The organism is Rubripirellula amarantea (assembly GCF_007859865.1).
Taxonomy (GTDB): Bacteria; Planctomycetota; Planctomycetia; order Pirellulales; family Pirellulaceae; genus Rubripirellula; species Rubripirellula amarantea.
Genome location: NZ_SJPI01000002.1, coordinates 288,358 through 346,028, shown reverse-complemented (window position 1 = coordinate 346,028; position 57,671 = coordinate 288,358). Strand labels below are relative to the sequence as shown.

45 protein-coding genes (2 of these 45 only partly in view) are annotated in these 57,671 nt (G+C 55.0%); 26 read left to right on the top strand and 19 right to left on the bottom strand.

Translation table 11 applies throughout. The features are described from left to right. Positions 1–479, bottom strand: the 5' portion of a protein-coding gene (locus Pla22_RS14790) for an ROK family protein (RefSeq protein WP_146515616.1). The gene continues 583 nt to the left of window position 1, outside the view; the window shows 479 of its 1,062 coding nt (coding positions 1–479); it begins with the start codon at positions 477–479; its stop codon lies beyond the left edge, outside the window. Between the two features lie 124 nt (positions 480–603). Here Pla22_RS14790 and Pla22_RS14785 point away from each other — a divergent pair, with 124 nt between their 5' ends. Both Pla22_RS14785 and eboE read left to right on the top strand, forming a co-directional pair. Beyond that, entirely contained in the window at positions 604–1,308 is a 705-nt protein-coding gene (locus Pla22_RS14785) for a GNAT family N-acetyltransferase (RefSeq protein WP_146515615.1), read from the top strand. 26 nt (positions 1,309–1,334) lie between these two features. Beyond that, entirely contained in the window at positions 1,335–2,528 is a 1,194-nt protein-coding gene (gene eboE / locus Pla22_RS14780) for a metabolite traffic protein EboE (protein ID WP_146515614.1), read from the top strand. Between the two features lie 115 nt (positions 2,529–2,643). On the opposite strand, the gene Pla22_RS14775 is transcribed toward eboE, so the two are convergent. Further along, complete coding sequence (locus Pla22_RS14775; protein ID WP_146515613.1) at positions 2,644–3,498, bottom strand: formyltransferase family protein; 855 nt, start codon at positions 3,496–3,498, stop codon at positions 2,644–2,646. A gap of 143 nt (positions 3,499–3,641) precedes the next feature. On the opposite strand from Pla22_RS14775, the gene Pla22_RS14770 reads away from it, so the two are divergent. Beyond that, positions 3,642–4,106, top strand: a complete 465-nt coding sequence (locus Pla22_RS14770) for a YkgJ family cysteine cluster protein (RefSeq protein ID WP_146515612.1) — start codon at positions 3,642–3,644, stop codon at positions 4,104–4,106. Between the two features lie 59 nt (positions 4,107–4,165). Then, a complete protein-coding gene (gene hisS, locus Pla22_RS14765) occupies positions 4,166–5,488 on the top strand; it encodes a histidine--tRNA ligase (protein WP_146515611.1) in 1,323 nt (440 codons plus the stop codon). Positions 5,489–5,519: 31 nt separating this feature from the next. Here the strand turns inward: hisS and Pla22_RS14760 are convergent, their stop codons facing one another. Further along, positions 5,520–6,218, bottom strand: coding sequence for a hypothetical protein (locus Pla22_RS14760; RefSeq protein ID WP_146515610.1), 699 nt, complete (start codon positions 6,216–6,218; stop codon positions 5,520–5,522). 397 nt (positions 6,219–6,615) lie between these two features. Here Pla22_RS14760 and Pla22_RS14755 point away from each other — a divergent pair, with 397 nt between their 5' ends. The 3 genes from Pla22_RS14755 (at position 6,616) to Pla22_RS14745 (ending at position 9,772) form a co-directional block, all read left to right on the top strand. Next, positions 6,616–7,488, top strand: a complete 873-nt coding sequence (locus Pla22_RS14755) for a DUF1571 domain-containing protein (protein ID WP_146515609.1) — start codon at positions 6,616–6,618, stop codon at positions 7,486–7,488. Positions 7,489–8,000: 512 nt separating this feature from the next. Continuing rightward, positions 8,001–8,228: a carbon storage regulator CsrA gene (gene csrA / locus Pla22_RS14750; RefSeq protein WP_146515608.1), complete on the top strand. Its 228-nt coding sequence runs from the start codon at positions 8,001–8,003 to the stop codon at positions 8,226–8,228. A 263-nt stretch (positions 8,229–8,491) separates the two neighbouring features. Beyond that, a complete protein-coding gene (locus Pla22_RS14745; RefSeq protein ID WP_146515607.1) occupies positions 8,492–9,772 on the top strand; it encodes a Gfo/Idh/MocA family protein in 1,281 nt (426 codons plus the stop codon). A gap of 67 nt (positions 9,773–9,839) precedes the next feature. Here Pla22_RS14745 and Pla22_RS14740 read toward each other — a convergent pair whose 3' ends face one another. Beyond that, positions 9,840–11,180: a hypothetical protein gene (locus Pla22_RS14740; RefSeq protein ID WP_165440684.1), complete on the bottom strand. Its 1,341-nt coding sequence runs from the start codon at positions 11,178–11,180 to the stop codon at positions 9,840–9,842. A 107-nt stretch (positions 11,181–11,287) separates the two neighbouring features. On the opposite strand from Pla22_RS14740, the gene Pla22_RS14735 reads away from it, so the two are divergent. Both Pla22_RS14735 and Pla22_RS14730 read left to right on the top strand, forming a co-directional pair. Further along, complete coding sequence (locus tag Pla22_RS14735; protein WP_146515605.1) at positions 11,288–11,524, top strand: hypothetical protein; 237 nt, start codon at positions 11,288–11,290, stop codon at positions 11,522–11,524. Further along, positions 11,514–12,896, top strand: a complete 1,383-nt coding sequence (locus tag Pla22_RS14730; RefSeq protein ID WP_146515604.1) for a tRNA modification GTPase — start codon at positions 11,514–11,516, stop codon at positions 12,894–12,896. Before Pla22_RS14735 ends, Pla22_RS14730 begins: the two co-directional genes overlap by 11 nt. Before the next feature lie 17 nt (positions 12,897–12,913). On the opposite strand, the gene Pla22_RS14725 is transcribed toward Pla22_RS14730, so the two are convergent. The 3 genes from Pla22_RS14725 to Pla22_RS14715 form a co-directional block, all read right to left on the bottom strand. Further along, entirely contained in the window at positions 12,914–14,179 is a 1,266-nt protein-coding gene (locus Pla22_RS14725; RefSeq protein WP_146515603.1) for a hypothetical protein, read from the bottom strand. Between the two features lie 83 nt (positions 14,180–14,262). Further along, a complete protein-coding gene (locus Pla22_RS14720) occupies positions 14,263–15,324 on the bottom strand; it encodes a DUF4261 domain-containing protein (protein WP_146515602.1) in 1,062 nt (353 codons plus the stop codon). Between the two features lie 160 nt (positions 15,325–15,484). After that, positions 15,485–16,906 carry an acyltransferase family protein gene (locus Pla22_RS14715; protein WP_146515601.1) on the bottom strand — a complete coding sequence of 474 codons (1,422 nt, stop codon included), beginning with the start codon at positions 16,904–16,906 and terminating at the stop codon, positions 15,485–15,487. Between the two features lie 278 nt (positions 16,907–17,184). On the opposite strand from Pla22_RS14715, the gene Pla22_RS14710 reads away from it, so the two are divergent. After that, complete coding sequence (locus Pla22_RS14710) at positions 17,185–18,897, top strand: hypothetical protein (RefSeq protein WP_146515600.1); 1,713 nt, start codon at positions 17,185–17,187, stop codon at positions 18,895–18,897. A 157-nt stretch (positions 18,898–19,054) separates the two neighbouring features. Continuing rightward, a complete protein-coding gene (locus Pla22_RS14705; protein ID WP_165440683.1) occupies positions 19,055–21,913 on the top strand; it encodes a PQQ-dependent sugar dehydrogenase in 2,859 nt (952 codons plus the stop codon). On the opposite strand, the gene Pla22_RS25260 is transcribed toward Pla22_RS14705, so the two are convergent. Further along, the gene (locus tag Pla22_RS25260) at positions 21,908–22,081 is read right to left on the bottom strand and encodes a hypothetical protein (RefSeq protein ID WP_165440682.1); all 174 of its coding nucleotides are present in this window, start codon (positions 22,079–22,081) and stop codon (positions 21,908–21,910) included. The genes Pla22_RS14705 and Pla22_RS25260 overlap by 6 nt on opposite strands. Before the next feature lie 74 nt (positions 22,082–22,155). Between Pla22_RS25260 and Pla22_RS25535 the strand changes: the two genes are divergently transcribed. Both Pla22_RS25535 and Pla22_RS14695 read left to right on the top strand, forming a co-directional pair. Next, complete coding sequence (locus Pla22_RS25535) at positions 22,156–22,575, top strand: hypothetical protein (RefSeq protein ID WP_207310389.1); 420 nt, start codon at positions 22,156–22,158, stop codon at positions 22,573–22,575. Positions 22,576–22,623: 48 nt separating this feature from the next. Then, positions 22,624–23,550: a DUF1559 family PulG-like putative transporter gene (locus tag Pla22_RS14695; protein ID WP_165440681.1), complete on the top strand. Its 927-nt coding sequence runs from the start codon at positions 22,624–22,626 to the stop codon at positions 23,548–23,550. A 235-nt stretch (positions 23,551–23,785) separates the two neighbouring features. Here the strand turns inward: Pla22_RS14695 and Pla22_RS14690 are convergent, their stop codons facing one another. The 3 genes from Pla22_RS14690 to Pla22_RS14680 form a co-directional block, all read right to left on the bottom strand. Continuing rightward, the gene (locus Pla22_RS14690; RefSeq protein ID WP_146515597.1) at positions 23,786–25,282 is read right to left on the bottom strand and encodes a sulfatase family protein; all 1,497 of its coding nucleotides are present in this window, start codon (positions 25,280–25,282) and stop codon (positions 23,786–23,788) included. 221 nt (positions 25,283–25,503) lie between these two features. After that, the gene (locus tag Pla22_RS14685; RefSeq protein WP_146515596.1) at positions 25,504–26,613 is read right to left on the bottom strand and encodes a DUF1570 domain-containing protein; all 1,110 of its coding nucleotides are present in this window, start codon (positions 26,611–26,613) and stop codon (positions 25,504–25,506) included. 153 nt (positions 26,614–26,766) lie between these two features. Continuing rightward, a complete protein-coding gene (locus tag Pla22_RS14680; protein ID WP_146515595.1) occupies positions 26,767–28,395 on the bottom strand; it encodes an ABC transporter permease family protein in 1,629 nt (542 codons plus the stop codon). A gap of 143 nt (positions 28,396–28,538) precedes the next feature. On the opposite strand from Pla22_RS14680, the gene Pla22_RS14675 reads away from it, so the two are divergent. From Pla22_RS14675 to Pla22_RS14655, 5 genes are all read left to right on the top strand, one after another. Continuing rightward, positions 28,539–30,299, top strand: coding sequence for an ABC1 kinase family protein (locus Pla22_RS14675; RefSeq protein WP_146515594.1), 1,761 nt, complete (start codon positions 28,539–28,541; stop codon positions 30,297–30,299). A 307-nt stretch (positions 30,300–30,606) separates the two neighbouring features. Beyond that, positions 30,607–31,362 carry an LON peptidase substrate-binding domain-containing protein gene (locus Pla22_RS14670; RefSeq protein WP_146515593.1) on the top strand — a complete coding sequence of 252 codons (756 nt, stop codon included), beginning with the start codon at positions 30,607–30,609 and terminating at the stop codon, positions 31,360–31,362. Positions 31,363–31,500: 138 nt separating this feature from the next. After that, the gene (locus tag Pla22_RS14665) at positions 31,501–34,569 is read left to right on the top strand and encodes a PSD1 and planctomycete cytochrome C domain-containing protein (RefSeq protein ID WP_146515592.1); all 3,069 of its coding nucleotides are present in this window, start codon (positions 31,501–31,503) and stop codon (positions 34,567–34,569) included. Between the two features lie 14 nt (positions 34,570–34,583). Continuing rightward, complete coding sequence (locus Pla22_RS14660) at positions 34,584–36,005, top strand: DUF1501 domain-containing protein (protein WP_146515591.1); 1,422 nt, start codon at positions 34,584–34,586, stop codon at positions 36,003–36,005. Between the two features lie 211 nt (positions 36,006–36,216). Then, positions 36,217–37,491: a 6-phosphofructokinase gene (locus Pla22_RS14655; RefSeq protein ID WP_146515590.1), complete on the top strand. Its 1,275-nt coding sequence runs from the start codon at positions 36,217–36,219 to the stop codon at positions 37,489–37,491. Between the two features lie 88 nt (positions 37,492–37,579). On the opposite strand, the gene Pla22_RS14650 is transcribed toward Pla22_RS14655, so the two are convergent. The 4 genes from Pla22_RS14650 to Pla22_RS14635 form a co-directional block, all read right to left on the bottom strand. Continuing rightward, the gene (locus Pla22_RS14650; protein ID WP_242632074.1) at positions 37,580–37,864 is read right to left on the bottom strand and encodes an acylphosphatase; all 285 of its coding nucleotides are present in this window, start codon (positions 37,862–37,864) and stop codon (positions 37,580–37,582) included. A gap of 7 nt (positions 37,865–37,871) precedes the next feature. Next, a complete protein-coding gene (locus tag Pla22_RS14645) occupies positions 37,872–39,635 on the bottom strand; it encodes a SpoIIE family protein phosphatase (protein WP_146515589.1) in 1,764 nt (587 codons plus the stop codon). Positions 39,636–39,771: 136 nt separating this feature from the next. Beyond that, positions 39,772–40,416: a hypothetical protein gene (locus tag Pla22_RS14640; protein ID WP_146516532.1), complete on the bottom strand. Its 645-nt coding sequence runs from the start codon at positions 40,414–40,416 to the stop codon at positions 39,772–39,774. An 81-nt stretch (positions 40,417–40,497) separates the two neighbouring features. Further along, positions 40,498–41,667, bottom strand: coding sequence for a peptidylprolyl isomerase (locus Pla22_RS14635; RefSeq protein ID WP_242632073.1), 1,170 nt, complete (start codon positions 41,665–41,667; stop codon positions 40,498–40,500). 319 nt (positions 41,668–41,986) lie between these two features. Here Pla22_RS14635 and Pla22_RS14630 point away from each other — a divergent pair, with 319 nt between their 5' ends. Continuing rightward, complete coding sequence (locus tag Pla22_RS14630; protein ID WP_146515588.1) at positions 41,987–43,135, top strand: hypothetical protein; 1,149 nt, start codon at positions 41,987–41,989, stop codon at positions 43,133–43,135. Positions 43,136–43,147: 12 nt separating this feature from the next. Then, positions 43,148–44,032, top strand: coding sequence for a hypothetical protein (locus tag Pla22_RS14625; RefSeq protein WP_242632072.1), 885 nt, complete (start codon positions 43,148–43,150; stop codon positions 44,030–44,032). Positions 44,033–44,100: 68 nt separating this feature from the next. Here Pla22_RS14625 and Pla22_RS14620 read toward each other — a convergent pair whose 3' ends face one another. Next, complete coding sequence (locus Pla22_RS14620) at positions 44,101–44,565, bottom strand: DUF1569 domain-containing protein (protein WP_146515587.1); 465 nt, start codon at positions 44,563–44,565, stop codon at positions 44,101–44,103. 337 nt (positions 44,566–44,902) lie between these two features. Here Pla22_RS14620 and miaB point away from each other — a divergent pair, with 337 nt between their 5' ends. The 3 genes from miaB (at position 44,903) to Pla22_RS14605 (ending at position 49,038) form a co-directional block, all read left to right on the top strand. After that, positions 44,903–46,321 (top strand): tRNA (N6-isopentenyl adenosine(37)-C2)-methylthiotransferase MiaB, encoded by a 1,419-nt coding sequence (miaB, locus tag Pla22_RS14615; RefSeq protein ID WP_146515586.1) that lies wholly within the window; start codon positions 44,903–44,905, stop codon positions 46,319–46,321. A gap of 219 nt (positions 46,322–46,540) precedes the next feature. After that, a complete protein-coding gene (locus tag Pla22_RS14610) occupies positions 46,541–47,737 on the top strand; it encodes a M16 family metallopeptidase (protein ID WP_146515585.1) in 1,197 nt (398 codons plus the stop codon). Positions 47,738–47,790: 53 nt separating this feature from the next. After that, entirely contained in the window at positions 47,791–49,038 is a 1,248-nt protein-coding gene (locus tag Pla22_RS14605; RefSeq protein WP_146515584.1) for a M16 family metallopeptidase, read from the top strand. A gap of 53 nt (positions 49,039–49,091) precedes the next feature. Here Pla22_RS14605 and Pla22_RS14600 read toward each other — a convergent pair whose 3' ends face one another. Beyond that, complete coding sequence (locus Pla22_RS14600) at positions 49,092–49,448, bottom strand: hypothetical protein (RefSeq protein WP_207310388.1); 357 nt, start codon at positions 49,446–49,448, stop codon at positions 49,092–49,094. A 132-nt stretch (positions 49,449–49,580) separates the two neighbouring features. Beyond that, positions 49,581–51,260: a flagellar basal body P-ring protein FlgI gene (locus Pla22_RS14595; protein ID WP_242632071.1), complete on the bottom strand. Its 1,680-nt coding sequence runs from the start codon at positions 51,258–51,260 to the stop codon at positions 49,581–49,583. Between the two features lie 434 nt (positions 51,261–51,694). Here Pla22_RS14595 and cysC point away from each other — a divergent pair, with 434 nt between their 5' ends. The 3 genes from cysC (at position 51,695) to Pla22_RS14580 (ending at position 55,710) form a co-directional block, all read left to right on the top strand. Then, complete coding sequence (gene cysC, locus Pla22_RS14590; protein WP_146515583.1) at positions 51,695–52,348, top strand: adenylyl-sulfate kinase; 654 nt, start codon at positions 51,695–51,697, stop codon at positions 52,346–52,348. 423 nt (positions 52,349–52,771) lie between these two features. Further along, positions 52,772–53,041, top strand: coding sequence for a 30S ribosomal protein S15 (gene rpsO, locus Pla22_RS14585; RefSeq protein ID WP_146515582.1), 270 nt, complete (start codon positions 52,772–52,774; stop codon positions 53,039–53,041). 362 nt (positions 53,042–53,403) lie between these two features. Then, positions 53,404–55,710: a polyribonucleotide nucleotidyltransferase gene (locus Pla22_RS14580; protein ID WP_146515581.1), complete on the top strand. Its 2,307-nt coding sequence runs from the start codon at positions 53,404–53,406 to the stop codon at positions 55,708–55,710. 641 nt (positions 55,711–56,351) lie between these two features. Here the strand turns inward: Pla22_RS14580 and dnaE are convergent. Continuing rightward, positions 56,352–57,671, bottom strand: partial view of a DNA polymerase III subunit alpha gene (dnaE, locus tag Pla22_RS14575; RefSeq protein ID WP_146515580.1) — the final stretch only. 2,265 nt of this gene lie beyond the right edge of the window; only the last 1,320 of its 3,585 coding nucleotides appear in the window; its start codon lies beyond the right edge, outside the window; it ends in the stop codon at positions 56,352–56,354.

Below are 57,671 nucleotides of genomic sequence, written 5' to 3'. Positions count from 1 at the left end.
ACAAAGAACAACGAATCAATCTCGGATCCGCCTTGGTTGGGCTTGGGAATCGGTGGCAGTTGATCCCAGTGAATCCGTTCCGTCCGGATGCAATACTCGCCGACCGCCGCGGCTTGACCATCGCCGATGTAGGCTACCTCGACCGCCTTCAACGATTTCGTTACGGCCGCTTGCAGCATCTTTCGGATCGGGCAGCGGTTCCACTTCGAAGGATCAAGGTTGGGAGTTTGCATTAACACTCCGTCCAACGTCGCAGGCCCCGGAGTAGCCAAGCACACGGCGTGCAATTCGTCGACCGACCGACCGGCCGCCGCCAATTCGATGGCGATTTGTTGAACGATGTCCGCAACGGTGGCTTCAGGTCCAACCAAGGACCGCGTCGGAAACTGGCTCGATATTCGGATAACGTTTCGCGCCTCATCACCGATCGCAATGGTGCTAGTGGTTCCTCCGACATCGACTCCAACGTAAATAGACAACTCTGACCCGTCCTTTCCGTTCCCGTGACACTCTGATTGCGATCCCGTTATAGTGTCGTTTATGAACGCCGGTTGCAATTAGGTATGGCGGTATTAGGGCAAGCTGATCAAAGGAATCTTGAGCATGTTGGGACGCATCCAAGCCCGCGGCTGGTGGTATTCCATAGGAATCGTGGTCAATCGCATCGTGCCCGCGAAGCTTTTCAGGATGCGGATATTCCGTGTTTTTGAGTTTCGGTGTCCCGGCGAGGCCAGCGCAGCCGCATTGAACAGCCCATCGAGCGACCATCAAGAATCGATCACATTCCGATGGTGTGTCGACGAATCAGAGAAAGCCGAAGCTGCTCGGCTAACGCATTACCAACCCGATGACACCGCTTCGGAACACCGCGCGTGCCTAGCTTACGACGGCGAGACTGCGATCGGTGGCGTCTGGATCGCGAGCGGATCGTTTGACGAGTCAGAACTTGGGGTCAGGATTCACTTGAATGACGATCAGGTTTGGTTGTTCGCTGCCTTCATTGCCAAGTCACATCGACGGCGAGGCATCTACCGACGGTTGTTGGAGTATGTGTTGACGACTCACTCTCGGGATGATCTTGGACTGCGACCGATGGTGCTTGCCTCGATCAACCCCACCAACAAAGCCTCCATTGCGGCTCACCAAGTTTATTTTGCCAGCGAAGTTGGCACTGCTTGGACCGTTCGAGTTCTTTCATGGACGTGGTGCCGAGCAAACGGTAGGCTGCACGTCGACCAAACCGTTGGTAATTCAGCTAGATCTCCCCTCACCATGACGATTGCGACCGCAGAACGCGTTCCCATCTGATGCGAAACTTATAGGCTCTCTCATTCATGTCGTCTCCCAAGGATTGGATCATCGGTTACTGCACGAACGTGCATGCTGGCACCGATCTCGCCACCATCAAGTCAAACCTGTCGACGTACGCATCGGGCGCTCGAGCGGCCTCGCACCTGGACGAACTAAGTGTCGGACTTTGGTTACCTTCCACCGCGGCAACATCGCTGGTCAACGACCCGCACCCGTTTCGTGAGTATCTAGAAAGCCTGAAGCTTCGTCCTTATACGATCAATGGTTTTCCCTACGACAACTTTCACCAGCCCGTCGTAAAGCAATCCGTTTACGTTCCCGGTTGGTGGCAACAAGAACGACTCGACTATACCAAGCAACTCGCTCGAATCTTGTCAGCGCTGCTACCCGATGACGACAAGGTCGGAACGATTAGCACGCTACCTATTGGTTGGCCCGATCGGTCGCTGACGGCCGAAGAAAAAGCAGACCGTATCGGGCAATCCGGCGAACAACTGCGACAATTGGCCGGCTTCTTGGCCAAGTTGCACCACGACACCGGACGCAAGATCATCGTCGCGATTGAACCCGAACCAGGCTGCATCTTGCAGACGACGGACGATGTGATCGACTTCTTCGCCAAAGAACTGCCCGAGGAAATTCAGCGCAAGTACATCATGGTCTGCCATGACATTTGCCATTCGGCAGTCATGATGGAAAACCAAGCCGAGGTACTTAATCGCCTGACTCAAGCCAAGATCGGAATCGGCAAGGTTCAAGTAAGCAGTGCGATTGTGGGGGATTGGTCATCGATGTCCAATCACCGAAGACGCGAGGCGATCGAACAGCTAAGCCATTTTGCCGAGGACCGGTACCTGCATCAAACCGGACGACGATTGGCGGACAATTCGTTTGCGTTGGCCGAGGACTTGCCCGAATTGCTGTCTCGAATTGCTTCGGATGGTGATCCCGTTTGGGGCGACGAACGATGGATCGTCCATTTCCACGTTCCTATTTTCCTGGAACGCTTCGAACACCTGACGACTAGCCACGCGGACATCACGCAGTGCTTAAAGGCGCTGGCGGATCCGAAATCGACGATTGATTTCACCGGTCACCTAGAAATCGAAACGTACGCCTGGAATGTGATGCCGGCGGCCATGAAGAAACAAAGTCTCGCTGACGATATCGCCAGCGAAGTCAAATGGCTCAAGCGAGCCGTTATCGACGCAATGTAAGTTCCACCTTGCGAGATTGAACGACCCGTGATCAGCGCTGAGCGAACATCGCGAGACGAAAACTGATTCACAAATAGCGATTGACGAACAGCATTTGGTCATCTGCGTTAGGTGATCAGCGTCGTGCAACCACACGATGAAAGTGCAAATAGACTTCACGGTTGACGACGCGGCGAACGCCTTCCACCAAGCACTTGGGTTCGTTTTCAGTTTCGCCTTGCGCGATCACTTCGTCGATCGGTGTGCCAGGGGAAACGGCAAAGGTGCGTTGGTTGATCGTTTGATTGCCGGCATCAAGCTCGGGAATGATGAAGTGACACGTTGCACCGAACGTCAACATCCGCGCGTTGTAAGCATCGTGATAGGGCCGAAAACCCGGGAACCCGGGCAGCAAGCCGTGGTGCAAATTAATGATCCGGCCGCCGGCAAACTGCCAACACGTCGACGCCGGTAGAACTCGCATGTACCGAGCCAAGATCACGTAGTCGACATCGAATTCGTCGAGCGCCGCGACCATCGCCGCGTCATCGGCCACTCCGTTGGCATCACCAATCAATCGATACGGCACGTCAAACTCGTCAGCCAGCTTGGACAATTTCTTGCGATTGGAAATGATCACTGCGGCTTCGGCCGGAATCGAACGATCGACCACACCTTCCAGAACGGCACGAGGCGTGTGTTCGATATAGGTGCAACAAATCGCCAACCGCGGATTTTTCGGACGACGTTCGCTGCTCCAAACCCGGATGGCCAATTTGGTGTGTTCGCCGATCTGACGCATCGCATCTTGCAGCGGGTCAAACTCGGCGGCATCGATGTCGATCCGGCAAATCATGGCGAACAAATGCTCTTCATCATGGTCATACATCTGGATCTCGGCGATTCGCGCGCCTCGGCCGGTGACGTGGTGAATGATGGGATCAGCCAGCCCGACGTTGTCAGGGCCTAGAGCGGTAATAACAACTTCCACAGGATTTCAAACTCAGATTGGGGGATCACGCACGAATCAAGCAAGTCGCAGGTCGTATTGTTCCCGCTGGGGGCATTTTTGCCGACCCCAAGCTCTGCTAGTTTCTCAGGTTCCACGACACGCACATTTGACGCAGGAATTCCATGTCCGCACTCGCTCCACCGACCCGACGCCGCCGCAGTGACTTTCCCGAGTCCGAGAATCTTTGCGAACACTGCACCGCGAAGTGCTGTCACTACTTTGCCCTGGCGATCGAGACTCCTGCGAATCGTCGCGACTTCGACTTCATGCGATGGTACCTGTTGCACGACCGAGCGTCGATTTTCACTGATGACGAAACCTGGTACTTGCTGGTTCACACGACCTGCAAGCACTTGCAAGATGACTACCGATGTGGAATCTACGAGACGCGTCCGCAGATCTGCCGAGACTACACGACCGTGGAGTGCGAGTTCGAAGACGATTGGTGCTACGAGAAGTACTTCGAAACGCCGGAACAGATCGACGAGTACGCCGACGCCTTGTTCGTACCTCAGTTCCCGGAACCCGGCCGCGGATCGTCTCATGCTCTGCGAAGCCGCAAGCCATCGAGCCTACCCTTGGCTTGACGCTGCTAACTCGATCACGCCTCGCCCCTTTATTTCCCACACCACTTTTCCAACGTCCTATGATTCAACCACGCACGCTTAAAGGCTTTCGCGACTACCTACCAGACGTGATGATGCCGCGTGAGCAGATGATGCAAACGGCACGTGAGGTCTTTCGATCGTTTGGCTTTGCCCCCATCGACACGCCCGTGCTCGAACACCTGGAAATTTTGACGGGCAAAGGAAGTGACGAAACGGATCGCCAGATCTACCGGTTCCAAGACAACGGCAAACGTGATGTAGGAATGCGGTTTGACCTGACCGTGCCCCTGGCTCGTTTCGCCGCCCAGCACATCGGTACCCTCGGCACTCCCTTTAAGCGGTATCACATTGCACCGGTATGGAGAGGCGAAAATACGCAAGCGGGCCGCTATCGTGAATTCGTTCAATGCGATTTCGACACCATCGGGACTGAATCCGAACTTGCCGACATCGAAGCCGTCGCGGTCATCAATCAGCTTTTAGCTGCGCTGGGTTTTGACGCTTTCACAATCAGCTTAAACAACCGGGTAATTCTAACGGGACTGCTAGCGGGACTCGGTCTTGCCGATCGAACCGTTCCGGTGCTCCGAAGTCTCGACAAGCTCGCCAAGATCGGCCGCGAAAAAACGCAGGCCGAAATGGTGTCGGCTGCCGAGATTAGCGACGAACAAGCTGCTGCTGTTTTGCGTCTCGCCGACTGCACCGGAACACCGGAAGAGATCTTCGCCATGTTGCCGGACGTCACGGCCGGAAATGAGCAGGCCGCGCAGGGTATCGCTAGGTTAAAGAGTATCTACGAAGGCGCAGTGGCCGCTGGAGTTCCCACACGACGCCTGAAGATCGATGTGTCGATCGCACGGGGACTCGATTACTACACGGGCGTGATCTTCGAAACCACGCTCGATGACTTGGTCGAAATTGGCAGCGTGTGCAGCGGTGGTCGGTATGACAACTTGGCTGGCCTTTACACCAAACAACACCTGCCAGGGATCGGTGCATCGCTGGGACTCGATCGTTTGGTCGCAGCAATGGAAACCTTAAACTTGCTACCCAAAGCTTCCACGCCTGCCCCCGTGATGATCGCCTACTTTGACGAATCGCACCGCGACGACTATCTGAAATTGGCCACCAACTTGCGGTCGGCGGGTATAGGCACCGAGATTTATCCAGAACCAAAGAAACTGGGGCCACAACTGAAGTACGCCGATCAGAAAGGCTTTACTTACGCGATCATCGCGGGTGACAACGAGTGGCAAGCCAACAAGGTTCAAGTGAAGGCGCTCGCCGCCAAAGAGTCTTCCGATATCGAATACACTCACGATGCACCCGAGGCACTGACGAAGTTCTTAGCCGCAGATTGAGCGACGCGACCAGCAACCAGAAGCCTCGTTGCTATCGATAGCGAAATTCAGTTGTTCGGTCGCGGTATCCGTAGTTCTTGCTCCAGTGACGCGTTCCGCTGCCACCGAAGTAGCCGTAGGAGTACGGTTGCTTCCAGGTGCCGGTCTGCTTCGCATTGGGAATCGTCGCAGGCCTATTTTGCACCGGACCACCGATCCATTTCTTAGGATTGAATTTGGTGTGTTCACCATGCAGCGGCGGTGGTGGCAAATGCTCTTGGTCCGAATCGCTCAGGTGATGCCGTAGTCCTAGACCAGCGTGTTGTTCGCCTTGCGAACTTCCTTGATGGCTACTCAAATTGCGGTTTGGTGCTCGGATCACGCGATGACTTGGGACGGGATTGACGTATCCCATACTCGAACCACCATGCGTGAATTGGTTGAACGACGCCGCTTGTTCATCACCGGCAGACGTTCGCAGTGATGGATCACCGAGGTTGCCGCTGGCTTCTAGTCGCGATGTGCCGAAGTCTGATGCGTCTTGATTGGCACCATCGATAGCCACAGAATCGTTCGATGGTTGTTCGTAGTTGGCAACTCTCACCGGAGCGTCCCAGCGTACTTCTTGCGATGCCGCTCGCTTAGCTTTCGCTTCGGGTGTCGAGACACTACGGCGATAGGGCGACCAATCATCGCTTGAGTCCGAACCAATGCTTTGCGCCCGCACCGACGTCGCAGACAAAGCGGTCACCAGAATGAGCCATAGCGTTAAACGCGATCGTGAAACTAACGAGTACATAACGACCGAGGGTCAGCGGAATGAGGTTTTGACGTCTGGGCAAACCAGGAAGAGTTTGCCGATTATGAGGATCGTCCAACGAGATGCTCGAAAATGAGCAAAAGCATGAAAAAACTGCCCTGGTTTAAGACCGTGCATTCTCGGTAGAGTCACCTTGAGTCGCAATTTCGAGCAGACGACTCGTTCGGATCAGTACGTTTGGCACGGCTAGGCAAGCAGGGCTCTTAACGGAGACTGACTTGACCAACGCCTAGCATCTCCGACGATAAAGGGGATGTCGCCCGAACATTCACTGGTCACTGATCAAATGACTGGTCACTCAAGAACACAAAGCAAGGATGCTTTTCTGATGAACATCAACCGCCGCCGATTCGCACTCATTGCGGGATCGCTATTCACGGCCGCTCCGTCGTACGCTGAAGACGCGGGGCTTTCCGAACCCGTTCACCGCGTTGCCAACGCCGCAAGCTTGGAAGCAACGCCCGCTTACGAACATCCGCTCGACCGCGCCCTAGAAATGGCTCGCACCGGGTTGCTAAGTTGTCAACAAAATGTCGACGACTACACCGCGATGCTGGTCAAGCGAGAACGCATCAACGGTGAACTGGGCGAACATGAGTTCATGAACGTCAAAGTCCGTAACCGCAAAGTTCGCAACGGACAAATCGTCCAACCTCTAAGCGTTTACATCAGCTTCCTGAAGCCTTCGTCGGTGAAGGGTCGCGAAGTGATCTATGTGGAAGGCAAGAACAACGGCAACCTGATCGCGCACGAAGGCGGATTCAAAGGCAAGTTCCTGCCAACCGTCACGATTCCCCCAACGGGAATGTTGGCGATGCGTGGCCAACGTTATCCCATGACCGAGATTGGCGTTGAAAATCTTATCGAAAAGCTCATCGAACGAGGCCAGAACGCTCGACGACAACCCGACGTGCAATGCGAGTTTCGCAAGAACGCTCGAGTGAAAGATCGAACTTGCACCGTGTTGCAGGTAACCAGCCCCACCAAAGTGGAAGGCCTGGACTTTCACCAAGCTCAAGTCTTTATCGACGACGCGAACAACCTGCCGATCCGTTACATCGCCTATGACTGGCCGTCGCGTCCGGGTGCACCGTTGGAAGTGATCGAGGAATACAACTACCTCGACCTCAAGACCAACGTTGGATTAACGGACAAGGACTTCGATCCGTACAACGCTGACTACGCTTTCCATTCGAAGTAGCTTACGCGATTCGAAGTAGAACATTCAAAGCCCGGTGAGACCACTCACCGGGCTTTTTTCGTGGACCGAGTTCGCTGCCCCAGTTCCCGTGCGCTGCCGTCACGCACGCCGCGACACGCACGCCGCGACACGCACGCGGCGACACACACGCGGCGACACGCTGATCCATGAGTGCGCGCACACGAGGGCATGGCCTAGCTTGAAAACGCGATTGCCGCAGCATGGCAACATCATGCGACTTGATAAGCCGCGAAATGAAAATGAGCCAACTCGAAATGGCAACGCGGCGCATACCGAACAATCTAATCTGTGCGGCCATGTGCGGCATCCCGCACGATCGGTATGGGCGGACTTCTATGCTTGCATGTCAATAAGCTGGCGGGTGCGGTCGATCAAACCCTTTGTCGCCGCATCGCTTTCATGAGGAAAGCGAACGGTGGTCAATGTTTCGGGGCCAACGAAAGCCCGCGAGTTATCCATCCGCCTCTCAATCAGATCATCCCGAGGACACCATGCTGGTCCTTTCCCGCCACCGAGACGAAAGTATCATGATTGGGGACGATGTCGTGGTGACAATCGTCGATATCCGAGGCGACAAAGTTCGCCTTGGTATTGAAGCTCCCCAGTCGATCCCTGTACACCGCCAAGAGGTCTACGACGCTATCCAGCGCGAAAACCGAAGAGCTGCCCAAACCGGCAGTGGCGCGACCAAGGACATCGAACCGCCGAAGAAGAACTAGGTTCGATCTGTTTGCCGGTCACCAATCGGAGGGCTAATCCATTAGCCCTCCTTTTTTTATGCGCCGATGTAAACGTGTCGCGATTCGAGCGATGGTGTTTGCATGCGAAGGACAAACATCGAACAGGAACAGGAACAGGAACAGGAACAGGGAACGCAATTCGACGTCGGTGCCCACCCCACGTCGGTCTCTGCGGCGTGATATATTCTGAGCAGCTTGACTTGGATTCTTGAAGTCAACGTCCCGCCATCTCGGAGAAGATCATGCCTGACTGCACCCCCTTCCTGCCTTCGCGCCGCGACGTCCTGGCCGCTGCTGCTCTCGCTGCTTTGCCAATGCGAAGTGCGTTCGCTTCGCCCAACGACAAGATTAACTTGGGCGTGATTGGCTTCGGCCCCCGTTGCGAGTACGACCTGACGTCGATGTTGAAGTCAGACCAGATTCGCTGTGTTGCCATGTCAGAAGTGCAAAAGTACCGAGGCGAAAAAGGCAAGAAACTTGTTGATGATGCCTACGGCAACCAAGATTGCCAGATCCACCGCGATTTTCGCGAGCTGCTAGATCGCAAGGATATTGATGCCGTGTTGATCGCCACCGGAGACCGTTGGCACTCGGCCGCTTCGATCTTGGCTGCCGAAGCCGGCAAGGATGTGTACAGCGAAAAGCCTTGCGGCATCACGGTCGAAGCATGCCAGCGTCTGGCCGACACCATGGACCGAACCGGACGCGTTTTTCAAGCGGGAACCCAGCGACGCAGCGTGCCCAATTTCGAGCAAGCCGTGAACCTTGCTCGGTCAGGAGCGTTGGGCAAAATCCACACTCTCCACGCTTCGGTCTATGTACCCGTGATGGACAATGCGTGGCTGCCCGCACAAAAAACTCCGGACAAGGAAACGTGCGATTGGAACATGTGGCTCGGTCCCGCAGCCTGGCGACCGTTCAACCAAAGCTATGTCGACGGTCGATGGCGAGGAATTTGGGACTTTGATTCCGGGGCACGTCTTCTCGATTGGGGTGCTCACACTATTGACCTGTGCCAATGGGCCAACGACGCCGATGACACCATGCCCATTCGATACGAACCTCAAGAAGACAAGATCGTTTGCACGTACGAAAACGGTGTGAAGTTGATTGTCGACTTCTTGAAGGAACCCTTTGGTGATCGTTCACCTCACTACATCACACGGCTGGGCACTTGTCCGGTGCGTTTCGTGGGTGATAAAGGCTCCGTGGAAACAGGCGACAGTGGCGAGATTGTCGTCACACCGGATTCACTGCAAAGCAAGCTGCCCGAAGGTAGCAAGCGAGTTCGCGGTTTAGACGTCTCGATCCATGCTGAAAATTTCTTCGACTGCATCCGATCGCGGAAACCTACCAACGCAAATCAAACGGTGATGCGTCGGTCGCACATCGCATCCCACGCCGCAGCCATTTCGTGGATCGTGGGCCGGACATTGACGTTAGACCCCAAGACGGAAACCTTCGTCAACGATCCGGAAGCCAATCTGTTGTGTTCGCGTCCCGAACGAGATTGGGTGGTCTAAGGAATAACGCCTGACCCATAAACGCCTGCGGTGAAAAGCGTCGCAGGACGAAATCCGTTTACTGTTCTCATTTCGATTGTTGAAGCGTGATCTCCCGTGCTCGCGTTTGCATTTCCGGATCACGCACATACCGGCGGATCACCGCTTCAACATCGTCGCTGATCGAACTGAGGCAGCTAGCGAGCGCCTGCATGGCGACTTGGTGATCAAATCGAATCGCATCGACTAGGTGGGCGCAAATGACTGGCTGCAGGACCACGCATTGCGTTCCACCTCGCCGAACCCAATCGGCGACCGGCAATTGATCAAACGATTCTCGCTGCAACAACCAATCGGCCGAGTCCAGGAATGAACCGTGCGGCAACCCCAGAGCGGTCGCGGATTCGATCGCCGCCAAGACCGTTTGCGGACTGCGTGACTTGCTTAGTCGCATCAAAGCCGATTCAATCGCCGGCGACATTGACTCGGGATTCGCGAACGCAAACGCGGTGATCGCAGACGTTTGCACAGCCTGGTCGGTGGATTTTGTGGCAGCGATGGTCGAATCCAAAACGGCACTCGAAAGATAAGTATCCGCCACCGCCGCTCGTTGACTGACCGTGCGCAGCGCTGCGACTGCCCAATCGGGATCCTCACCCGCAATCCAATTCGCCAATACGGACTCCTCGCGGGTTTCACTGGGCACTCGCGACGCATCCAGTAGTCGTTCGCCGCCTTTGGACTGTAGATCTCGAAAATATCGGAGCGACCGCTTGGCTGTCGCTCGAGCATCCAGACGCAGGCTCGTCATCCAGGCTGGCTTATCGTCCCCGCAAAGTGTTGCAACACACGCCATTGCGAATCCAACTTCCATGGCGTTGTAGTGCCCTAACCGTGACAACGACCAACCCGACCATCCGCCGGTGGACCACTGATCGTCGTACAAAGCCGCGTCAGCAACCAAGACGCCCAACCCCATGATGACAGGAAGCAACATCGTTGTCCGCGGGTCCGTATCCAAGTCTCGATCACCGCGTTTGGTCCAGACGTGAAACGCCAACGCATTGGCAATGGTGGTCACTAATCGCAGATCGTCGTCGGCAACTAGCGAGTTGACCTGAACTTCCGCGGCTGAATCATCGCGGCTTGGCTGATACGCAAAGGCTTCGGTGAGCTGATCGTCATTGACGATTGCTAGCGTCACAGAATGAGGTTCTATTGCCATCCGGCGACACAGCGTTTCATGAACGAATCGCACGCGTTCTTCGCTGTCAAAATCGTCACTTACGGTATTGGCCTTGGCAGGTTCGGCATCGATAAACTCGCTCAGTGAGCTGACCGCTGATTGAGCACAAACGAACTCGCGACCGAAAACGCTGACGGTTCGTCGCACAAGCAACTCGATATCGACGCGTTGGTTCGTTGACAAAGGCGGTCGTGAAGAGAAGAGCCCAAACATGCACGAGAGTGTAATAGTCCCCCGCCCAATCTGCGAGCGGATCAAAGTGACCCTGCGGATGTTGGGTCCCGACTCGCTTGGCTTTGGCTGCTGGCTTTGCCACACGTGCTGGTCAAGAAGCGGTGAACCGGAGTGCGCTGGACGATGATCTGCTGGACGTGAGCGTGCTGAACCGGAGCCTGCTGGACGTGAGCGTGCTGGACGTGAGCGTGCTGAACGTGAGCCTGCTGAACCATGATCTGCTGAGCTCGAGTACGCTAGACCATGGTGCGAGATCGGTAACTTTCGATACACTCTTAGGCTATGCGTTTTGATGAAACTATCGTTGCGATTGCCTCGCCCACTTCGCCCGCCCCCCGAGGCGTCGTTCGACTGTCGGGCTCTGATGCCATGGACGTCCTCGAAACCTTGGGCGTGCCAGCTTGCCAGACCAAAGCTCCGCGACGACTGCGATGCTGCCTTAATCTCAGCGAGCCGATAGGCAGCATCGACGTGGATATACTTCGCTGGCCAACCTCACGAAGCTACACCGGTCAACCCTCGGCGGAAATCCATACGTTTGGTTCACTGCCGATCTTGTCCGGAATCGTCGATTCAGCCATCAAGGCCGGTGCACGTGCCGCTCGACCGGGCGAGTTCACGATGCGAGCTTTCTTAGCGGGACAACTAGACCTCACCCAAGCCGAGGCCGTGCTTGGGGTGATCGAAGCCGAACAACCGGGTTCGCTCGATCATGCGCTGCGGCAGCTTTCGGGCAATCTTTCACAACCGCTAGGGCAACTTCGCAGCGAACTGCTGAACTTGCTTGCGGATGTCGAAGCCGGCCTGGACTTTGTCGACGAAGACATTGAGTTCGTCAGCGACAAAACACTGTTGGCACGGTTGACCGACATCGCGGCAATCGTTGCGGAAACGATCGAGCAAATTCGATCGCGGGGCGGAACCTCATCCGCCACGACGATCGCTTTGTGCGGTGACCCCAACGCTGGAAAGAGTCGACTGCTGAATGTTTTAGCTGGACAAGAGATTGCGATCGTTGCTGACTTAGCCGGCACGACGCGCGACTTCGTTTCAGCTAATGCTCACATCGGCCTTCACGCGGTGATGCTGCAGGACACCGCCGGTTTGGAGAAACCGCGAGTCGAAACTCCGAGCGATGGACTAAACCATGAGATTTCAGATTTGGCTCAACAGCAAACCGCTCGCGTGATCCGCGAAGCTGGGTTTCGATTGTGGTGCGTTGACGGCAGCCGCGATGACTTCGATACCGCAGCCGACCAAGTGCGTGAACTAGCGAGCTCAAGTGCAAAACCCGGCGTGATCGATTTATTCCTCGCCACCAAAGGCGACCTTGTCGACAAGGATCGTGAAGGTTGGATCCTCTGCAGTTCCGCCACGGGCAAGGGAATCGAGAACCTGAAGGATCAAATATCAAACGCGATTGCCGCTCGCGACGCAGAACAATCTGGTTCGATCATCGGTACCGCCGCTCGGTGCAGCGAAACACTGCTTCGAGCCAAAGAAGCGATCAACGACGCGATCACGCAAGTGCGACAACAATCGGGACACGAATTCGTTTCGTCTGATTTGCGTCTGGCGGCACAGTGCATCGGCGAAGTGACGGGCGAGGTTTACAACGAAGACATTCTCGACCGAGTGTTCAGCCGATTCTGCATCGGAAAGTAGTCAAGGCGAAAACCCACCTAAGCGAACTCGACCCCGCGAGCCTGCTCGACGATCTCAGTTGCCTGGTCGTGACCGAGGCCCAGTTGCTCAAGCAGCGCGATCAACGTTTCGCGACTGTAGCGACGACTGAAACGTAACTGCATCACATTGCCATCCTCTCCCGTCAATTCAATTGAATTCATCACCCATCCTTCTTTGACAACCGGCAATGGATCCGAGGGAACGCAGTGTTGCTTCGATGGCATCCACCAATTCGCTTCGCAAAACACCAGTTGGTCATCCGAGCGACTTAGCTTTAAACGACTCTTGGCATGAAAGGGCCCGAAGTCGCCCTGCGGGAACACAATCAATTCCGGCTTGCGTGGCTTTCCAAATCCGGTCCACAACTTTGCCAGAACGGGATCCAAAATCATCGTTCGATAGAATCGCACCCGTCGACTGATCCAACGCAGCATCAGTGCGGCTACAAGAAGCACGACAAGATTAATACCGGTGGCGATCGTGGGGCTTAGTGCGTAGACGGCCATTAACGCCGCGCACAACGACTTGTTGCACACTTCAAAAACAGCATCCAAGAAGGGCACCGGCGTCAACCAGACTAGAAACTCAAAGAAGAACTTGACGCTATTGATGACCAAGATGTTGATCACCATGGCAATCGAAAGCAACGTATCTAGGGTGAAGCTGACCACACCGAAATGCATCACCTTCACCGACATAACCGCCACTGCTTCCTCGCCGATGCCTGGATTGTCCATCGACATGACGAGTTTGATTACCAGTAAGATTACGATCACAGCGTACGTTTCTAAACGATCAACCGCTTGGGCAAACGGCTTACTGACCTTGGTTAACCGCGGCAGGCTTGTCAAAAGCGTCAGCCCCAGAAACACGAAGAACAACCATTCATTCTTAAGTGGACCCGACGTTCCCAAGATGGCATTGTCAGTCATCCAGGTAGGTCCCCAGAGTGCCAGTCCGGACAAGCATGTCACACCGAAGAACGGCGAAAGAGCGACGGGAGCGAGCGGGCCCAGCCAATCGACGATCCCCGAACTGGTCGCCCAACCGCTAGCCGCAGCTATGTCTTCGGCATCAATGGGCCCTTCTAGATTCCGCTCGAGCGATTCGGCGCTGAATGTTTTTTCGCTGACTGGTTCTTCACTAATTGGTTTTTCGCTGGCCGTTTCGACCGCATTGTCCTGAGCCGTCAGAACCGCCGATTGAAAGACGGGAGGCGATATCAGCGTGATGAAAATCAAAAGCGGAAGAACCGGTTTCATGTTGGCTCGCCCTTGGGTGCTGGGTGCTGGGTGCTGGCTCTTTCGTAAGGTCGGCCATCATTGCCGCTTAACCCGCTGATCATTCAGAACTCAAGTTCCTCATCAAGTTCATCGTCATCGTCGTTGTCATCGAAGCTAAGGAGATCATCTTCGTCGTCGTCGTCATCATCTTCGTCATCAAAGTCAATCGACTCACCACGCTCGAGCAACTCGGGCGGCGGCGTTTGCCCGTCCTGAGGAACCCAGCGAATGGTTTCTCGCGGTGGATCCGACAACGCATCGTAACATTCCATCGCTAGCCATGTGACATCGCCGGGCCCGTCGGCCGTATCACCATCTTCGACTTCGTCTTCATTGGACAACATGTACAGCGAAGCACTGCGAAGGAAGCTCTCGACGTCACTAGGTTCAAACGAATCCGCAAAGTAGATCGCTTCCAAGTCAGGCAAGTCGAATTGCCCGTTGCCCACGGTGTCCATTAGCGACCAATCATCTTCGGCGCGAAACAAACGCACGTTGGTCCACATGTCCAAAGGCGGCAATTCGTTGTTCCAAGCGTAATTGAGCCCGCGACGCAGTCCGTCACTATCCCGCAACACTTCGCCACCGGGATTGAAATAACAAATGGCTTCGTCAGCTTCTAGGATCGCCGTGACAGCGCGGGTCGCGAATTCAAGCTCTTCGACGGGATCGTAATCGTCGGGCACCAACGGTAAATCTTCGTCGTCATCATCGGGACCCTCGGCACCGAGCACGTAGCTGATCAAGATTCGCACGTGCGATGTGTGTTCTTGAAAACGCTCGCCGCCGTCTTCCCAGCCCCAAGATTGTTCGCCGGATCGCTTCAAGCAACCCGGATAGGCCAGCGGACCATACTGTCCCAGCGACCAAGCGACAAACCGCTCGGGTGATTCGTCGGGGTCGCCCATGTCGTCAGGCCAGACCGCATTGGACGGCGTGATCAACAGATGCCCGCCGACTTCAGGCCGAAACGAATAGACGAGCGTTTGCGGCGAATCGAGATCTTCGAGTGAATCGTGAGTGCCCAGGAACTCGAAGCTACTGAGCAACTCTTGAAGACGCTCCACCGACAGCGACTGACGCAACAGGACACACATGCCCTGAGTAAACAGTCCTTTGGCCATCAGGGTCCTCGTTTGCGTGTCGAATCGTTCAAACCGAAGATTTTACCCCAGCAACGTGCGGCTCACGAGGGGGCGGGCGGGTTGTCAACGAAGTGGCACAACACCGATGAATTTTTCAGACAAAGCGACGAATTCGGGAACCCGCCAACGGTGCCCCGCCTTAGGCTGCTCGTCGTGCCGGCGGCATTGGATCGCCCGTTCGCGTTGGCATCGGTAACACATCGTGCTGCGAATCGTCTTGATCTTGCACAGGAAGATGTTCCACAGGAGTGCGATTAATGGCGTTCATTCCCAACCACTCGCCCAACCGTGTCGTGCGAACGAATGCTTCATAGCTGACCAGTGAAACGGCTGTGGCCAAGATCGTTGCCATGACCGCCTTGATCGACGGAAGGACGTTGGGCAGCAACCACTTCAAATCCAGGTGAATCAGACCTAACACAGGATGATGAACAAGGTAGACCCAAAACGAAGCCGCCGCTAAATACTTCATCGTCGCGGACAATCGCACCACATACCTTAGTGCAAGCGACAAGATAATCACGCTGCCCAGCATCGAGGACGCCGCAGTCGCCATGGCAAGGATGCCCGAAGACGCCCGCTGGTTCGATGTAAACTGGCTCGATGCAAGACTTGCGGAACTAAATTGCGGAGCACCCAGATCAGCCGAGTGGGCATCATTCGCTTGGGCATCATTCGCGCTGAGTGTCGCTGCGGTGGGGAACGAATTTTGTTCGAGTGACCAGATTCCCAATAGCACCGTCGCTACCATCACACATCCGCCGACACCGACCCAACGAGGATGCAAGTTTCGCAGTCGGTCGACACCAAATTCGCTGCGTGCAATCACGATCCCCAAGGCAAAGAACATCGCGTTGTAAATCCATTTACTTGCGACTGGCATGAACGCGTGCTGAAAACCCCAAATGACTTCGGGACGAAAGTAGATCGTGATTGCCGCAACGATAAATAGTGCTGCGACCACGCGCTCGGTCGAAACCGACTTGCACGATGCGAATCGCTTGAATCGTTTTGAGGCGACGACCGATATTGCGAACACGGCGATGTAAGAGAACAAATAGTGCAGGAACCACAGGTGCCCGAGTCCCCACAAGTGACGGTCGACGTCGCCATCGAACTTAAGACTCTTCAATTTGACAGGGGGAACAATGCCTTCGCATACCCAACTGAATACCCACACGTACAAGTCGAGCGGCAGGATCACCAACAAAGCAAACAGCAACGGACGCAGCAAACGTTTGAACCGATTGCGAACCAACGCCCACTCACCTTTGCGCTGATACGTTCGATATGCGAACAATCCCGAGATGATCAGGAACAAAGGCATGATGACCAGCTCGATGCCCCAGAACACGAAGTCGACCACAGGGCTGGGTGAGTCCGTGACGGACCAAACCAAACCTGGCATCGGGTGAGCGAGGTAGGGCACGCAAGCATGCAACACGACAACAGCGACCGCAGCCAAAGCTCGAACGGCGTCGAGTCCAACCAGCGTTTGATCGCCCGCGGCAACGGTTGGTGCCGGCGGAGTTTCGTCGTGATGAAGTCGAAGAGAGTTCATAGTGAAGCGGGCTTATCAAATTCGTCCCGCATGAGGGAAGCCCGAAATCAGCCGCTGGCCGCGTCCCAGAATCCAAGATCGGGCACGTTCTGAGCGGATTGTCGCGGCAATCTCAGCAAAATTCCCGCTCAGACGCCCCTGGAGAGCGGAAATTTGTTGACGCGGGAGGGCGGTTCCACAGATAATGCATGCACGCTGGCAAGCGTCCTTTTCTTACACTTTCGCAGTCCCCATCGACCAAGAACTCGAACTGCGCATCCCCCGAACGGATCTCGTCTATGAATGCTCATCGCTCACCCGTTGCCTCGGTAGCTATCGCGGAGTCAGTGGCTCTTGACGCCAAACGCGGCCGCCTGACCAGCGCCTGGATGGTACTGATTGCATTCGCCTGCTTCGCCGTTGCGGGACTAATCGCGACCACGGCCATCGGTCAAGAAGCGGCGGAAGCCCCCGCTGCGAAAGAACCGTACAAGTTCAATAAGATCGATCCGAGGTTTGGTTCCGAACGAGCGATCAAGATGATGAAGGCTGAAACGCGGACCTATGCCTCCACCGGTGACGCCAAGATGCAGTATGTGACTGCCTACTTCACTCGTTACGTCTACCCAACCATGACGTCCCGCGATGGTAATCGCCATATTTCCGAGATCGTTTCGGACATCAACAGTTTCATCTCGCGTGCGGCAAAGTCCAACCGAGCAGCCGTGCACCAAACGCTAACGACGCAGACCGCTCGCGTTATGAAACCAATTGCTGAAGGTAACTATCACCCTTCCGCTCGAATTGCCGCTGTCACTCTTCTTGGTCAATTGGATGGAAAACTGGCTGACATTGCTAACAAGCAACCAGCTCAACCGTTGTCGGCGGTCTTGCCAATCTTGATTGCACTCTACGAAGACGAAAACAATGACGAAGGCGTCCGTGCCGCAGCACTGCATGGAATTGCTCGCCATGCTGAATACGGATTCAAAAGGATGCCTGCCAACCTGAAGACCCAGATCATTGGCCTGATGACCAACTTACTTGGCTCGGAACCGCCCGCCGGTCGATCACCGCAAGCTCATGCTTACCTTCAACGCTACGCGGTCGACAGCCTGTATTACCTGCAACCCGAAGGCGACGCAGCGTTCGGTGATATGCTGGTCAACATCAGCACTAACGACGACTCGGCCGACCTAATCGCTTTGCATACTGTCGCTCGATTGGGTTCGATGCCAAAGAGTATGGAAGGCAAAGTGAAGTCGCCAGAAACCGTCTTGGCAAAGTGGGCTAAACGAACCGCCAAAGCGTTCGAGGCTGAACTAGCTCGGTTTGCAGCGATGGAAAAACGCACCCCCGTTCGCGGACAACCTCGCGACCCCAAAACGTTTTTACGTTCAACCGCCGAAGCTGCAACGCCCACTCCAATGATGGGCGGACCTGACGGGGACATGTTCGGTGGCGGCCCGTCAGCGGAAATGATGAACCAGATGATGATGGGCGGACAAGACCAGATGGACATGGAAGCCATGATGGGCGCCATGGGGCCAATGGGCCCTATGGGATTCGGCGGCATGGCCGCAGTGAAAGAACAGCCGCCCGAGGTCATCATGTCCCGTCGTAAGTTGAACCACGTCTTGCAACAAGTTCACCGCGGAGTCACCGGCGTTGGCAAACCAGAAATCCCGACCAAGCCAGGCGGATTGATGGCGGCTGCTGGTGCGGACAATGAAGAGGACGTGAAAGCATGGTTAACTCAAATTCACGAAGTGATTGACGAAATCAACGACGAAACCTACGACACCGAAGCTAAGTATCTCAAAGCTGTTGAAAAGCAACTTGAAGTGCTTAGTGAGATGGCGGGCGAGGGTGGTGACGCGAACGGTGACGCGGTACTTGGTGCGGACGGGCTGGGTGCTGATCCGTTGGGTGCAGATCCACTGGGGGCTGACGGGCTGGGGGCTGATCCATTGGGTGCTGATCCGCTCAGCGCTGATCCGCTGGGCAACTAGGGCTGATCCTTCACCGTTTTGATTTTTCGCTTCGAATCCTGACTTGCAACTCCGTCCAACTATGCTTCGAACGGTGGCTCTTTTTCTCGCGACCACCTCGGTCGCTATCGTCTGCGCGTTCTGTTGCCACGGTGTTCTCGCTGACGAACGGAGGACCGTGTGGACTTCGTCCAAGCTTGTCGGCACTCCGGATCCTCCGTTGCCGTTTCGCGTCGAGCGAGTGTTTCCTCACTTGCAGTTCAACGAACCGATCGCAATGCGCGACATGCCCACCGGCGATCCGACCGCGCCCGTTGAGCGACGAATCGTACTGGAACGCAAAGGCCGCCTTGTTACGTTCGAACCGGTCGATGACCCTACCGCCTCGGATTTGGCGATTGACCTTGAAACGGCACTGGCCGATCCCGCTAACGAGGACATCGCTTCGGCACGTGACTTTGTCCTCGATCCCCGTTTCGACGAAAATCGGTTTCTGTATGTGACGTGGACAGTGCTTCCGCATGAAACCGAAGGTGGCACCCGAGTGTCTCGGTTGACGATGGGCACCGATTCGCCACCCACCATCGACCCGGCTTCGCGGCTGGACATTTTGACCTACCCATCGGGCGATCACATTGGAACGTCGCTGAGGTTCGGTCCCGATGGCATGCTTTACGTGACCACCGGTGACGGCGCTCGTCCGTTCCCGCCCGATAAGTTCAAGACCGCTCAAGATGTCACGGACCTACGTGGCGCGGTTCTTCGCGTCGATGTTCGTAACGCTACGAAGTCGTCGCCTTATCAGATTCCGCCCGATAATCCCTTCGTGGATTATCGAACTAGCGATGGTCGCGTCGCTCGTGGTGAGATCTATGCGATTGGACTTCGCAATGGCTTTCGCAGTGCCTTCGACCCGGCAACCAATGAGTTCTGGGTTGCTGACGTCGGCTGGGATCGCTGCGAAATGATTCATAAGATCGCCAAGGGTGGCAATCACGGATGGAGCCTATACGAAGGACCGTTCGAGATTGACTTGCAACAACCACACGGTCCCGGATGCAACGAGGACGGGAAACCGATCATCGCGCCGATCATTCTGCAACGCGACGAGGTGCAATCGGTTACCGGTGGAGTATTCGTACCGGCCAACGCGTCCATCGCTGGCAAGCTCGCTAACCAGCCTTTTCAGATTGATGGCGACTATTTGTTCGGTTGCTATATGAACGGAGGCGTTTGGGCAGCCGATGTGAGTCAACCCAGCGCGCCAGTGGTCCGGAAACTTGCAGCAACGGGACTGCGGATCATTGACTTTGAAACCATAAAGCTTTCAAGCACTCCCGAAGGCAAACTCGATGTCATCATCATCGACATCAACAACGGAGGCATTTATCGACTTGTTCCGAATGAACAGAAGGCTCAGCGGGATCCTTTCCCAACCCAACTTAGCGATACGGGTTTGTTCATCGATTGCCAGTCGCTGGAACCGGCTCCCGGCATTTTCGCTTACTCACCCGCCGCCACCATGTATCGCGACGGTGCGATCGGCCAACGCGTGATCGGTATCCCCAGTGAAGATCCCATCCGACCGTCGTATTGGTTCCCGGGCACCAAGTATCCGCAGGGCACGGTTTTGGCAAATACGCTGACGCGAAAGGTATTCAATGATCAAAACGAGATCGTTAACCGGCGCGTCGAGACTCAATTGCTGGTCTTTGATGGCTTGAACTGGGCTCCTTATTCCTATGTTTGGAACGATGAACAGAACGACGCAGAGTTGGTTCCTGCGGGAGGCACCGAAATCACGCTGAGCGTTCCCGACAACTTGCTCGGTGATGAGCAGGGCCCCGCCAAGCGTGAGATGCTGCACACGGTTTACTCACGCAACCAATGCATGATTTGTCATCACGGCTACAACCCCGGCGGGATTGGCTTCACACCTCAACAATTGCACGAACCGCGAAGTGTTGATCACCCCGAAGTCGTTACGCACTGGAATGACTTGGTCGATTCGGGCATCACCACACGACTAAACATTAACGAAGATACCTGGTGGGTCGATCCGTACGACGAAACACTCGATTTAGACGCGCGAGCCCGGTCTTACTTGGCAGTCAACTGTAGTGCCTGTCATCAAATGGGCGGCCGAGCTTCATCAGCGGTGAATCTGCAACGCAACGTTCCGATTGATGAAATGAACATCATCGGCGCCGACCCCGCTCAAGGTAACTTTGGGATTACCGGCGCCTGCGTGGTTAAACCGGGTCATCCCGAGCAATCGGTGCTGATGTACCGCGTCGCCACGCACGGGCCTGGCCAAATGCCAAAGATAGGTTCTGGCCAACCCGACATCGCGGGCGCTAAGTTGTTGTGGGATTGGATCGCCGCGATGAAGCAGGAGCCCACGGTCGATCAGCATGACTCGCCGTTGATGAAGGCGATGTTGGATTGGCGAAACGTGATCGACCAAGGCCCCGCGGTGGGTCAAGCGATGGCTGCATCGGTAGTTTCGTCGACGACAGACCCGACGATCGTTGGTCTATTTGAACCCTGGATCGAAGTTTCGCAGCGAGCCACCCGGGTCGGTCCGAACCCAGACGTTGCAGCGTTATTGTCGATCGAAGGAGATGCCAAACGCGGGGAGTACTGGTTCGCCAAAGCAGCGTCCGCTCAGTGCCGAAATTGCCACCAAGTTCGCGAAGGCGCTGTCTCGGTTGGTCCGTCTCTTGGCGGGATTGGGTCGCGACGAACGCGTGCAGAACTACTTGATCAAATCTTGAATCCTTCCAATGTGATCGAACCGAGATGGCGTTCTCACCTTGCACTTACCTTCGATGGCGAAATCGTGACCGGATTGAAGGTTGATGAATCAGACGATGCGATCACACTACGGCGATCCGATGGCCGAGACCAAACGATCGCCGCGGATGATATCGAAACCATCAAGCTGCTTGATCAATCGTTGATGCCGTCGGGAATGTGCGAAGCGATGACGCCGACGGAAGTCGCCGACCTGTTGTCGTACCTTCAATCGTTATAAGGTAGATTGGAAATCGACCCTGGTCGCGGTGATTCGATGGATCATCGCGCCCGAGACTCGGTTGACCGCTACGCCAGACGAACCGCTTGCAATGTCAGCATCGTTGTCAAAGGCACTGATCGCTAAAGGCAGCGATTGATCTTTGCCGGTGGCAATGGCAGCGAACAAGAATCGCGGGTCGCTATCAATTTGAAATTATTTCTCCCCCACGCTTACTGAATCCATCACGGGTGCCTTCCCCGGTGATTTCTTTTCGAAACACGGCACCTTCCTCTCAACTCACTGCGTTCAAAGAATCCAGGATCATCGCATTGGCCAAGAAACAACGCATCCCTCATAAGTTTCAGCCTTGGATTGCTGTTCGTAAGCAATTCAAGTTGTCCGACGCGCACGTGCAAATGGCGCGTGAACTGGGGATGAATCCCAAGAACTTCGCACGTTACGCGGACACCAAGAACAAGCCTTGGAAAGTGCCTTTGTCACAGTTCATCGAGGCGTTGTACGTCGATCGGTTCAAGCGAGTGCGTCCAGAGCAGATCGTAACGATTGAGCAGATGGCAGCGGAGCATCTTGCGAGACGCGAAGCCAAAAAGGCTGCAAAAGAAGAAAATCAAGAAGCCGTTGAAGTAGAAGATGATGGCGAATCAGTAGCGGATGCTTAGAATAGCAGTTCCCGAAGGTTACCGTTCCTCACAATCCCCGCTTTCAACTTGCGCCTTCCAAGCCAGCGAAACGCTTTCACGATTGTCGAACTGTTGGTCGTGATTGCGATCATCGGCATCCTGGTCTCGGTATTGCTGCCCGCAGTGCAAGCCGCTCGAGGCGCGGCTCGTCGAGTGACATGTTCCAACCATGCCAAACAAATTGCGTTGGCGATGCACAATTATCATGCTGCCTACAAAGAGTTCCCCGCCGGCAGTCGCCAATCGTCACCTTACGGATTTTGGTGGGGGATGATTTCGCAAACGCTGCCGTTCATGGAAGAAGGCGTGCGATTCGAATCTATCGACTTCGGTGGTGGTCCTTGCGGCGAAGTCATGAAGGACATCCAAGCACGCGGAGCCACCGATGCATCATCGGCTCCTATCGAAACGCTGTTGTGCCCGAGCGACCCTCGGACGGAACAACAGCTTCTAAGCGGTCCCAATGGGCCACTTCCGCTTTCCGGCGACGTTGGCGTTTTGTACCCGGGAAACTATTTGGGCATGGCCGGAAGCGAAGACGTGGACATTACCGACACTTATGGGGGCTGCGGCGGAGTCGTCAATGGCAACGGTATTTTTTATACCGACAAGGCTCACAAGTTTCGTGACATCCTAGACGGAACGACCCAGACCATTTTCTTCGGCGAACGGGCGATCCCCGATGACCTGGGGTGGGGTTGGCCGATTTGCGGTGGCAACGAGTGCGAACATTACGTGACCAGCAAACTTGGATTGTTCATGGGCAACCACGAACCGACCGAGTACTTCACGCACTTACAACATTACTGGTCTTGGCACGGTGAAGGTGTCCATATCGCAATGGCCGATGGCAGCATTCATTACATCACCTACAACATCGACTACGAGACCTACACCGCTCTTTCAACTCGCGACGAACAAGACAAAATTCGCAACGACTATTTGTCTCCTTAAATGGTGGTGACCTCGAGTCATCGTGTTTGGCCGCGTGTCGGTTCGCTAGCAGGCGAGCTTCGGGTGCGTCCGCCAGCTTGCCATGACGATTGCCAATGAATCCGCATTAACTCTCGTAACACTTTGCACCGGGGTGCGGCGTGTACCACTTCAAAACGATTGGTCTTACAGGCGGATTTCCATCGCGCCGCCTTATCTCGGTTGCCTAGCCGCAATTGTCATTTCTCTTGCCGGTCTAATCTTTTATCAAGGCCCCAGCTTTCAAAGCCCCAGCCCTGTCGATGTTCTTTCCGCTTTTCCAAAGCACGATGTTGCTGATATCGTTCGACGTTTCACCGCCTTCGGTGCTTCGGCCTCTACGCACGTCAGATTCAAGTTGCTTGAGCAATCGCTCGGCAACATCTGGTTGTGATTCATAAAGGTTCGTCTTCTCGCTTGGGTCGTTTTCCAAGTCGTACAGTTGCGCGATCGCGGCGTCCGCCGACACCTGCGCCTCCGTCGGAGACGACCAACCCCCAGAACCTCGGGCAAGACAGAGCTTCCACTTCCCCAAGCGATAAGCGAAATGACCGCTGTGCGAATGATGAATCACACCAGCACGCGTCGATTCGATCGGTTTCCCCAGCAAAGCGGGCAGGAAGCTTACGCTGTCCTCGCAGGTTTCGGGCGGCAGTTCTGCATCGACGATATTAGCGACGCTTGCAAACAGGTCGGTGAGGCAGATCAGTTGGTCGCAGCTTGAGCGTGGCTCAACTTTCCCCGGCCAGCGAACAATGAACGGAACACGATGACCGCCGTCCCAAATGTCAGCCTTTGACCCACGCATGTGAGCGCTAACCCAATGCCCTTTAGCCGCCAACGCCGGAATACCAGCCGCTTTTGAGCAGCCATTGTCACTGGTGAATATGACCAGTGTTTTGTCAGTCATGCCGTGTCGCTCGAGAGCCTCGGTAACTTCGATGACCACGTTATCCGTCTGCATGACAAAGTCGCCGTAAGCGCCAAGTTCACTTTTTCCCTGCCATTGCTTTGCCGGAACGATCGGTGTGTGGGGCGAACCGAGCGGAAGGTACAAAAAGAACGGTTGGCCATCACCGGCACGCGAGTCAATGTATTCGACCGCCTTGCGAGTCAAACGCGGCAACATGTTGATCTCGGAATCGTGTTCGATGACTCGATCGTTTTCGATTACCGCCTTCATGTTCCTCGCATGATGAAAGCCGTGATAGTACTGAAAGCCTCGATTGACTGGCCCGTCTGGAATCTTTGCTCCGACAGGCGGAAGCTTGACCTGCTTGGGCGAATAGGACTCACCGGTCTGGGGATCGAGGTACTCAAAATCCAAATGCCATTTCCCAATCGCCGCAGTTGCGTAGCCCTGCTGTCGCAGAAAACCAGCGACCGTCATCCGGTCTTCTTTGATCAGACTAGGTGCGAATCCAGTTACCACTCCTTTTTGCAATCGCGTCCGCCAACTGTAACGGCCTGTCATCACCCCATAGCGAGTGGGCGAGCAGACGGAGGAACCGGAGTGTGCGTCGGTAAACACCATTCCCTGCTTCGCCAACGCGTCAGCACCAGGAGTTTCTGTCTTCGAGGTTTCAGGAGCCAAGCAATGCACGTCACCGTAACCAAGATCATCGCAAATGATATAAACGATGTTGGGTTTCTCGGCCGCCGAAAGCACGGACGCAGTCAGCAGGCTCAACAGCAAAGCGGTAATCGGTTTCATAGTTCGAGCTTCTTCGACTCTTGAATCTAAAATCAGGCAAGAAAATGGGACAGGCTACCAAGAGTCAATTCAGACCTCACCAATCGGAAGCCCATTTTACGAGATCCACGATCTACCAAACCTTCTCGACTCGCGCGCGTGACGATTCGCACTTGGTCATTCGTCGTTTGATCACTCGTCGCTTGATCACTCAGCCGATGGAAGCGTGTCACTTGACGTTGTCACTTCACACGTCGCATGTAAGTTAGAAAAGACTTGTCGACTTTATCGAGCGGACCAAACGCTGCTTCGAACATTTCCACTCGCTCACGTGCCGATCGTTCAGCCAAGGGCTTACCTTGGCTTAGTGATTGCAAGTACGCGACGTATTCCTTGCGACTGGTTTTGATCAAGAAGTACGTCAACGCCCAACCTTCGGCATAGGCAAACGTTGCAGTCTCGGCATCCTTGTATCGTTGATCGCTAGCCAATAGGGTTGCCAAGGAATCGTCAGGGCGATTTCGGATGCCACTTTTCCACCGAGCCAAGTTCACTTGATTGACGCGGCCAATCGCTCTCCACCTACCCGGGTTTCGCATATCGGGCGATTCAAAGAAAGTTGCCAAGCCTTCGCTCACCCACATCGGATTGTCTGCATAGCGTTGTTGCAATCCGCAATTGTACGCAAGTTGGTGAGTGGCTTCGTGAATGATCGTCGACACGTTGCGTTCCCAATTTGGAACGTTGAAGGTTGTCATTTGGTTCGAAGCTAAATTGTAGTACCCGATCATACTCTTGGCCGTGGGCCCTATCTCGGCGGTCGCGTGATTCAAAAACGAATCATGGTCCTTTAGCACGATTGCGACTAAAGGATGGTCCGGCTCGGGCAACTGCCAACGTTGGTTCTTCCAAAACGTGAAGAAGTTTTTATAGAGCTGTTCAAAGAGCGATCCGACTTGCTTGGCGTACACCTCGCTACCGTCGTAAAGAATCACATAGTGAGGTGTTTGGTAAACCGAGAACCTGTCGCCCAGTTCGCTGAGCATTCGTTGTGCGGCTTCGTCTGGCGAGATAGGCGAATACTCGTCCGCAATCTTCTCGCGATCCGTGATTTGATCAGGCTGAATGATCCAAATACGACCATCGTCGCACTTCATCATCACGCCACCGTCCTGGGCCTCCTGCATCACTTCGCCAAGAATCGTGCGAGAGGTGTCATCCTTATCTCGAAACGTGATGCGTCGAATGTCAGGCGACTCATCAGCGGTCGCCGACACGTCCTCGGCAAGTGAGCGAGAAATGGCAGCGAATGCCAAGTTCAACGCGAAAAACAGAATGACCAACCTTGGCATGAATCTTCCTAGGACGAAAGGATAACGGAACAAAGGTATTGTAACTGATCGTCCGGTGCAGCGTAATTCGCCCCGATGCCGCATGCCGGCGGATCACCCCCATCAGCGGACAAAACAGTGTGCCGCCTTTGCGGATAGTACGATCTGCACGATCTAAAGTTTGCGTATCGCGATTCGTGTCACGATGAACAGGGCGGCGAGATACCACAACGATAAAGCAGCCTCTTGGTATCGCGCGCCACTGTGCAGCAGGCCAAATAATCGCACTGCAACCGTTGTCACTCCGGCGGGAACGACCGGTAACGTCGCTGGTAGATCGCCTGACGAAGCTACCGCGGCGGCAACGCCAGCCAATACGAGAGAACGCATCAGGAGTGGACGCTCGATGAACCAAAACGACTTGAGCGGCGTGGTTTCCATTGCCGCGAGTTCGAGTGTTGAAGTTTCAATTCCTACATACCCAGCCTTAACTAACCAATACGTGATCGGCAACGTTCGAAAGGATAACGCGATCATCGTTGGCAAAATCGTTTGCTGATACAGAAATCGAAAGCCGGGAACTTCAAACTGAAAGAGGTGGACCACCATCAATCCCGCGATCGGTCCGGGCACGCAAATCAATGCCACCATCATCGCATCGACGCCCACCGCTGCTCTTGCCCGTCGCCGAACCCACGCCGCCAACGGCCATGCGATTGCCAGTGACGCGACACTCGACGCTACCGAGATGATGGTGGTCCAACGATATTCGGCTGCAAACAAGCGAGGTGCTTCCCACAAACGCGATAGCGCCATCTTAAGCGACCACGCGACCTCGACGTCATCCCCCGAGCGAACGACCACCTGACCGATGTTGTTGATCAGTCCCAGCAAAGGAATCAGAACTAACAGACCGGCAATCACCACCATCACAACGACGGCGACGAAACGCGTCATGCCGCCCGCGCGGTCCACCACGACATCGACATCGACGTGGGGTTCGCGAAATGCATTGGCGTACGCGATCCGGCGACGAGAAACAAAGACGTAGGTCACGATGGTCGCGGCCAACACCATCGGCAAGAAACAGGTCACCAGGATTGACGGCAACGTCGGCTCAACGGCAAAGAACCGGTAGAATTCGTCGGCGATCGTTCGGTACCCGTACAGATCCGCGACCGTCATTTCCGTAGCGGCTAAACCGGCGGTTGCCAACAACGCCACGGTCCACCAGGGTGCTGCGAGCGGCAACAAGACTCGCCACCAACGACGCCAAGGCCCCGCGTCCAAACAGGCTTGTTCACGGATCGAGCGAGGCAGTCTTGAAATGCCCAGCAGCGTTGCCAATCCCACCATCGCTCCGCCGTGAAGACCGTGCAACCATGCGGTCGCCACGAACCCAGCGAAAACTCCGTAAGTGTCACCGGCCGTGACTCGGGCCCCAGTTTGGGTCAGCATCCCGATGCCAAATTTTCCCGCCGTAGCCTCCCAAGCCGCCGCATGGAGAATCAACGGAGTGACCACTGCCACCACCAAGGCCCAGTAAAACCATCCAAGAAACCATCCAACACACCGTGCCCCCAACCATCCAACACACCGTGCCCCCAACCATCCGCAAAAACGGCTGCTGGTCGAAGCGAAAAGCCGTTCGGTTGAGGTAGGCTCAGCGAGTTTTCTCGGATTCACCCCTGAAGGCTGAACCGTCGACGCCGCCCATGCTCCTGCAAGCCCGATAACCGCTGCAATCGCTACGGCAGCGACCATCAGAACGATGGTTGCAACGAAGGCGGGAAACCAAACCAAAGAAAAGCTCCAAGTCAGGGTGGGTCAAATGCGGCAAGTGCGATCACAATGGGGCAAACGGATCATTGCCCGTTTTGTGCAATTCTTGGTCTCAATCGTGCGGCCTTCATTTCGCTCTACTTTAATCGGTCACCCCTGTTTCCATGAAGATCACCGCGATCCCACAACTGTACCGTAATTTGAAGCGGTGGCGTGAGATCTTAGCAGTGCTGCGACGCTATGGATTGGCCGATTGGTTGACTCAGTTTCGATTGCCGTTTCGCGACGCATTCAAGGATCACAGCGGAACGCCACTTTCGCAGTATTCTCGCGAACAACGCGTTCGCATGGCACTCACGGAACTAGGCCCCACGTTCATCAAGTTGGGGCAACTTCTCGCCGCGCGGCCTGACTTGGTCGGTCCCTCGATCGCCGAAGAGCTCAAGCGATTGCGTGCCAACGTCAAACCGGACACCATCGAACAGGTCCGGGCCACCATGCGAGAAGAACTCGGCGACGACTACGAAGATGTATTTCGAGCGATCGATCCCGTCCCTTTAGCTACAGCTTCGATTGGACAGGTTCACCGCGCGACGCTCATTGACGGAACTCCGGTTGTCATCAAGGTTCAACGACAGGGCATCCAACGCACGATCGAACAAGACGTCGAAGTACTTTCGGGACTCGCTCAACTTGCCCAACGCGTGGACACGCTCGCGGCATTTTCGCCGACCGACATGGTTCGCCAATTGGCACCGATGATCACTCGAGAGCTCGACTTTTCGCGTGAACGTCAGCACCTGGAAGTCTTCGACGAAATGATGACACGCACTCACAGCGACGTGCGTATCCCTAAACCCTACAAACAACACTGCACTCGTCGCGTGTTGGTGATGGACGAACTTGTCGGCACTCCGCTTAGCCAGTTCCTAGCTAAGCTTGATACACCAGCAAACGACAATCAACACGATGATGAGACTGGGGATTTGCCATCGACGCGATTGGGCGACAAGCAATCCATCTGCGATCGACTCAGCGAAACGATTGCCAGCGTCTATTTGACGATGGTATTCGACGAAGCGTTCTTTCACGCCGACCCACACCTGGGCAACTTGATCGTCTTGGAAAACGGTTGCCTGGGAATCCTTGACTTTGGCATGGTCGGCCGAATCGACGAAAATTTGCGAGAAACCATCGAAGAGATGTTGGTCGCCATTTCCACCGGTGATCAGAACCGACTATCTCGATTGGTGCGACGAATCGGCGACGCACCGCCGACCCTGAACGAGTCAGCGTTGTCGGTGGACGTTGCGGATTTCATTGCGACCTACGGTCGACAAGATCTGGGGCGTTTCGATTTGCGAAGCGCACTGAACGAACTATCCGAGATCCTGCACCGACACGCAATCAAGCTGCCCAATCAATCCGCGTTATTGATGAAGATGCTGATCTCGCTCGAAGGCACACTGCGAGAACTAGGTGCCAGCTTTGATTCGCTCGACGTCGTTTCCACGTGCATGCGAAAAGCGATGGTCAAACGACTTTCGCCACGACGACGATTGCGACAGGCTCGACGCATCTACTTGGAAACCGAGAACTTCCTTGAACAGGCACCCGACGAAGTCGTATCGCTGATCAAACAACTTCGCAAAGGCGAGGTACGTCTTTCACTGGAACATCAACGCTTGGGGCCCACGATCAATCGTATCGTCCTCGGGCTTATGGCTAGCGCGGTATTCCTAGGATCGTCGCTGATGTTGGCCATGCAGGTCCCGCCGCTCCTGTTCCCTCAACCGACCTTTGCTTCGATGCAGAACATCAGTGTGCTGGGTTTGATTGGCGTTATCGGCAGCATCACCGTGATGATGTGGCTGCTGATTGCGATCAACCGCAGCGGCCATTTGACCCGCGGTAATGATGACTAATAAAGTCGATTGAAGTGACAGTCGATCAAGCTGATAGTCTATCGACGTGATAGTAGATCATGATGACATTAGACCCACGCCCGCGTGACCGTAGCCCGTCCGGACAACACCACTATCGACGCGCAGCGTATATTGAAGGAAGTGTACATTGAAAGAACCGTTCTTCTATTTGACGATCGCGAAGAATCCATTCGTTTCATTGGCGTTACCGTCAACTCGGTCCGCCACGAATCAGTCCCCCACTGATTGATGGCCGAACGATCTTCGCAGAACGGTTCCGACGATCCTCAACAGGACTAACACGATCATGGATAACCTCGACGACGTTACCCGTTTACCGGATGAATTCGATGGGCGCGTGCGATTGTTCCCGCTGCCTGACTTGGTCGTTTTTCCTCATGCGATGCAACCGCTGCACATATTCGAACCCAGATATTGTGACTTATTGGCCGAGTCGCTTGCGAGCGACCAATTGATCGCCATGGCAACGATGACTGGTGGGCTGCCCGATTTGAAGTCGAGCGATGCAGCGATCGCGCCGACGGTATGCATTTGCCGAGTGATTTCACATGCTGAGGTGGAAAACGATCGACACAACGTTTTGTTGGTTGGTATTCGACGAGCCACCATTGTTCAAGAAATCGACGCGGGCCGTACGTTCCGTATCGCTGAGGTGGACGCTCAAGAGGACATCTATTCGCCGTCGAAGGCGAAGTATCGCTTGGCGCTCAAGGGAAAACTTCTAACCGCCTTTTCCAATATCATTCCTGCGACAGCGACGGTGCAAAAGAATCTGCATGAGTTGATGGCCGGGCAAATGGGACTGGGCCCCATCACCGACATCATCTCATACACCTTGCCGTTCGACGTCCAATCGAAGTTGCAACTATTGACCGAATCGGATGTCGACTTGCGAGCCGACCATTTAATCCGCCTGCTGCAAAGCGGCAAAATAAAACTGCACTCGGTTTCGATCGAGGAGCAATCGCTCGATAGCCCCTCGCTGGAGCAAGATCGCTCGCCCAGCGAAGATGGCTTTCCTCCTGCGTTCAGCTTGAACTGAACCTGAACGAAAACCGAAAATCACCCGTTCGACCAAACGCGGTGTGCATCCGACGTGATCGACGACCTCACCGACGGTCTTGTTTTGATCGACTAGACTATTCCGAGCGATCCCACCTTCCCACCTCTGCCAATCGCCATGCTGCTCCGCTCCTTCCTGGTCGTCCTCGTGGCTTTCATTGCGACGGGGCTTCGTGCCGCCGACACCATCTCGATCGACTTTGGTCGCGACGTACTTCCGATTCTTTCCGAGAATTGTTTGCATTGCCACGGTCCTGACGAGGCCGAACGTCAAGCGGGCCTCCGACTCGATCAAGCCGAAGCGGCTTACGAGGACCTGGGCGGATACGCTGCGATCGTTCCGGGCGAACCAGACGAAAGCGAAGTGATCTCGCGGATCCTTACCGACGATCCCGATTCGATGATGCCACCCCCCGCTTCTCATCTGCAATTGTCGGATAACGATCGAGAGACATTGACCGAGTGGATCAAGCAGGGCGGTCAATACGAAACTCACTGGGCGTTCGCGTTGCCTCAGAAAAGTCTCGCATCTGGCATCGACGCGATCGTTGACCAGCGATTGGCTGCTCGCGGGCTGACTCGATCACCGGTGGCCAGTGCCGAAACGCTGTGTCGGCGTATTTACTTGGACGTCATTGGGTTGCCACCTTCCCCAACGCAAATCGACGAGTTTGTGGCGTCAGAGAAACGCGATCACGAAACGGCCGTTTCGGATCTGGTCAATCGTTTGCTGCAAAGCGATGCGTATGCCGAAAAGTGGTCGCGGCACTGGCTCGATGTGGCTCGCTATAGCGACACCAACGGATTTGAAAAGGACATGCCGCGTGACCAATGGGCGTGGCGAGACTGGGTAATTCGTTCGATCGCCAAGGACCAACCTTATAACGAATTCGTGGTGGAACAGATTGCTGGTGATCTATTGCCGAATGTCACTCAAGACCAACTTGTCGCCACGGGCTTTCTTCGTAATGGGATGGTGAACGAAGAAGGCGCGATCGTGAACGAGCAGTTTCGCATCGAGGGTATTTTTGATCGCATGGACTGCTTGGGCAAAGCGGTCTTGGGTTTGTCCTTGCAGTGCGCCCAATGCCACACTCATAAGTTCGATCCGCTGACGCATGACGAATACTTCGGCATGTTCGCATTCCTTAACGATACCTACGAAGCTCAGTCGTGGGTCTACAGCGACGATCAACTCAAAGCGATCGAGAACATTCAAAAGCAAGTTGCGGACATCGAAGAAAAGATCAAAGCAGACCATCCCGATTGGCAGTCTCAGCTTGCCGAGTATGTGGAAAAGGAAACCAAACGCGAGGCCGACTGGGAATCGCTAAAGGCGGACGAACTCGTTTGGATCGGTGGCCTGAATCACCCCACCCAGGAACCTGACAACAGCATCCTGGTGTTGGGACACCCAACGACGACGGGCAAGATCTTTGTCACGGCTCAACCGGAAAAGCGACACATTACCGCTGTTCGCATCGAAGCGTTGCGGCACGGCGATTTGGCATTCGGTGGGCCGGGCCGCAGTTTCTGGGGCACGTTCGCCATCTCTGAAGTCGAGGTGTGGAGTCGCAATTCGAAAGAAGCCGATTGGCAGAGTGTCAAACTTTCCAAGGCGAACGCTGACTTTTCGGAAACCACCAAGAAGCTCGAGCCTTATTACTTGCCCACTCGGCAAGACAAAACGACCGAGGACCGACGCGTTGGTCCGGCCGCCTTCTTGATCGACGGCAACACCCGAACAGCATGGCGTCCCGATCGAGGCCCGATGTTACGACATACCGAGTCGGTGGCGATGATCAAGTTGGAACAACCTCTTGATTTGCCGGACGGTGGTGAGATCAAAATACAACTGACGCAAGACCATGGCGGAAACGGCGGCAGGGCTAACCTGCAACTGGGGTGCTATCGACTTGGTGTGACGGACACGGATCGACCGTCCCTGCCCGCTCATGACCACGCCGCAACGATTGCACTGAAGACCAAAGACATGCAAGCTTTGTTCCGCGGTTGGCGTCAACGAAACGAAATGTTCAAGGAAGCGAACGAACAGATCGACAAGCTTGAATCAAGTTATCCCGAAGCGATGACCAGTGTGCTCCACACCGCTCAAACTGCACCCGAGCATGCTCGCACCACTCGCTTACTCAGCCGAGGTTCATGGGACCAACCCGCTCATGAGGTGAAACCTCACACGCCGACGGTGTTGCCCGCGTTGGATGTCGAGTCTCCGACGCGTCTGGATTTTGCACGGTGGTTAGTCAGCGAAGACAATCCGCTGGCCGCTCGTGTTCAAGTAAACCGAGTTTGGCAGGCGATGTTCGGACGCGGAATTGTTGAAACATCAGAGGACTTCGGCACGCGAACGCCGGAACCGGAGTACGCCGAGCTATTGGATTGGTTAGCGGTCGATTATGTCCAGCACAATTGGAGCCTGAAACATTTGGTCCAACGTATCGTCAACAGCCAAACCTACCAGCAGACCTCCACCGTTGACCTGGAACTGACCGTTGCCGATCCGAACAATGAATGGCTTGCCCGCGGCCCGCGATTTCGCGCTGAAGCGGAAGTCATTCGTGACGTGGCGTTGACCGCCGCGGGCTTGTTGCACCATCAAGTCGGTGGCCCGAGCATCTTCCCGCCAGTGCCCCCGAGCTTGTTGGAATACAACTTTTTCAAACCCGACTATTGGGACCCCGCCACACCGCCCCTGCGATATCGACGATCCTTGTACGTGTTCCGCAAACGATCGATGCCCGATCCGGTGCTGACAACGTTTGATGCGCCCAATTCGGATGCCGCTTGCGCTCGTCGAGTTCGTTCCAACACACCGCTAGCGGCATTGGTATCTCTGAACGAGCCTGTCTTCGTCGAAGCCGCTCAAGCGATGGCGTTGCGGGTGCTGCGAGAGGGTGGTGAAACGGACGAATCGCGAATCGATTATGCCTATCGCTTGGTAACGGGACGTCACGCAAAGCCGGCCGAAGTGGCAACGCTTATCGAAATGCTTGATCACAATTCAAAGCGACTAGCCGATGGTTGGTTGTCCATCGACAAAGTGGGTTTCACCAACCCAGATGAGCGACCGGAATTGCCCGACGGCGTCATACCGCGAGACGTGGCCGCTTGGGCGATGGTCACACGAGTGCTTTTGAATCTCGACGAAACATTGACGAAAAGTTAGCCAAAAACAAATCCATGAACAACGAAATTCAAATCGAGCAATCTAAGCTTCTTCGTCGTCGCTGGTTCTTTCGTGACTGCGGGCTCGGGATGGCCGGGATGGCGCTGGCGTCCATGATCTCGCGTGACGCTTCGGCGGAAGAAATCACTCGTGCGCTTGCTCCCAAATTGCCGCACTTCGCTCCCAAAGCAAAGCGTGTCGTCTACTTGTTCCAAGCGGGTGCACCGAGCCAATTGGAGATGTTCGATCCCAAACCGGAACTGACCAAACGCGATGGGCAACTGCCGCCCAAAGATTTGCTAAAGGATTACCGCGCTGCGTTCATCGATCCCAATTCGGCACTGCTGGGTGGGAAATACAAGTTCAGCAAACATGGCCAATGTGGAATGGACATTAGTGAACTGCTGCCTCACACGGCCAAAATTGCCGACGACATCTGCTTGATACGCAGCATGACTACCGACGCGGTAAATCACGCACCGGCTCAGATTCTAATGAATACCGGGTCGCAACAATTTGGGCGACCAAGCTTTGGATCATGGTCGTTGTACGGGCTGGGAAGCGAAAGCGAGAATTTGCCCGGCTACGTTGTGCTGACCAGCGCGAAGGGCACCAGCGGCGGAGCTTCGAACTATGGATGCGGTTTTTTGCCGACGGTCTACGGTGGTGTTCCGTTTCGCGGCACCGGTGACCCCGTTCTCTACTTGTCCAATCCGCCCGGCTATGATCGCCAAGCTCAGCGAGATTCCCTAGATACCCTGAACGAACTCAACCAGCTCACGCTCAACGAAATCGCCGATCCAGAGACTGCGGCTCGAATTCAAAGTTACGAATCGGCGTATCAATTGCAATCCAGCGCGCCGGAATTGATGGATCTATCCCAGGAACCTCAGCATGTGCTGGACGCTTACGGAATCAAGGACGCGAGTGTTTCGAACTTTGCCAGAAACTGCCTGCTCGCGCGTCGGTTGCTTGAACGCGATGTGCGATTTGTGCAGTTGTTCCACGAAGCCTGGGATCAACACAACAACTTGACCAAAGCGTTGAAGAATAATTGCGAGGAAACCGATCAACCGGCCGCGGCACTGGTTCGCGACTTGAAACGGCTAGGAATGCTGGATGAAACACTGGTCATTTGGGCTGGCGAATTTGGTCGCACGCCCATGGTCCAGGGTGGCGACGACGGGCGAGATCATCACAACCGTTGCTTCAGCGTATGGCTCGCTGGCGGTGGCATTAAACCCGGCTACATTCACGGCGCAACGGACGAACTTGGATTCAACGTCACTGAAAATCCGGTTCACGTTCACGATCTCAACGCGACCCTGCTGCATCAACTTGGATTCGATCACGAAAAATTAACGTACCGATTCCAAGGACGTGATTTCCGACTGACGGACGTTCATGGAACCGTAGTGAAAGATCTGTTGATATAGAAACGAGTGCCGTTTTCGCCGGATCAAATCCGGATGGGCGAAATTGCTTTCACAGCGATTGAACCAACTTTTCGAGCGACTTTTTCCCGCATCGACCGAGTGCAGAAACAAATTCTGATCTACGGGTGCTGCCCCGTTTGCGCTCTCGCGGCTAAAATCCACCCCTCGGTGGTGAGTTTCTTGTCTCAATCCTCTAGCTGTGACCTCGACGATGCCAATATCTCAATCTCTCGATATCAAACGCGTTGCCATCCTTTTCGCCGGTGGACCGGCTCCTGGTGCAAACGCCGTTATCTCGACCGCAGCATTTTCGTTTCTCGAAGAGGGTGCCCAGGTTTTCGGCATCAAGCACGGGTACAGTCGTTTGGCTGAGTACACCGCGGCGGGGCCGTTGACCGAAGGCGAAGATTACATCCGCTTCACTCACGATACGCTGACCAACGCCCGCACAAGTCGCGGAATCATGATCGGCACCGCTCGCACCAACCCGGGCAAGCACGTCAGTTCCCCTGAGCACTTGAAGGACCCCGAACTGGTTGCGCCACTGCGCCGCGTGTACGAGGGTCTTTGTTCACTCGAAATCGACGCTTTAATCTCGATCGGTGGCGATGACACGCTTAAGACCGCCAACAAGATCAAGATGTTCCAGGACAACTTGCCGCCGGGTGCTCGCAAATTCCCGGTCATTCACTTGCCCAAGACCATCGACAACGACTATTCAGGCATTGATTTCACTTTTGGTTTCTTTACCGCCGTTGAAACCCTTGCCGAAGAGATTCGCAACCTCAACTATGACGCCGCCGCCGGCCGGGCTTACTTCCTTTGCGAAGCGATGGGTCGTAGTGCCGGATGGCTCGCCTATGGATGTGCGATCGCGGGTGAAGCATCGATGGTGCTGAGCGTCGAGGATATCCAGGGCGGTCTTGCCGAAGAGGAAGTCGTCAACGGAAAGACTCGCAAGGTGATGGCGATGGATCGAGTGATCGATCGCATGGTCGACATGATGCTTGCCCGCGAACAAGAAGGCCGACAATACGGCACGATCGTGATCGCGGAAGGTTTGGCGGAATTCTTACCTTCGAAGTACCTCGAGGGAATCACTCGTGACGACCACGGCCACATCAATATCTCGCTGGTGAACCTGTCAGCAATGATGTCGCAGTTGGTTGCCGCTCGATATACCGAACGTACCGGCAAGACCCGCAAGGTCAACGGTTTGCAGATGGGTTACGAAGCCCGTTGTGCACCGCCACAAGCGTACGACGTGATGTTAGGTGCTTCGTTGGGAGTGGGAGCCTATCGCGCCCTAGTCGAAGAAAAACTTAACGGCGTGATGGTTTCGGTGTCTGGCCAATTCAATCTGCACTATGTTCCGTTCGAAGAACTGGTTGACCCAAAGACGCTGGTCACCAAAGTACGCTTCATCGAACCGGGATGCGACTTCCATCGCCTCGCTCGCTTTTTAGAGACCTGCGTCGATAGCTGAACTTAGCGGCGTAGATGTCCCAACCGACTGACTGCGGTATTGCATCTGTTGCTGGTTACTTCAACGATTCCGCCAGCAACCGTCGGGATCAGTAGCGAATAGTGAACCCATCACTTCGATTCAACGGGTCTCGTTGGTCAATGATCGCGTCGTCGATCCGGTCTTCCATTTGAATCTTGATACGCTGGATTAACGTGTCCAAGTCTTCTTGAGACCCCTCGACGTCCATCAACACATCACCGTTGGGTTCGTTCATCACGAATCCGTGAACCGCGAGACCACGTGATTGTGCAACCGCCGTCATGCGAAACCCAACCCCCTGAACGTTGCCCCGGTATCGCACGACCATTCGCTTGACAGACGAACTTGCCACGACTGGATTATCCTTTGGTACCGAGCAAATCGTCGAGTTCATCGTCATCGACGGTATCAGTGACTGCCGAACGGGAAAGTTCAGCCGAACCAATACGTTCGACCACCACTAGGCACATATCATCAAACGGTGGACTATCACCAACGTGAGCCATCACGGCCTCCACGATTCGATCTTTCACCTCGTCCGCTGTACCGCCCGATGCCGTCAATTTGCGAAGCGGTTCGATGCCAAATTCTTCGTCGTTGGCATTCATCGCTTCGTTGATTCCGTCGGTATACAGCACCGCTAGGTCGCCGCGTTCCATTTCGAAGTCAACGGCTTCGTATTCCATTCCGTCGTCAATCGCAATCGGTAGGCCTGATTCTTCTTCGCCTGGTTCGACGATCGAACCATCTTTAGCGATCCGCACCAAAGGCGCCATGTGACCCGCATTAACGATCGTTACTTTTTCACTCAGCGGGTCAATGACCAGTACCAGGAACGTGATGAAGCGTTCGACGTGCAGTCGGCTCATTCGATCGTTGAGCTTTTCGATGGCCTTGGCAAGATCAGGGATGCTGGCCAAACAAAAGCGAGTTTCGGCCGACAACTTGGCCATGAACATTGCCGCGGCAACCCCGTGTCCGACCACGTCGGCAACCACGATTGCAACGCGTCCATCGGACAAGTGGATGTAATCGAAGTAATCGCCACCGATATGGTTAGCAGCTTGGTAAAAGCTGCGAACGCGATAGCTTGTCGAATCGGGCGGCGATTGGGGAAGGAACGCTTGCTGTACCTCGGTGGCAAGCTTGAGGTCTTGCTCGACCTCTTTTTGATGCAAAGCTGCTTCGTGCATTCGGGCGTTGTTGATTACGATTCCCGCTTGAGCAGCAACACCGGCAAGCAAGTCCGCGTCATCTTCGCGAAACTGGCCCCGCCCCGCAGTCGAGTCGACCTGTAGCGCCCCAAACGCGTTGCCTGCGGCGTCAACCAAGGGAGCACAAATCATGGATCGGATTGAAAAATCAGCAATCGATTGACTGCTATCGAATCGACTGTCTTCGGAAGCATCCAGGGACAAGATTGGCTCTCGATGCGTCATGACCTCGCGAATGATCGTGCGGCTGATTCGAATCGTTTCGGTTTCATCGTGACTTGATCGAGTCTTCACCCAGCGCGGAATCAGATTCCCGGATTCGTCCTGCATGACAATGAACCCACGGTCAGCCGCGGGAAAAATGCTGAACAGGCTATCAAGAACCTTCGGCAACACATCCTCAAGCGCAAGGGCGCCGCTGAGTTGCCGGTTGATTCGCATCAGAGCTTCAAGCTTTGCCTCAGGAGTGGCCGCCATCTTCAGGCCATCGGCAGAACTGCGGAATTCAACCTTTGACGAACTGCTAAGCGTTCCGGGTTCGCCTTCGTCCACCATCTGGATTCCGAAGTTTGACCCCGCAAAGGTCATCTCGCTGCCACCCGATACGAAGCCAGGCATGTTGTCATGAGTGAACACAAATTCAACATCACTGACGCGAATGCGATCTCCATCGCGCAGTAGCGTCGGCGTGGTCAACATCTGGCCATTCAAGAACGTTCCATTGCGACTGCCCGAATCCTCGACCATAAAGCCAGAGTTGCTTGCCGAAATTTTGGCGTGGTAGCGGCTCACCGCTCCCGCATCGACGACGATTGAACAATCGGGATGACGTCCCATTGTTGTTTCGCGATCACTCAACTCAAACCGACTGTCATCACCGGATTGACCTGAAATGGACAAGAAAGCCATACGTATACGTCCAATAGGCCGTGGAAATAGGTGGGAAATGAGGCCTTATTGTAGATGTGGCTGGTTGATTCCACAACGAAGCTCAGGGCGTCGCGATCGAATTCAAGCTAATCCGAAGGCCGGACAACACGCCATACTAATGGTGCAACAGCCTGTCTGAATCGCCTTGCGTGATTCGGCCAAAGATGTCTCGCAGAATTGTTTGTTCAAGCGACGTGTCTCGCCCCAGCGGGATCCAACCGAGCGTCTGAGGACTGTTGTCGTAGTTGTCGTCGTGACGAACCACCGTACCGTCGTGCCGCGTCGCAGTCGACCTGCCCTCGGTGGAGTATTGGCTGCGATCGGTGTCCTCGATGTCTTTCTGAACAATCACTTCGATTGTGTAGCCTGACGCGCTGATGCGAGAATTGCCACCGCTTAGCCCGGTGGCGAAGTCATCGGGCCCGTACCCAACCGCCTGTGGCCGAACCACGACAATCGCCCGACGACGAATCGACTGCAGCGTGCTTTGCAATCGTTCAAAACCGGCAGTGCTGTCTTTACGCCATGGTTCAAAAATCGAAGCCCCGATTCGGTACGAAGTTTCGATGCGACCATCCAGAATCATGTTGCCCGAGTTCTGCACGGGTTGTTCGCGAGCAATGCGGAAGTAGTCGTCAACCGCGTCGACAACTTGCGACCAAACAAAAACATCTTCTGCCGGAGGCAAATCAAGCGGATTCGGAACGAAGGTCTCCGGGGCCTGATGGTTGAGTCGATAGGCTAGCTGTCCACACCCCATCAACGATGCTAATCCAGCAACGATGATGACCAGCGGAAACGAACGTACGAGCCGTGCCACAGCATCCCTATTCAAAACAAATCACCGCTTGAAAGTCGGTTGGTTGTAACGGGCGATCGACTCGGGCAACGGTAGCGCGTTGGGAGTGTCATCGGGGAACATGGACCAGACTGGGATCCGCAATTGCATGTCGTCGAGAACCTTTCGCTGAGATTCCGCGATTTTCTCTTCTTTCAGCTTGTTGCGAATTTCGTCTTGCACATCACGAAGCGAGGTTACCCCGGCTTCTTGCCGATCAAGAACCCGAACGATGTGATAACCTTGATCGTCTTCGATGATCTCACTCATCGCGTTGGTTTGGATCGAGAAGATTTGTTGCTCAAGAATCTCGCTCGCGAGTGATCCCTTGGCCGTCCATTCGTGCAGGCCACCTTTGCTGGCGAATGGCTCTTGGCTTTGAGCCCGTGCGACGGCTTGCAGGTTGCCGCCGAAGTAGGCTTCGCGTCCCATGTTTGAAATTGCAACGCGAGCCTGTTCTTTGTTGGGAAAGTTGCTGAACAGAACCGTCAATTGTTCCCACCGCGCTCGCGTGGGGCGTTCGAACTCCGATTGGTTGGCGAGATAGTACTCGTTGATTTCCGCGATCGAAATTCTTGGCTCGCGATCCACTTTGCCGCGAATGTAGAGGTGACCAAGCATCATGTCGGTGAACTCGCGTTGCCGAGCAGCCAGCGAGGTCCCTTTTTTGGCGAGTTCCTTGTCGAGCTCGTTCATGTCCTCGGTGGAGTACTGTTTCTTCAATTCCGGCAATTCGGATTCGAAGAACATTTGGCGAGCTCGGGCGGCGAGCCGCTGATCGGCTTCGTTACGTTTGTCGGCGCTCTCGGTTCCCATTTGGTCAAGCAGGAACGATTCACGCATCATCTTGTTTTGGATCGATTGAGTTAACAATCCTCGCACCAAGTTGACTTTGGCGAAGTGCAATTGGTCCTCGGGAATCTCCTGGCCGCTCTTTGCCGCGACCTCTTCGATTCGGGCGTTGACTCGCGGAAGCAGCTCACCGAGCAAAATCGGCGTGTTTCCCACCACCGCAATGATGGCGGCCGGGTCATCGGGCAATCGCACGATTTGAGCCGCGTCGACCTCGGCGCGCGTCGGCACCTGACCAAGCGCAGCACGTGAATTGAAGCTGAACGCGGCGCAGATCAGCAACAGAACGACGGTGGAATGGGTGAAAAAACGAATGAACACCGTAGACCTAACACCTGGAGGGGTGAGCAATGGGAACCTAAGAGTTCGCTTTTACGCACCGCGGCGAGCCAAGCACAAGGCCGAATCAGCCGTCACCGGGTTCCTGTCGCTTGATTGAGACAATTCCTTTCGTGATTCCAGAGGACGCTTCGTCGCTCGAGCCTGCCCATTCCCACTTGATTCTATTGACACTTCGGGACGCAATTTCCTACTCGTCGTACCTTGCTCCATGTGGAGAACGCCGCCAGTCTAAGAAATCAGACTCAGCCGCCGCCATCAATCAACCGCCCGCGAAACCATCGGTCCCGGAATCCTAACGTTGCGGAAATTCCTGCTGCATGCGATTTGCTTGGCCGCGATGGGGGCGTCGATCCAGTCGGCCACCGCAGAAGAAGATCCGTTTTGGCTTATCGACGAGCAATCACTCGACTCAGTCATTGCCAAGCAAACTACCGAAGGGATGACGATCAACGGTCAGACTTCGTTCGGGCAAGATTCATTTGCGGAAACGCCTACCGAACACCTGCTCGCCGATCCAATCACGGTCGGTAACGATACCGTCGATTACAATTACGAACACGATTACGAACACGCGATTCCAACCATCCCTCACGCGACCAATCATCTTGATAGCGAGATCGTTGTCCATGAATCCTTTGGCGACAACGCCGCGTTCATCCGTCCCCATTCCCAGTGGTATGGCGACGTTGATTTCCTAAGTATGGAACGTCGCGACAGCATCACCTTTCGTGACTATGCCTACCCTTCGGAACGAGCCACGCTTGAGTCTGGAACCAACACCGGGGTTAGACTACGCATCAATCATGATGCCGCCAGGACAAACCAGCCGCGGAGTTCGTCACACGCTGACTTAAGCCCGCAACCAACGTTTCATTTTTCGCTGATGCAGATTGACGGTAGCGGAGATGCGTTTTTACCGTCGGAACGATTGAGCACGTCGACAAGCTTGACGAACATCGCGATTGCTGCGGGAACGACGCACCGGGTGCTCGGTGGTCAACGACGAATCATGATCGGCGGGCGATGGATGAACATCGGCGACCTTTATCGATCACAAGTTTACGGATACACGCCGCTTCAGGACTGGATCGAAACGGAAAACAAGATCGTCACCTTCGATCTCGATTTTGAACAGCAATACCTTTGGCGCAAATTTGTGTTCTCAACGGGCGTTTGCTCGGGGTTCGGCTGGAACCAATCCACTCAAATCAACCACTACGCACCTACGCTACGAAACCGGCTTGTCGAAGCGTCTTACCTTGCCTTCGTGACGGAGTTAAACGCGGACGTCAGTTTTCACGTCACGCGTTCCAGCGCGTTTCACGTTGGACTCAGTGCACTTTCAATCGGTGATGTCTACAACGCTCGAGACGTAGCGGCGGGGCAGGTCGATCCCGATCGCTTGGAAATGTATGGCATGACGTTTGGATACCGACACCGTTTTTAATTCACTGGCCAAATGATTCGCATTTACTCACCCTATCGGATTGCTCCATCGACGCTGCTTATCGCAGCGCTGCTGGTGGTCGTCTCATGTGGTTGCCATGTACTCGACCCCAGACCGATTCCCCCTAGCCAGCAAACGCAATCACCTGACTTGCTTGCGTTGAACGAAGAGCCACTGGAATTTGGAAAGCCGCACAAGGTACTCGACACCGCAGGATGGATTTGGGGCATTCCTGGCAAGGTCATGCTGTGGGACCGCCGGATCGACAACCATCACATCACCGAACCAACCATCGAAGCCACGACCGACTATATGCGTGACAACTCACTCGCTCACGTGAAGGTTCGCGTGAACCAATACGCACCGCTGAAGGACTGGAAACGATTACGTGCGAACAAGAACGTGGCATGGCCCTATCGTTACACGCTGGGGTTGGCAGCGTTGGGAGGCGAAGCGATCCTGCCGGGACGTTTGTTCGGTGGCGATCACTACAACCCTTTCACGCAAACCGTGCACCTATACAGCGACGTGCCCGCGATCGCACTACATGAACTCGCGCACGCCAAAGACTTCTCGCGGCGGTCGTATCCGGGAACCTACGGCGCTGCGTACCTATTCTTCCCGACATGGCACGAAACCGTGGCATCTCGCGATGTGTTCTCATACCTCTATCAACGGCAAGATCGCGAGGGGATCATTGAAGCGAACCGAATTTTGTACCCAGCTTACGGGACCTACGTAGGCAGTGGTCTTGGCAGCGTCATTCCTTCTCAATCAGTTCCGCTCTATTACGGCACCGTCATCGCGGGCCACATCAATGGACGCATGCTCTCGCGTGACATCGACGAACATCTGGCCGAATACCGCTACCTCTTTGGCTCGGGCGTGCATCACTGACACGAGCCAACGATTGCACTTGGCACGGTAATTCCAATCAGACGTTAAACCACACCGGGCAATTGCAATTAGCCGATCACAGGATGCACGAAACTTAGGTGCAAAGCGAAGTGCATGCACTGAAGCTTGTCGTGCTCATCCTGCGTCATCTTTCCAAAGACAGGGTGCGGCGGTAGTGGGCTGCAGCTCTGGTACCGCCGCCACGAATCTCGCAAATGGACCATCGCGACAGGAACCTCGATATCGGAATTTGGCCAAAAGAAGGATTCCGCCGATGCGGGCAGCTTGAACCCTGGCTTCACGGGTTTGGCGAGGGCCTTTCGCTTCAACCACGGTGCGACCGTTCTGATCAGCCACGGCACCGTGGGACTGGGTTCGTGACCGCAGGCAACATCCATCGTCAGCGCCAAGTGACGGATAATCTGCCCGTGGGAATGCTGTCCTGTGATCCGGGTGGGCACGTTGGCCAACCTTTCCGCCTCTTCGATAGCGTGGTCCAGGTTCGAGAATTGCAGCAGACGGCGGGTATTCATGGGGGACCTTCAATGGCTTCCAAACGGTAGTGGTGGACCGGAATTGCCTCGCCCAGGGACGCAAATTGCGGCCTATTTTAGCCTCTCTTCCCGAAATCGGGCCTGGGCGGGTATCCTGTGCACATGCTAACGGATTTGCTTTTCTCGTCGTCGACCCTGCTATGGCTCTTGGGAGCGCTCATCGCTGCGATGATGCTGCTCGGATCGATGGGCCGGCGACGAATCGTATTGACCGATGTGCTGAAAACCTTTGTCGATCGAATGCAATCCACGCCGACAAAACGTGGCCCTCCAGTTTCAAAACCAGCGTCCAAGTCGGATGCAAAGTCAAAGCCCAATGAATAAACGCGTTTACATCCAGACCGTCGGATGCCAGATGAATGTTCTCGACAGCGAGATGGTGATCGCTGACCTGAAACGACATGGCTATACCGTCGTCGATACACCGGCCCAAGCTGATTGTGTGCTCTACAACACCTGCAGCGTTCGCGAGCATGCCGAGGAGAAAGTTTACAGTGCGCTCGGCAAGGTGAAACTGCACAAGAAAGACAACGAGAACAAGATCATCGGCGTGATGGGCTGCATGGCCCAAAAGGATCAGGAGATCATTTTCAAACGTGCCCCCTACGTTGATTTGGTCGTTGGCCCCGGGCAATTGCACACAATCCCAACGCTGCTAAACAAAATCAAGAACGGCGAAGGTCGCCAAATGGCCGTGTCGCTCGCTCGCAACGAAGGCAGCCAAGCCACGATCGCTCGTTCGCACGAAACGTTTGACCCGCTTCGTGACCCAACGATGCGTCCCACGCCGTTCCAAGCGTATCTGCGCATCCAAATCGGTTGCGATAAGTTTTGCACTTACTGCGTCGTGCCCAACACCCGAGGCCCAGAACAAGGTCGATCGCCCGAGCAGATTCTTGCCGAGGCTAACGTCCTGGCCGAACAAGGATGTCTCGAAATTACGCTGCTCGGCCAAACCGTCAACTCGTACAAGTTCAAGCACGAAGACGGATCAGTTACCGACATGTCGTCGCTGCTGGAACAATTGCACGAAATCGAAGGTATCAAACGGATCAAGTTCGTCACGAACTACCCCAAGGACATGACCGAGCGATTGCTCGAAACCATTCGCGACCTCCCCAAAGTTTCCCCGTACTTGCATGTCCCCGCGCAAAGCGGCAGCGACGACGTGCTGAAACGCATGAAACGTGGATACACAATCGCGGACTACATGGCGATGATGGAACGCATCGAACGCATCTTGCCCGAAGCCGCGATTAGCAGCGATTTCATCGTGGGCTTCTGCGGCGAAACGGAAGAGGACTTCCAAAAGACGATCGAATTGGTCAAGCGATGCCGATTCAAACAGTGTTTCATTTTCCAATACAGCGTACGCCCTGGAACGAAGGCTTCCGAACGGCTCGAAGATGACATTCCACTGGAAGCCAAAGCGCGCCGCAACAACGAACTGCTTGCTGTGCATGATGAAATCGCTAAGGAAGACAACCTGAAGTTCGTCGGCAAGACCGTCGAAGTGCTCGTCGAAGGGCCCAGCAAAAGAGCGAAACGAAGCGATGACTTCGATGACGCTCATGTTGTTCAGATGATCGGACGCACCACGTGCGATCGCATTGTTGTGTTCGACGGCAACCGTCGCCAAGCCGGTCAATTCCTCAACATCACCATCGACGACGCCAGCAGCCACACGTTGGTTGGCCGAGTTAAAACGGTCGAGGTTGTCTCGATCGGAATGTAGAACGGATTCCATTCCGCTAGCTGTTTCCCTTCAAGAAAGCAGAACCGAATCTACCGACCAACGACGCGAGAGCGACGGCCGATGGGAACCGGCCAAAGCTGATCGATTGCGGACTGGTTGGAACCGGTCCTCCTGCTACGACCCCATCTATTTAGAGCCGCCACCATTTCTACTTCCATCGAATCTTCGCCCATCCACGTTGAAAAACTCGACAATGGCATGACCGTGATCGTTCAACCGATGCCATGGCAGCGTACTGCTGCGATGTCGCTATCGTTGCACGGGGGAATCCATGTCGAACCCGATCACCTTGGCGGGTTGGCAGGCATGACATGCGAGATGGTCCAACGCGGTGCCGGCCCCTATAGCAGCCGCGAACTTGTCGCTGTCCAGGATAACCTCGGCATCGATAGCAACAGCGGAGTTTCGAGCGGGCTCACTTCATTCACCGCCGCAATGCCCGCGGACTCGATCATGGACGCGATTTCTATCCATGCCGAAATCGTCCGCCGACCTCACCTACCGGCCGACCAACTCGACGATGCGCGAATGATGGGACTGCAAGAACTTCGCGCGATGGAAGACGAACCGACGCACCGTGTGATGCGAAAGATCCGCGAACGCCATTACGGAAAATCGCTTGGCCGCTCTTCGCTTGGTACCGCCGAAGGTCTCGCCGCAATCACGCAAGACGACATTCGCAACTATTTTACTCGTCATTACCATGCCGGCGATGCAATCTTTTCGGTTGCCGGAAACGTAGAAATCGCTCCCATCGTCGAACATATCAAAGCGACTTTTGGCGACTGGAAAACCGAATCCAACACCGGCTTGCCCGCTCAAGATCGCCACCCCGGCTATGAACACATCCATCTTGATTCGAGTCAAACGCACATAGGATTTTCGTTCCCGTCGATTCCGTTTGGGCACGATGAGTATTTCGTCATGCGAGCTGGAATCGGCATCCTGAGCGATGGGATGAGCAGTCGTCTATTCGACCGCGTCCGCGAAAAGCGTGGACTTTGTTATACCGTTTCCGCCAGTTCTCAGTCGCTCAAATCCGTGGGCGGCGTGATTGGATACGCCGGCACGACGCCTGAACGGGCGCAAGAAACGCTAGACGTTACGCTTGCCGAGATCGCAAAACTAAAGGACGGACTCGAGGAAGGCGAACTGGATCGTTGGAAAGTCCGCATTCAAAGCAGCCTGATCATGGAACAGGAATCCAGTGTCTCGCGCGCATCGTCGCTCGCCTCGGACCTTTATCAAATCGGCCGTGTGCTAACCACCGAAGAACTTGAAACGGCAATCGAAGCGATCTCACTCGATCAAATCCGAGACTACTGGTCCGCTCATCCGCCACGGGATTACATCGTTGTCACGCTCGGCGAAAACCCGCTGAAATTCGGTAACTAATATCGGCCCGCCAGCGCCCTCACCCTACATCCTTCACGCTTCCCACTTTTTCTATGCCAACTTTCCATCAAGCCACGCTCCCCAACGGACTACGCATCGCAGCGGAGATTGACAACCGTGGCTACTCTGCGGCATACGGCTACTTTGTCCGCAGCGGTTCACGAGACGAGGTCGATCACGAATCGGGCCTGAGCCACTTCCTTGAACACATGATGTTCAAAGGAACCCAGCACCGCAGTGCCGCCGACGTCAACCGCGAACTTGACGAACTTGGCGGACAAGGCAACGCCTACACCAGCGAAGAGCAAACGGTCTACTACGCCACTGTGCTGCCAAAGTTCCAAGACCGCATCGTCGACTTGTTGACCGACATGATGCGTCCGACGCTTGACGAAGATGAATTCAACACCGAACGACAAGTGATCTTGGAAGAGATTGCCAAGTACGAAGACCAACCTCCCTTCGGCGCCTTCGAACGAGCGATGGAAGTTTACTTCGGCCCGCGCGGTCTCGGTCGCCGAGTGTTGGGAACCAGCCATTCGATTGAAGCCATGACGGCGACCGCGATGAAAGCTTACTTCGCTCGCCGCTACCGGCCTGAAAACATGGTCCTGGCAGCATCGGGAAACGTTGACTTCGACGCGTTAGTGGCTCAGGTTGAAAAGCAAACCGCTCACTGGGCCGACCTGCCGCTCCCTCCGGCACCGGACCGTGATGCCGCCGACGTCCTGCCCGCCGGCATTGCCTTGGACCCGAGTTTAGAAACGCCCGATGCGCATCAAGCGTATTTGATCCGTATGTCGCCGGGTCCGTCATCAGCGTCTCAGGATCGCTACGCGACACGGATTTTGGCTTCGATTGTGGGCGACGAAGGCGGTAGCCGCTTGTTCTGGGATCTGATCGATACCGGCAAGGCCGAGGTCGCAACCGTTTGGCCACAAGAATTCATGGACACGGGTGCTTGGTTTGCGTACTTGGCGTGCAATCCTGAAGACGTCGACAGCAACCGCAAACTGATGCAGGATGTGTTCACGCGCACGGCCAGTGACGGCGTCACCCAAGAGGAATTAACCCAAGCGATCAACAAAGCCACCGCCGGTCTAATCATGCAAAGCGAACGCCCCAGCAATCGCCTGTTCGGTCTGGGGAGTCGATGGCTAACTCGCAACGAATACTACAGCATCGACGACCAACTCGATCGTCTTCGATCCATCACGGTCGAATCGGTGAACGAATCGGCGAAACGTTACCTGACCGAAACCGCGATCGAAGTCATCGCCAGTGCGGCGCTTCAAACATAGTCACGCGAGTGACTGGCGCGACGCGCGGACACCCCGCCTCAAGCTCGGCCGCGTTAGACCTCGATGTCCATTTCGACACCACCGGCAAATCCGGAAACGACGTTGTAGATCAGCGCGCTGATCAGCCCGCCGAAGAAGCCCATCACGCCGTAGAGAATCGGAAAGATAAAGATCGAGCCGATACCTGCGATCGCGCCTCCCATCACTGCGTCGCCGCCACCGTTGGCACCGGCACCCACCAGAGCCATCAACGCGAAGATGCCACCGATCAAGAGCCCGATGATCGCGTACATCACTCCCAACATCTTGCCGAGCGACAGAGGATCGAGCTTCTTGATCTTCATCCTTCGTGTCGAAGTCTGATAGGTTTGAACGTTGGAAACATCGGGCGAATCGTAAGGATTGGACATCGGAGCCTCTGAGAGTGCGAGATCTACGGTCAAGAGAGAAGTACGACAAACTGCCCGCGAGTATATCACTTCCAAAGGCACGAAACACGCTCACGCGCATCGCGCCCAGACACACCAAGCGTCGCCTTAGAATTACTCGTCGTCGTCTTGAGTGGCGTCGGTGAGATCTCGGTAGTACTTGCGTTGGGATCTTGGCAGAGGATCAACCGCGAGTTGAGCCTTTAAGGCGTCGGTGTCTTTGGCCATTCGCAGAATCTCGATCACCTCGCCGTAACCGGCTCCTACTTGTGACAAGCCTACGATTGTGTCAGCGACTTTATTGGACACGCGAACACGTTGATCGTCTTTGCCAATTTCGAATCGACTGATTTTGATCCCTTCGGTCTCATCAGCCTGCACCAAAATACCTGCGGGACCACGAAGGAATTTTTCGAGTTGCAGGGTTGGCACATCTCCGAACACAACCACCTCGGGTGACTCACGAAGCGAGATCACGACCGCTGGTGGACCGGAAGATGGCACTCGGTAAAGCCAGAACGACCCGAGGGATTGGCCACCAAGTTGAGGCTTGCCGTCGCGTCGACGTCGGATGCTAACGAATGCACCGTAGCGAGTTTCGAGGCTCGGTTCATGCAGCAATCGCTTGAGAGCTTCGAGCGATTCGTACGACTTGAGTCCTTGCAAAGCAATCAGAGCGGGCAATCGAAAAGCAGCCTCGCTTCGGATCGCATGCTCAAGCGGCGAGATCGCTTCGTCGCGATCCAAGTACGCAAGCGCCTCGGCAGCGTAAAAACGAACTTCAGGATTCGTCGACTTCACGCCCTCAATCAAAGTGGGCACGGCACCTTCGCCCATGGCTTCAAGTTGCAAAGCCGCATCAGCCGATGTGCTTGGCTGAGCCAACATGTCGGCGAGTTGTATCAGACGGGCTTGGGTCTTGGTCGATTCTGGCTCGACTCCGATTGCTCGGACCACTTCCATGTATCGATAAACGTTGTCCCGATAGCGGGGATGCAATTCAACGTCGATCAAATCGTCTTCTTTTGCTGTCGCCACACCGCGACGCGTGGAACCATCAAAGAAGTAAAAACGCTTGCTAACTGCCTCGGCGAGGGCACTCGATATTTTGACGTGTTGGTATCCGGGCCGAAGCACCAAACCAAGCTTGCGGCTTTCTTGAACGCGGCCACCTGAAATCACGTTGCCTTCGATTCGGTTGGCGATGTCGTCGCCGGGTTGATGCGAAGCACGCGTTACCACGGGACCAGCACCGATCGCCAAGACAACGCCGGAGTGGACGCTACCCTTGGACACTCGGCGAGACGTTTGGATCTGGCGACGCAAGCGAGTATCAAGCAACCATCCGCCACCGAGGTCCGAAACTTGGCTTTCCTTGGGTGCCAACACCTTCAAGTCGATCGGGTCGCCGCGACGGGCACCCGGCGGAATCAACGCTCGGACTCGCACCAACGCATTGGACTTCGATTCCAGAAAGTTGTTGGGATCGGGGATATCGTGACGCTGCATTTCAGCGATCAATTCATCCCGGTAAAACGATGGATCGGCAGGCCCGCCGGTACCAGCAAGTTGCTCAACGGCTCCCACACCATCGGTCTGAATCATGTACAGGCCCTGGGAAACGGCGGCTTCACGCACCAGGTCCGGTGGAGGTGGCGACTTCATTAATTCCCGAAGTGCAGCGTCACTCTCGTCCTCGTCTTTTTTGCCCCAGAGCGATGAACAACCAGCGGAAATGCACATCAGTCCTGCGATGGCGATGAGCAAAGCATAGGAAAGACGGGGCTGGAACATGATTTGGCTTGCTGGCGTTTAGGTGGGAAAGTTGCCTTTGGATGTTGGGAATAGCTGGAAAAACAGGCTCAAGGCAAGGTCGCTTTGGGTTTCACAGGCAGCGGGTCTACGGAAATCCCGCTAAAGCAACTAGGATGAGCCCGTATCGCGTACCGTGGACTCCGATCGCGCGACGCTGAACCGAAGGCGCTGGGTAACAGAAACGGCCACCGCCATTGGCTGGTGAAATCAGTCCGAAATGCAATCAGCCGCTACGATCAAGCGAAGCGTCGGCACGAGACACCAAGCGTTGTCCCGAGACAAACTGCACGAAACGAACTGAACTGAACCTGATCGGGAGCCTGCGGTTAGCGTCGCTGGCTCCGTTTCCATGCATGTCCGTTTCCATGCGTATCCGTTCCCATATATCCGTCCCTATAGATAACTGTGCTCTCATGGCCAAAACCAATATCGTCTGGCACGACCACTCTGTTTCTCGTCAGCAACGCGAGTCGTTGTTGGGGCAACGCGGAATCGTCGTATGGTTCACCGGTTTGAGCGGATGCGGAAAGAGCACCATCGCCAATGAGCTCGACAAGCAATTGCACGAACTAGGTCGAGCTACGATGGTCTTGGATGGAGACAATATTCGGCACGGCTTATGCGCTCCGCCCGAACGGCTGGCTCAAGAACACAGCCGGGAATTCGCGGCACGCTTTGGACTTGGATTCGGTGAAACGGATCGCGAGGAAAACATTCGTCGGATCGGCAGCGTCGCAGCGTTGATGGCTGCCTCGGGCCTGATCACCCTTACCGCCTTCGTGAGCCCTTACCGGCGCGATCGCGACCGGGTTCGAAAAATCGTCGAGGCACAGCGGGCGGGTGATTTCGTCGAGGTGTTTGTCGATACGCCCTTGGAGATTTGCGAATTGCGAGACCCCAAGGGACTGTACAAGAAGGCTCGAGCTGGCGAGATCAAGAACTTCACTGGCATCAGCGACCCGTATGAGGCTCCCGAAAATCCCGAAATCCACCTTCGTGGCGGAGACGATCGCACCCCGGCCGAGCAGGCAGCCGAAGTGTTGGCAAAGCTAGGTATTGATAGCTAGGTCTTGATAGCTGGGTCCTGATAGCTGGGTCCTGATAGCTGGGTCCTGATAGCTGGGAACGTGCACCGAACGCCGGTTGACATTCAAAAAAGCCGATAAGGCAGTGCACGGACCTGAAACACGCGTCGCGTTTGAAAACAGAGCCCGAGAGCGAAGCCTGTGATCGTGAAGTCCTGTGATCGTGAAGTCCTGTGATCCTAACGAACGGGGTGACTCGGAAATACGGAGCTAGCGGCGGGTGGTTTCGAGCTCGCCGGCACAAAAGCCCCGTCGTTGCCAACGATTTGCACCTCGGGATGCCTGGTTAAAAACCTGGCATCTATTCTTCAAAACGGTCTCGCTTGCCGTTGCGTTCCCCAGCCAAGGCGGTACAATTCGCCCTTCAATGTGAAAAGTAGGACTTACGCAACTAGCAAGAAACGAATGACGATCTCGAAAGAGCGAAAAACCGCGGTTATCGGCGAACACAAAAAATCAGACGCCGATACCGGCTCACCTGAAGTGCAAATTGCCATTTTGACCGAGCGGATCAACGGACTGACTCAGCACATGCGAACTCATAGCAAGGATTACGCTTCACGGCGTGGTTTGCTTGGTTTGGTGAGCCGTCGCCGTCGTCTCCTCGACTACGTCCGTGGGGAAGACCCACAACGCTATCTCGATATCATCGGAAAATTGGGCATTCGCAAGTAGCCCAACAAGCCGCCCCCAAGGGAGCACAAGGCCAACTGAGCCAGCTCGCCAAGGTGAGCGGTGCAGATGGATCGCGTCTTATTCGGGTTGCCATGGCCTTGCCATCGCTCCCCGATTTTCATGCGCGAATTTTCTTCCGCTTCTCTAAGGCGGCATTTCTCTTGAATTGCAACTGCGACGTTGCACGTATCGAGGTTGCTTAAATCTCTACGACCGTCCGTCAGCAACCGTGCTGACTTGTCGGATCACATCCCGCCTGGTGCTACGCAGAAATTATATCCGTGCTGCCCCGGGACCCGTTCAGCGATGCGCTGGGCACTCATTCTGAAATTGTTGTATTTGTAGGTTGAAGGAAAAGAAAAGTGACTGAAAAAAGAATCAGAGTAGAAAAGAAGATCGGACGACAAACGTTGTCGTTCGAAACCGGCCAACTGGCCAAGCAAGCCGCCGGTGCCGTTTTGGTCCAGTACGGCGAAACGGTCGTCCTGGTGGCAACCGCCAGCAGCGATCCTCGTCCCGGGCTGGACTTCTTCCCGTTGACTTGTGACTACCGCGAACGACTTGCCGCCGCTGGTAAGTTCCCAGGTGGCTTCTTGAAGCGAGAAGGCCGACCGAGCACTAAAGAGATTTTGTCCTCACGATTGATGGACCGCCCGATTCGCCCGTTGTTCCCCAACGGTTTTAAAGACGAAGTTCAAGTCCAAGCCTGCGTTATCGCATCGGACCAACAAAACGACGGCGACGTGCTCGCCATGAACGGTGCATCGCTCGCCCTGCACATTTCGCCGCTTCCTTTCCACGGTCCGATTGCTTCGGTACGCGTTGGTAAGATCAACGGCGAACTCGTCGCGTTCCCCACGCACGAAGAACTTGAGCAAAGCGAACTCGACATGATCGTCAGCGGCTCGCAAGAGCAAGTGGCGATGATCGAAGGCTTCGCTAACGAAATGCCTGAAGATCAAATGATGGAAGCCATCAAGTACGCTCACGGAGTTATCCGCGAAGTACTCGAGCTTCAAAACGAACTGTACCAAAAGGTTAATCCGACCAAGAAAGAGTACATCGCCCCCGAAGACGATGGCTTGTTCGACCGTCTTAACAACGCCTACTACGACGAGTTCAAGAAGGCTCAACAAGTTGTCGGCAAGCATGATCGTGCAGACGCGTGCAGCGTTTTACGCGACAAGGCGATGGCTGAAGTCATTCCTGATCCGAACGCTGAAGGCGCTATTTGCGTCAAGCGTTTCAAGGGCGTTTGGCACGACCTGGAAGAAAAAGTTGTTCGCGACTTGATCATGGCTGGCACTCGTAGCGACGGTCGCGATAACACATCGCTTCGTGCTATCCACTGCGAAACCGACATTCTGCCTCGCGTACACGGTTCCGCTGTGTTCCAACGTGGCGAAACTCAAGCTCTTGTTACGATCGCATTGGGTACCGCTCGCGACGAACAACGCGTCGACGGCTTGATCGAAGAGTACAGCAAGAAGTTCATGCTGGATTACAACTTCCCTTCGTTCAGCGTCGGCGAATGTCGCCCGATTCGTGGCCCTGGTCGCCGCGAAATCGGCCACGGCTGTTTGGCTGAACGTAGCGTTGCACCAGTGCTTCCTGCTGCTGAAGACTTCCCTTACACAATTCGCGTGATCAGCGACATTCTTGAATCGAATGGTTCGTCGTCGATGGCGTCGATCTGCGGTGCCACCTTGGCTTTGATGGCCTCGGGTGTTCCGATCAGTAACCCAGTTGCTGGTATCTCGGTCGGCCTGGTTCGCGAAACTCCTGAAAAGTGGGTCCTGTTGACCGACATTCTGGGAAGCGAAGATCACTTCGGCGACATGGACTTCAAGATTGCGGGTACGCAAAACGGTATCACCGGCATCCAGTTGGACTTGAAGGTCACCGGAATCAACGAAGACATCATTCGCGCAACGCTGAAGCAATCACGCGAAGCTCGGATCGAAATCCTTCGCAAGATGTTGACCACGATCTCGCGTCCTCGTCGCGAAATTGCTCCCACTGCACCACGTTTGCTTCGTACCAAGATCGCTTCGGACAAGATCGGTGCTTTGATTGGTCCTGGTGGCAAGAACATCCGCGGCATCCAAGAACGTACCGGTGCGGTGATTGAAGTTGATGACGACGGTACCGTCTTGATCGCCAGCAGCAACAAGGAAACCGCCGAAGAAGCACTGCGAGCTGTCGAAGCCTGCACGGCAACCGTTCAGATCGGCAAGATCTACGACGGCATCGTTAGCAGCATCAAAGAGTTCGGTGCGTTTGTTGAAATCCTGCCAGGTCGCGATGGACTTTGTCATATCAGCGAAATCAGCAACGGCTACATCAGCAGCATGGACAACTTGGTCAATGTTGGCGACGCGATGAAGGTCCTCGTGATCGACGTCGACGAGCACGACCGAGTCAAGTTGAGCCGACGCCGTGCGTTGGAAGAACTTGGCGAAGAAGATGAACTCGCCGCTCTTGTTGAAGCAGGTGCACCCGCTGGCGGTGGCGAACGCAGTAGTGGTGGCGACAGCGACGGCGAAGACCGTCCACGTCGACGTCGCGGCGGAAGTGGCGGAGGCGGCGGCGGTGGTCGCGGCCGATCCGGTGGCGGTGGCGGCGGTGGAAACCGTGGCGGCTCAGGCGGTGGTCGCAGTCGCGACTAGTGCGAATCGCCATCTCGCTAAACGAGATGTTTGATCAAAATTCGAACGCTGGATACGTCATCGTATCCAGCGTTTTTTATTGCGCCGCAGTGAAGCCGCAGTGAAGCCGCAGTGAAGCCGCAGTGAATGCGATGAAGACGAGAGCATGCCGAATACTGAACACCCCAAGCCGACGCTACAAGCGTTAACCAGTCGAAGCCGCCATTGCTTACGGAAACAGGCACGGCCGCGGACTAGAGAATCGCTGACGATGCGATGCAGCTTGCCAGAGAGTGGCGTACTGCTCAATCAACGGTGCCTGCCGCATCTGAACTTCTCTTGCATCTGAACTTCTCTTGCATCTGAACTTCTCTTGCATCTGAACTTCTCTTGCTTCTGAACTTCTCTTGCTTCTGAACTTCTCTTGCTTCTGAACTTCCCTTGCTTCTGAACTTCCCTGGCTTCTGAACTTCCCTGGCTTCTGAACTTCTCCGGCTTTCAACTTCCCTCGCCTTGGCCCCGTTGGCTCTAAATGTCCTGCTTCAGACCAGCAGCACCTTGAGCCTGTTCAGAAAAGGGCAAACACCAACCGAGCTTTGCGCTCGTCCATCAACGGTGACTGGACGAGCGGCATAAAACTGATCGCGTTTGGACTTGGACTTCTATCCTCGCGGCTTCGACATCAAGAGACGATAACGACCGGTCCCCAGAAAATCGTCGAGCCTTGTCCGCAGTTCCGGCGTGATCTCGACACGCTGTTTGTTCGCCTTCATCTGCACCACATCGCCCTCATTCATTTGCAGCGACAGTAGTAGTTCTTGCTTTCCGGGATAACCTCGCAAGATCTCTCGCAAACCGGAAACGGTTTTGGCATCGTGCTCACGTTCATCCAAGCACAACCGCATGCCGTGGGTGTACCGACCTTCCAAATCTTCAAACAGCGTGATTTCGTCAATGATCAGGTTGGCTTCATCGCCACCGCCACGGCGGTCGACCTTACCTTTGGCCAACACCACCGCATCGGGTTGAATCTTATCACCGTGATCAGCGAAACCCTTTGGCCAAGAGATGCAACGGATCGCCCCCTGCATGTCTTCCAAGTCGAAGTTTGCGTACTTTGAAGGTTGGCCAGGCTTGGGATTTTTGGTGTGAGCAATTTTGAGGGAACTGATCATGCCACCAAGAATCACTTCGCCGCGATCCTTCACGTCGCCCAACTTATCCGTGGTATGAGTCCGGAAGGTCGCAAGTTTCTTTTCAAATTCGGCCAACGGGTGTGAGTCCAGGTAATAGCCGAGAACTTCCTTTTCGAAGATCAACTTTTCCCGATCAGGCCATTCGTCCATTTCGGGTAGCGATGCAGGCGCGCTGACGGTTTCCTCGTCTTCCTCATCATCAAACGCGCCAAACAAACTCGTTTGACCACTCTTCTTGTCCGCTTGAACCGCAGCACCGGCCTGCACCGCACGTTCGATCACCGCGACCAATTGAGCGCGTTTCGCGCCGAAACAGTCCATCGCGCCAGCTTTGATGAGCGTTTCGATTGCACTCTTGTTACACGCCGCCGGGTCAACTCGTTCGCAGAAGTCGAAGATATCTCGATAGGGCCCGTTCTTTTTGCGTTCTTCCTCAATCGCAATTCCTGTCGCTCCACCACATCCCTTGATTGCCGACAATGCAAAAAAGATCTGTCCGTCACCCACGGTAAAGTCGGCGCCGCTGGTGTTTACACTCGGCGCAACGACCTCGATCTGCATTCGATCGCAATCTTCCATGTGCTCAACGAGTGCATCCTTGCGTTTGAAGTTTCGTCCCGAAATATCGCTCGACAGAAGCGCCGCCATGAACTCACACGGATAGTGAGCCTTCAGGTAGGCGGTCTGATAGGCGACCAGGGCATAGGCAGTACTGTGAGACTTGTTGAAACCATAGCCAGCGAATTTGACGATCAGGTTCCAGATGTCTTGAGCGTCTTTTTCAGC

What these genes read in the sequence shown, in the direction of transcription:
- Pla22_RS14785 (WP_146515615.1), top strand. Translation starts at nt 604, where the DNA reads ATGTTGGGACGCATCCAAGCCCGCGGCTGGTGGTATTCCATAGGAATC.
- eboE (WP_146515614.1), top strand. Translation starts at nt 1,335, where the DNA reads ATGTCGTCTCCCAAGGATTGGATCATCGGTTACTGCACGAACGTGCAT.
- Pla22_RS14770 (WP_146515612.1), top strand. Translation starts at nt 3,642, where the DNA reads ATGTCCGCACTCGCTCCACCGACCCGACGCCGCCGCAGTGACTTTCCC.
- hisS (WP_146515611.1), top strand. Translation starts at nt 4,166, where the DNA reads ATGATTCAACCACGCACGCTTAAAGGCTTTCGCGACTACCTACCAGAC.
- Pla22_RS14755 (WP_146515609.1), top strand. Translation starts at nt 6,616, where the DNA reads ATGAACATCAACCGCCGCCGATTCGCACTCATTGCGGGATCGCTATTC.
- csrA (WP_146515608.1), top strand. Translation starts at nt 8,001, where the DNA reads ATGCTGGTCCTTTCCCGCCACCGAGACGAAAGTATCATGATTGGGGAC.
- Pla22_RS14745 (WP_146515607.1), top strand. Translation starts at nt 8,492, where the DNA reads ATGCCTGACTGCACCCCCTTCCTGCCTTCGCGCCGCGACGTCCTGGCC.
- Pla22_RS14730 (WP_146515604.1), top strand. Translation starts at nt 11,514, where the DNA reads ATGCGTTTTGATGAAACTATCGTTGCGATTGCCTCGCCCACTTCGCCC.
- Pla22_RS14725 (WP_146515603.1), bottom strand. Translation starts at nt 14,179, where the DNA reads ATGAAACCGGTTCTTCCGCTTTTGATTTTCATCACGCTGATATCGCCT.
- Pla22_RS14720 (WP_146515602.1), bottom strand. Translation starts at nt 15,324, where the DNA reads ATGGCCAAAGGACTGTTTACTCAGGGCATGTGTGTCCTGTTGCGTCAG.
- Pla22_RS14715 (WP_146515601.1), bottom strand. Translation starts at nt 16,906, where the DNA reads ATGAACTCTCTTCGACTTCATCACGACGAAACTCCGCCGGCACCAACC.
- Pla22_RS14710 (WP_146515600.1), top strand. Translation starts at nt 17,185, where the DNA reads ATGAATGCTCATCGCTCACCCGTTGCCTCGGTAGCTATCGCGGAGTCA.
- Pla22_RS14690 (WP_146515597.1), bottom strand. Translation starts at nt 25,282, where the DNA reads ATGAAACCGATTACCGCTTTGCTGTTGAGCCTGCTGACTGCGTCCGTG.
- Pla22_RS14685 (WP_146515596.1), bottom strand. Translation starts at nt 26,613, where the DNA reads ATGCCAAGGTTGGTCATTCTGTTTTTCGCGTTGAACTTGGCATTCGCT.
- Pla22_RS14675 (WP_146515594.1), top strand. Translation starts at nt 28,539, where the DNA reads ATGAAGATCACCGCGATCCCACAACTGTACCGTAATTTGAAGCGGTGG.
- Pla22_RS14670 (WP_146515593.1), top strand. Translation starts at nt 30,607, where the DNA reads ATGGATAACCTCGACGACGTTACCCGTTTACCGGATGAATTCGATGGG.
- Pla22_RS14665 (WP_146515592.1), top strand. Translation starts at nt 31,501, where the DNA reads ATGCTGCTCCGCTCCTTCCTGGTCGTCCTCGTGGCTTTCATTGCGACG.
- Pla22_RS14660 (WP_146515591.1), top strand. Translation starts at nt 34,584, where the DNA reads ATGAACAACGAAATTCAAATCGAGCAATCTAAGCTTCTTCGTCGTCGC.
- Pla22_RS14655 (WP_146515590.1), top strand. Translation starts at nt 36,217, where the DNA reads ATGCCAATATCTCAATCTCTCGATATCAAACGCGTTGCCATCCTTTTC.
- Pla22_RS14645 (WP_146515589.1), bottom strand. Translation starts at nt 39,635, where the DNA reads ATGGCTTTCTTGTCCATTTCAGGTCAATCCGGTGATGACAGTCGGTTT.
- Pla22_RS14640 (WP_146516532.1), bottom strand. Translation starts at nt 40,416, where the DNA reads ATGGGGTGTGGACAGCTAGCCTATCGACTCAACCATCAGGCCCCGGAG.
- Pla22_RS14625 (WP_242632072.1), top strand. Translation starts at nt 43,148, where the DNA reads ATGATTCGCATTTACTCACCCTATCGGATTGCTCCATCGACGCTGCTT.
- Pla22_RS14620 (WP_146515587.1), bottom strand. Translation starts at nt 44,565, where the DNA reads ATGAATACCCGCCGTCTGCTGCAATTCTCGAACCTGGACCACGCTATC.
- miaB (WP_146515586.1), top strand. Translation starts at nt 44,903, where the DNA reads ATGAATAAACGCGTTTACATCCAGACCGTCGGATGCCAGATGAATGTT.
- Pla22_RS14610 (WP_146515585.1), top strand. Translation starts at nt 46,541, where the DNA reads ATGACCGTGATCGTTCAACCGATGCCATGGCAGCGTACTGCTGCGATG.
- Pla22_RS14605 (WP_146515584.1), top strand. Translation starts at nt 47,791, where the DNA reads ATGCCAACTTTCCATCAAGCCACGCTCCCCAACGGACTACGCATCGCA.
- Pla22_RS14600 (WP_207310388.1), bottom strand. Translation starts at nt 49,448, where the DNA reads ATGTCCAATCCTTACGATTCGCCCGATGTTTCCAACGTTCAAACCTAT.
- Pla22_RS14595 (WP_242632071.1), bottom strand. Translation starts at nt 51,260, where the DNA reads ATGTTCCAGCCCCGTCTTTCCTATGCTTTGCTCATCGCCATCGCAGGA.
- cysC (WP_146515583.1), top strand. Translation starts at nt 51,695, where the DNA reads ATGGCCAAAACCAATATCGTCTGGCACGACCACTCTGTTTCTCGTCAG.
- rpsO (WP_146515582.1), top strand. Translation starts at nt 52,772, where the DNA reads ATGACGATCTCGAAAGAGCGAAAAACCGCGGTTATCGGCGAACACAAA.